This is a genomic window from Bradyrhizobium sp. ISRA442 (assembly GCF_038085055.1).
In the GTDB taxonomy this organism is placed as follows: domain Bacteria; phylum Pseudomonadota; class Alphaproteobacteria; order Rhizobiales; family Xanthobacteraceae; genus Bradyrhizobium.
Genome location: NZ_JALGCN010000002.1, coordinates 57,672 through 115,342, shown reverse-complemented (window position 1 = coordinate 115,342; position 57,671 = coordinate 57,672). Strand labels below are relative to the sequence as shown.

Annotated in this window: 49 protein-coding genes and 2 pseudogenes (2 of these 51 cut by a window edge); 36 read left to right on the top strand and 15 right to left on the bottom strand. The window is 64.6% G+C overall.

Going from position 1 to position 57,671, the window contains the following annotated elements; genetic code table 11:
• On the top strand, positions 1-2,001 hold the 3' portion of the coding sequence (ppc, locus tag MTR72_RS03665) for a phosphoenolpyruvate carboxylase (protein ID WP_280965070.1). Its footprint begins 798 nt before the window's first position; the window shows 2,001 of its 2,799 coding nt (coding positions 799-2,799); its start codon lies beyond the left edge, outside the window; its stop codon occupies positions 1,999-2,001.
• A gap of 62 nt (positions 2,002-2,063) precedes the next feature.
• On the opposite strand, the gene MTR72_RS03660 is transcribed toward ppc, so the two are convergent.
• The 4 genes from MTR72_RS03660 to MTR72_RS03645 all read right to left on the bottom strand — a co-directional run bounded on the left by MTR72_RS03660 (position 2,064) and on the right by MTR72_RS03645 (position 5,997).
• Entirely contained in the window at positions 2,064-3,230 is a 1,167-nt protein-coding gene (locus MTR72_RS03660; RefSeq protein WP_280965069.1) for an SMP-30/gluconolactonase/LRE family protein, read from the bottom strand.
• Positions 3,231-3,343: 113 nt separating this feature from the next.
• Entirely contained in the window at positions 3,344-4,258 is a 915-nt protein-coding gene (locus MTR72_RS03655; RefSeq protein WP_280965068.1) for an SDR family oxidoreductase, read from the bottom strand.
• Between the two features lie 182 nt (positions 4,259-4,440).
• Positions 4,441-5,580, bottom strand: a complete 1,140-nt coding sequence (locus tag MTR72_RS03650; protein ID WP_280965067.1) for a thiolase C-terminal domain-containing protein — start codon at positions 5,578-5,580, stop codon at positions 4,441-4,443.
• Positions 5,581-5,583: 3 nt separating this feature from the next.
• Entirely contained in the window at positions 5,584-5,997 is a 414-nt protein-coding gene (locus MTR72_RS03645; protein ID WP_280965066.1) for a Zn-ribbon domain-containing OB-fold protein, read from the bottom strand.
• Between the two features lie 178 nt (positions 5,998-6,175).
• On the opposite strand from MTR72_RS03645, the gene MTR72_RS03640 reads away from it, so the two are divergent.
• From MTR72_RS03640 to alkB, 4 genes are all read left to right on the top strand, one after another.
• Positions 6,176-7,525, top strand: a complete 1,350-nt coding sequence (locus MTR72_RS03640) for an amidase (RefSeq protein WP_280965065.1) — start codon at positions 6,176-6,178, stop codon at positions 7,523-7,525.
• Complete coding sequence (locus tag MTR72_RS03635) at positions 7,518-8,204, top strand: DUF2848 domain-containing protein (RefSeq protein WP_280965064.1); 687 nt, start codon at positions 7,518-7,520, stop codon at positions 8,202-8,204. Before MTR72_RS03640 ends, MTR72_RS03635 begins: the two co-directional genes overlap by 8 nt.
• 149 nt (positions 8,205-8,353) lie before the next feature.
• Entirely contained in the window at positions 8,354-9,100 is a 747-nt protein-coding gene (locus MTR72_RS03630; RefSeq protein WP_280965063.1) for a 2OG-Fe(II) oxygenase, read from the top strand.
• Positions 9,101-9,109: 9 nt separating this feature from the next.
• Positions 9,110-9,763, top strand: a complete 654-nt coding sequence (gene alkB, locus MTR72_RS03625) for a DNA oxidative demethylase AlkB (RefSeq protein WP_280965062.1) — start codon at positions 9,110-9,112, stop codon at positions 9,761-9,763.
• 9 nt (positions 9,764-9,772) lie between these two features.
• Here the strand turns inward: alkB and MTR72_RS03620 are convergent, their stop codons facing one another.
• The 6 genes from MTR72_RS03620 to hpaH form a co-directional block, all read right to left on the bottom strand.
• Positions 9,773-11,398, bottom strand: a complete 1,626-nt coding sequence (locus tag MTR72_RS03620; RefSeq protein ID WP_280965061.1) for a thiamine pyrophosphate-dependent enzyme — start codon at positions 11,396-11,398, stop codon at positions 9,773-9,775.
• Positions 11,399-11,423: 25 nt separating this feature from the next.
• The gene (locus tag MTR72_RS03615) at positions 11,424-12,293 is read right to left on the bottom strand and encodes a fumarylacetoacetate hydrolase family protein (RefSeq protein WP_280965060.1); all 870 of its coding nucleotides are present in this window, start codon (positions 12,291-12,293) and stop codon (positions 11,424-11,426) included.
• A gap of 3 nt (positions 12,294-12,296) precedes the next feature.
• Positions 12,297-13,280, bottom strand: a complete 984-nt coding sequence (gene hpaD / locus MTR72_RS03610; RefSeq protein WP_280965059.1) for a 3,4-dihydroxyphenylacetate 2,3-dioxygenase — start codon at positions 13,278-13,280, stop codon at positions 12,297-12,299.
• Positions 13,281-13,406: 126 nt separating this feature from the next.
• On the bottom strand, positions 13,407-14,945 hold the full coding sequence (gene hpaE, locus MTR72_RS03605) for a 5-carboxymethyl-2-hydroxymuconate semialdehyde dehydrogenase (RefSeq protein ID WP_280965058.1): 1,539 nt from the start codon (positions 14,943-14,945) through the stop codon (positions 13,407-13,409).
• Entirely contained in the window at positions 14,938-15,336 is a 399-nt protein-coding gene (locus MTR72_RS03600; protein ID WP_280965057.1) for a 5-carboxymethyl-2-hydroxymuconate Delta-isomerase, read from the bottom strand. The genes hpaE and MTR72_RS03600 overlap by 8 nt, the downstream gene beginning before the upstream one ends.
• A gap of 30 nt (positions 15,337-15,366) precedes the next feature.
• Entirely contained in the window at positions 15,367-16,173 is an 807-nt protein-coding gene (hpaH, locus tag MTR72_RS03595) for a 2-oxo-hept-4-ene-1,7-dioate hydratase (protein WP_280965056.1), read from the bottom strand.
• A gap of 114 nt (positions 16,174-16,287) precedes the next feature.
• Between hpaH and hpaR the strand changes: the two genes are divergently transcribed.
• The 3 genes from hpaR (at position 16,288) to MTR72_RS03580 (ending at position 19,455) form a co-directional block, all read left to right on the top strand.
• Complete coding sequence (hpaR, locus tag MTR72_RS03590) at positions 16,288-16,806, top strand: homoprotocatechuate degradation operon regulator HpaR (RefSeq protein WP_280965055.1); 519 nt, start codon at positions 16,288-16,290, stop codon at positions 16,804-16,806.
• Positions 16,807-17,061: 255 nt separating this feature from the next.
• Complete coding sequence (locus MTR72_RS03585) at positions 17,062-17,838, top strand: HpcH/HpaI aldolase family protein (protein WP_280965054.1); 777 nt, start codon at positions 17,062-17,064, stop codon at positions 17,836-17,838.
• Between the two features lie 93 nt (positions 17,839-17,931).
• Entirely contained in the window at positions 17,932-19,455 is a 1,524-nt protein-coding gene (locus MTR72_RS03580; RefSeq protein ID WP_280965053.1) for a UxaA family hydrolase, read from the top strand.
• Positions 19,456-19,655: 200 nt separating this feature from the next.
• On the opposite strand, the gene MTR72_RS03575 is transcribed toward MTR72_RS03580, so the two are convergent.
• Positions 19,656-20,735: a lipase family protein gene (locus MTR72_RS03575; protein ID WP_280965052.1), complete on the bottom strand. Its 1,080-nt coding sequence runs from the start codon at positions 20,733-20,735 to the stop codon at positions 19,656-19,658.
• A gap of 129 nt (positions 20,736-20,864) precedes the next feature.
• Between MTR72_RS03575 and MTR72_RS03570 the strand changes: the two genes are divergently transcribed.
• From MTR72_RS03570 to MTR72_RS03485, 18 genes and pseudogenes are all read left to right on the top strand, one after another.
• Positions 20,865-24,134: a transglutaminase family protein gene (locus MTR72_RS03570; RefSeq protein WP_280965051.1), complete on the top strand. Its 3,270-nt coding sequence runs from the start codon at positions 20,865-20,867 to the stop codon at positions 24,132-24,134.
• A gap of 28 nt (positions 24,135-24,162) precedes the next feature.
• A complete protein-coding gene (locus MTR72_RS03565; protein WP_280965050.1) occupies positions 24,163-26,676 on the top strand; it encodes a circularly permuted type 2 ATP-grasp protein in 2,514 nt (837 codons plus the stop codon).
• Complete coding sequence (locus tag MTR72_RS03560; RefSeq protein ID WP_280965049.1) at positions 26,673-27,551, top strand: transglutaminase family protein; 879 nt, start codon at positions 26,673-26,675, stop codon at positions 27,549-27,551. Before MTR72_RS03565 ends, MTR72_RS03560 begins: the two co-directional genes overlap by 4 nt.
• A 301-nt stretch (positions 27,552-27,852) precedes the next feature.
• Positions 27,853-28,680 (top strand): metal-dependent phosphohydrolase, encoded by an 828-nt coding sequence (locus MTR72_RS03555; protein WP_280965048.1) that lies wholly within the window; start codon positions 27,853-27,855, stop codon positions 28,678-28,680.
• 112 nt (positions 28,681-28,792) lie between these two features.
• Positions 28,793-29,686: an alpha/beta fold hydrolase gene (locus tag MTR72_RS03550; RefSeq protein ID WP_280965047.1), complete on the top strand. Its 894-nt coding sequence runs from the start codon at positions 28,793-28,795 to the stop codon at positions 29,684-29,686.
• Positions 29,687-29,843: 157 nt separating this feature from the next.
• Positions 29,844-30,470: a GTP cyclohydrolase I FolE gene (gene folE, locus MTR72_RS03545; RefSeq protein WP_280965046.1), complete on the top strand. Its 627-nt coding sequence runs from the start codon at positions 29,844-29,846 to the stop codon at positions 30,468-30,470.
• Between the two features lie 32 nt (positions 30,471-30,502).
• On the top strand, positions 30,503-32,023 hold the full coding sequence (locus MTR72_RS03540) for an FAD-dependent oxidoreductase (RefSeq protein WP_280965045.1): 1,521 nt from the start codon (positions 30,503-30,505) through the stop codon (positions 32,021-32,023).
• Between the two features lie 273 nt (positions 32,024-32,296).
• Entirely contained in the window at positions 32,297-32,872 is a 576-nt protein-coding gene (locus tag MTR72_RS03535; RefSeq protein ID WP_280965044.1) for an HdeD family acid-resistance protein, read from the top strand.
• Between the two features lie 25 nt (positions 32,873-32,897).
• Positions 32,898-33,119 carry a lipopolysaccharide assembly protein LapA domain-containing protein gene (locus tag MTR72_RS03530; protein WP_280971034.1) on the top strand — a complete coding sequence of 74 codons (222 nt, stop codon included), beginning with the start codon at positions 32,898-32,900 and terminating at the stop codon, positions 33,117-33,119.
• 121 nt (positions 33,120-33,240) lie between these two features.
• On the top strand, positions 33,241-34,452 hold the full coding sequence (locus MTR72_RS03525; protein WP_280965043.1) for an ABC transporter substrate-binding protein: 1,212 nt from the start codon (positions 33,241-33,243) through the stop codon (positions 34,450-34,452).
• Positions 34,453-34,479: 27 nt separating this feature from the next.
• Positions 34,480-35,697, top strand: a complete 1,218-nt coding sequence (locus MTR72_RS03520) for an acyl-CoA dehydrogenase family protein (protein WP_280965042.1) — start codon at positions 34,480-34,482, stop codon at positions 35,695-35,697.
• A gap of 432 nt (positions 35,698-36,129) precedes the next feature.
• A complete protein-coding gene (locus tag MTR72_RS03515; protein WP_280965041.1) occupies positions 36,130-37,095 on the top strand; it encodes an ABC transporter substrate-binding protein in 966 nt (321 codons plus the stop codon).
• Positions 37,096-37,469: 374 nt separating this feature from the next.
• A complete protein-coding gene (locus tag MTR72_RS03510; protein WP_280965040.1) occupies positions 37,470-38,147 on the top strand; it encodes a hypothetical protein in 678 nt (225 codons plus the stop codon).
• 75 nt (positions 38,148-38,222) lie between these two features.
• Entirely contained in the window at positions 38,223-38,615 is a 393-nt protein-coding gene (locus MTR72_RS03505; RefSeq protein WP_280965039.1) for a hypothetical protein, read from the top strand.
• 104 nt (positions 38,616-38,719) lie between these two features.
• Positions 38,720-38,905 (top strand): annotated as a pseudogene (locus MTR72_RS03500) (acyl-CoA dehydrogenase family protein); the annotation flags it as partial.
• Between the two features lie 252 nt (positions 38,906-39,157).
• Positions 39,158-39,424 (top strand): hypothetical protein, encoded by a 267-nt coding sequence (locus tag MTR72_RS03495; RefSeq protein ID WP_280971033.1) that lies wholly within the window; start codon positions 39,158-39,160, stop codon positions 39,422-39,424.
• Positions 39,425-39,563: 139 nt separating this feature from the next.
• The gene (locus tag MTR72_RS03490) at positions 39,564-40,085 is read left to right on the top strand and encodes a GNAT family N-acetyltransferase (RefSeq protein WP_280965037.1); all 522 of its coding nucleotides are present in this window, start codon (positions 39,564-39,566) and stop codon (positions 40,083-40,085) included.
• Between the two features lie 124 nt (positions 40,086-40,209).
• Positions 40,210-40,593 (top strand): annotated as a pseudogene (locus MTR72_RS03485) (acyl-CoA dehydrogenase family protein); the annotation flags it as partial.
• A 120-nt stretch (positions 40,594-40,713) separates the two neighbouring features.
• On the opposite strand, the gene MTR72_RS03480 reads toward MTR72_RS03485, so the two are convergent.
• Together MTR72_RS03480 and MTR72_RS03475 are read right to left on the bottom strand one after the other, a co-directional pair.
• Positions 40,714-41,292, bottom strand: a complete 579-nt coding sequence (locus MTR72_RS03480) for a YdeI/OmpD-associated family protein (protein WP_280965035.1) — start codon at positions 41,290-41,292, stop codon at positions 40,714-40,716.
• Between the two features lie 405 nt (positions 41,293-41,697).
• Positions 41,698-43,437 (bottom strand): methyl-accepting chemotaxis protein, encoded by a 1,740-nt coding sequence (locus MTR72_RS03475; RefSeq protein WP_280965034.1) that lies wholly within the window; start codon positions 43,435-43,437, stop codon positions 41,698-41,700.
• Between the two features lie 219 nt (positions 43,438-43,656).
• Between MTR72_RS03475 and MTR72_RS03470 the strand changes: the two genes are divergently transcribed.
• From MTR72_RS03470 to MTR72_RS03455, 4 genes are all read left to right on the top strand, one after another.
• Positions 43,657-45,039: an ethanolamine ammonia-lyase subunit EutB gene (locus MTR72_RS03470; RefSeq protein WP_280965033.1), complete on the top strand. Its 1,383-nt coding sequence runs from the start codon at positions 43,657-43,659 to the stop codon at positions 45,037-45,039.
• Between the two features lie 172 nt (positions 45,040-45,211).
• Positions 45,212-46,798 carry a B12-binding domain-containing radical SAM protein gene (locus tag MTR72_RS03465; protein WP_280965032.1) on the top strand — a complete coding sequence of 529 codons (1,587 nt, stop codon included), beginning with the start codon at positions 45,212-45,214 and terminating at the stop codon, positions 46,796-46,798.
• A gap of 5 nt (positions 46,799-46,803) precedes the next feature.
• Positions 46,804-47,622 carry an ethanolamine ammonia-lyase subunit EutC gene (eutC, locus tag MTR72_RS03460; protein WP_280965031.1) on the top strand — a complete coding sequence of 273 codons (819 nt, stop codon included), beginning with the start codon at positions 46,804-46,806 and terminating at the stop codon, positions 47,620-47,622.
• 162 nt (positions 47,623-47,784) lie between these two features.
• Complete coding sequence (locus MTR72_RS03455) at positions 47,785-50,151, top strand: efflux RND transporter permease subunit (RefSeq protein ID WP_280965030.1); 2,367 nt, start codon at positions 47,785-47,787, stop codon at positions 50,149-50,151.
• A gap of 125 nt (positions 50,152-50,276) precedes the next feature.
• Here MTR72_RS03455 and MTR72_RS03450 read toward each other — a convergent pair whose 3' ends face one another.
• Entirely contained in the window at positions 50,277-50,774 is a 498-nt protein-coding gene (locus tag MTR72_RS03450; protein ID WP_280965029.1) for a hypothetical protein, read from the bottom strand.
• A gap of 460 nt (positions 50,775-51,234) precedes the next feature.
• Between MTR72_RS03450 and MTR72_RS03445 the strand changes: the two genes are divergently transcribed.
• From MTR72_RS03445 to MTR72_RS03420, 6 genes are all read left to right on the top strand, one after another.
• A complete protein-coding gene (locus MTR72_RS03445) occupies positions 51,235-51,468 on the top strand; it encodes a hypothetical protein (RefSeq protein ID WP_280965028.1) in 234 nt (77 codons plus the stop codon).
• A gap of 190 nt (positions 51,469-51,658) precedes the next feature.
• The gene (gene hpnC / locus MTR72_RS03440) at positions 51,659-52,543 is read left to right on the top strand and encodes a squalene synthase HpnC (protein ID WP_280965027.1); all 885 of its coding nucleotides are present in this window, start codon (positions 51,659-51,661) and stop codon (positions 52,541-52,543) included.
• Positions 52,533-53,372: a presqualene diphosphate synthase HpnD gene (gene hpnD, locus MTR72_RS03435; RefSeq protein WP_280965026.1), complete on the top strand. Its 840-nt coding sequence runs from the start codon at positions 52,533-52,535 to the stop codon at positions 53,370-53,372. The genes hpnC and hpnD overlap by 11 nt, the downstream gene beginning before the upstream one ends.
• Positions 53,372-54,628, top strand: coding sequence for a hydroxysqualene dehydroxylase HpnE (gene hpnE, locus MTR72_RS03430; protein ID WP_280965025.1), 1,257 nt, complete (start codon positions 53,372-53,374; stop codon positions 54,626-54,628). The genes hpnD and hpnE overlap by 1 nt, the downstream gene beginning before the upstream one ends.
• A 55-nt stretch (positions 54,629-54,683) precedes the next feature.
• Positions 54,684-56,636, top strand: a complete 1,953-nt coding sequence (shc, locus tag MTR72_RS03425) for a squalene--hopene cyclase (RefSeq protein ID WP_280965024.1) — start codon at positions 54,684-54,686, stop codon at positions 56,634-56,636.
• Positions 56,570-57,382: a phosphorylase gene (locus tag MTR72_RS03420; RefSeq protein ID WP_341510105.1), complete on the top strand. Its 813-nt coding sequence runs from the start codon at positions 56,570-56,572 to the stop codon at positions 57,380-57,382. The genes shc and MTR72_RS03420 overlap by 67 nt, the downstream gene beginning before the upstream one ends.
• Before the next feature lie 166 nt (positions 57,383-57,548).
• Here the strand turns inward: MTR72_RS03420 and hpnH are convergent, their stop codons facing one another.
• Positions 57,549-57,671, bottom strand: partial view of an adenosyl-hopene transferase HpnH gene (gene hpnH, locus MTR72_RS03415; RefSeq protein ID WP_280965022.1) — the end only. 1,038 nt of this gene lie beyond the right edge of the window; the window shows 123 of its 1,161 coding nt (coding positions 1,039-1,161); its start codon lies beyond the right edge, outside the window; it ends in the stop codon at positions 57,549-57,551.

The window sequence follows — 57,671 nt, the reverse complement described above, 5'->3', positions numbered from 1 at the left end:
TCGTTCCTGCGCATGGGAAGCTGGATCGGCGGCGACCGCGACGGCAATCCCTTTGTCACCGCCGACGTGATGCGCGGCACGCTGCGGCTGCAGTCGAGCCGCGTGATGCAGTTCTATCTCCAGGAGCTGCACGTGCTCGGCTCCGAGCTGTCGATCGCGGCGCATCTTGCCGACGTCTCCGAAGAGCTGCGTGCGCTCGCGGAGCGCTCGCCCGACACCTCGCCGCACCGGAGCGGCGAGCCCTACCGCCTCGCGGTCTCCGGCATCTATGCCCGCCTCACTGCGACCGCCGAAAAGCTCGCGGTCGAGATTACGCGGCGTCCCGTCGGCAAGGGCGCGCCTTACGAGAGTGTCAAGGAGCTGCAAGCCGATCTCGACGTGCTGCACCGCTCGCTGATCGCGAACAACGCCCGCGTCATCGCGCGCGGCCGGCTGCGGCTGCTCAGGCGCGCGGTCGATTGCTTCGGCTTCCATCTTGCGCGGCTCGACATCCGCCAGAACTCCGCCGTGCACGAGCGTACCATCGCCGAACTGTTCGATGCGGCCAATCCCGGCATGTCCTATCTCGCGCTCGGCGAGGAGGCGCGCATCGCGTTGCTCACCAACGAGCTGCGCAGCACCCGCTCGCTGGTCTCGCAATTCGTCAAGTACAGCGACGAGACGATGGGTGAGCTCAACGTATTCCATGCTGCCGCGGAGGCGCATGCGAAGTTCGGCTCGGACGCCATCCCCCAATGCATCATCTCGATGTGCAAGGGCATGTCGGACATGCTCGAGGTGGCGGTGCTGCTCAAGGAGGTCGGCCTCGTCAATCCGTCGGGACGCAGCGCCATCAACATCGTGCCGCTGTTCGAGACCATCGAGGATTTGCAGGCATCGAGCGGCATCATGGACCGCATGCTGTCCCTGCACGACTACCGCCGCCTCGTCGACAGCCGCGGCGGCGTGCAGGAGGTGATGCTCGGCTATTCCGACAGCAACAAGGATGGCGGCTTCGTCACCTCGGGCTGGGAGCTGTACAAGGCGGAGATCGGCCTCGTCGAGGTGTTCGAGCGCCACGGCGTGCGCCTGCGCCTGTTCCACGGCCGCGGCGGCTCGGTCGGTCGCGGCGGCGGTCCGAGCTATGACGCCATCATCGCCCAGCCTGGCGGCGCGGTGAACGGTCAGATCCGCATCACCGAGCAGGGCGAGATCATCTCGTCGAAATATTCCAACGCCGAGGTCGGTCGCAATAATCTGGAGATCCTCGCAGCCGCGACGCTGGAGGCGAGCCTGCTGCATCCGCGCCAGAGCGCGCCGCGGGGCGAATATCTGACCGCGATGGACGAATTGTCGAACCTCGCCTTCAAGGCCTACCGCGGTCTCGTCTACGAGACCGACGGCTTCGTCGATTATTTCTGGGCCTCGACCGTGATCAACGAGATCGCGACCCTCAACATCGGCAGCCGCCCGGCCTCGCGCAAGAAGACCCGCGCCATCGAGGACCTTCGCGCGATTCCCTGGGTGTTCTCCTGGGCCCAATGCCGCCTGATGCTGCCGGGCTGGTACGGCTTTGGCAGCGCGGTCGAGACCTGGATCGCCGAGCATCCCGACAAGGGCATGCCGTTCCTCAAAGAACTCTACCGCGACTGGCCGTTCTTCCGGATGCTGTTGTCGAACATGGACATGGTGCTCGCCAAGAGCTCGATCGCGATCGCCTCGCGCTATGCCGAGCTCGTGCCGGATGAGGCGCTACGCGAAAAGATCTTCGGCCGCATCCGCCGCGAATGGCATTCCTGCATCGAGACGCTCCTGGACATCATGGGCCAGGACCGGCTGCTCCAGGGCAACCCGCTGCTGGAGCGCTCGGTTCGCCACCGCTTCCCCTATCTCGACCCGCTCAACCACGTGCAGGTCGAGCTTCTGAAGGAGCACCGCGCGCAGAACCCGAACGAGCAGGTGCTGCGCGGGATTCAGCTCACGATCAACGGCATCTCGGCGGGGTTGAGGAATACCGGTTAGGGGTGAGTAGCGAACAGGCGGGGGTGCTGCCAACTATTCGCTACTCCCCACTCGCTATTCGCTCACGGCTTCATTGCGCCCTGTACGCTCGTGTAGACCGCATAGAGCGATGTCGAGCCACAAATATAAAGCCTGTTTCGCTGCTGACCGCCGAAGCACAGATTTGCAACTGTTTCCGGAATATGAATCTTGCCGAGCAATTCGCCCGATGGCGTATAACAGCGCACGCCGTCTTCGTTCGGATCGCCCCAGCCCACCGAACACCAGACGCGTCCATCCATGTCACAACGCAAGCCGTCGGTGATGCTGGGCTTCGGCATCTCGGCAAAGACCTTGCCGTTCGACACCTTTCCGCCGGCGACGTCGAGGTCGAACACGCGGATGTGAGATGGATTGTCCGGCCCATCCGTGAAGCCGGTATCGATGACATAAAGCTTCTTCTCGTCAGGCGACAGGGTGATGCCGTTGGGTTCAACGAAGTCATCGATGACAACCTTGACGTCCCCCGATTTCGGATCGACCCGGTAGACGTTGTGCTTTTCCTGTTCGGGCTCGGCCTTGATACCCTCGTAGTAGCCGCCAATGCCGTAGACTGGGTCGGTGAACCAGATCGCGCCATCGGCGGTGACGACCGCATCGTTCGGCGAATTCAGCCGCTTGCCGTTGTACTTGTCGGCGATGATGGTGATCGAACCGTCGAGTTCGGTCCGCGTCACGCGCCGCCCGCTATGCTCGCATGTGATCAGGCGTCCTTCGCGATCGATGGTGTTGCCGTTCGAGTTCATCGACGGCTGACGGTAGACGCTGACGTGACCGTCATCCTCCGAGAAACGCATGATGCGGTTGTTGGGAATGTCGCTGAACAACACGTATCGCCCGGCCGCGAAATACACCGGCCCCTCGGCCCAGCGGAAGCCGGTCGCGACGCGCTCAACGGCCATCGTGCCGGCGAAGGCCGGAAAACCGGGGGGGCCGAACGATGGCGGCCCTTTCTTGGCGGATTCCAGATGGGAGTCCGGGTAGCGGCTGCCGGGCAGAGGTCCCAAGGGCAATGGCCCCGTCGACCTCGTCGGAGCGCCCGTCTGGCCCAATGGCGCGACGGAAGCTGCCAGGGCAGCGTTCATGGTCACCCCCGTCGCGGCTACTGTGGCCGCGGCGCCCTTCAACAGGGTGCGGCGCGCGAGAGAGGGCTCACTGGTATCGGCCGAGATGGTCAGTGGTCTTGTCATAGTTGCCTCCCATTTTTTGTTGAGAGGAAAACCATCCGACCGCATTCGGGCGTAATGCAGGCGATCTCCGGCGGGATAACCGGAGATCGCAACGCAGCAAAGTCGGGATTCGCCTAGACGGGATCCCAGGTGAAGATGTCAGCCGAGCGGTCGAGCTTGTAGAACGAGCCCTTCAGCGCCGGCATCGCATGTTCCGCGATCGATTGCGGCGTCCAGCCGTCGCTGCTCTGCACGGAGCGGATCGGACGATTCTGGCTGAACAGGAAGATCTCGTTCATGCGCACGCCGAAGATCTGCCCGGTGACGTCCTTGGCGGCATCGGAGAGCAGGTAGCCGCAGACCGGCGCGATCTTTTCCGGTCCCATCTGCTTGATCTTCTCGACGCGCGCCTTCTCGGCTTCGGTCTCGGTCGGGATGGTGCCGATCATGCGGGTCCAGGCGAAAGGCGAGACGCAGTTGGAGCGGACGTTGAAGCGGCCCATGTCCAGCGCAATCGACTTCGACAGGCCGACGATGCCGAGCTTGGCGGCCGCATAGTTGGCCTGGCCGAAATTGCCGATCAGGCCCGAGGTCGAGGTGAAGTGCACGAAGGAGCCGCTCTCCTGCTCACGGAAGATCCGCGCCGCGGCGTGAGAAACGTAGAACGAGCCCATCAGATGCACTTTGACGACGGCCTCGAAGGCTTCCACGCTCATCTTATGGAAGATCATGTCGCGCAAGATGCCGGCATTGTTGACGACGCCGTCGAGCCGGCCGAAATGATCGGTCGCGGTCTTGACGATCTTGCTCGCGGGGATCGCTTCCGCCACCGACTCGAAGTTGGCGACCGCGGTGCCGCCGCGCTTCTTGATCTCCTCGACCACCTCCTCGGCGGGCGCAGCGTTCGAACCGGCGCCGTCGGCGGCACCGCCGGGGTCGTTGACGACGACCTTCGCGCCTTCGGCGGCGCAGAGCAGCGCGATCTCGCGGCCGATGCCCCGGCCTGCGCCGGTGACGATGATGACCTTGTCTTGCAGTGATTTCGTCATGTGGATTCTCCGCTATCGATCCGGTGATTCTTACCTCGCCCCGCTTGCGGGGAGAGGTCGGATCGCATCGCAGATGCGATCCGGGTGAGGGGGACTCTCCGCGAGTCGGAGTGTGTGGAAGCGGCCCCTCACCCCAACCCTCTCCCCGTAAGAACGGGGAGAGGGAGAGGCGGGCAGCTCGCTCATTTCTCGTTCGTAAACACGATCGTGCCGGATGCCGCGAACATGCCGCCGACGCCGTGGCACACCGAAATCTTCGCGTTCGGCACCTGCGCCGGCGCGATGCCGCGCATCTGGCGCACGCTCTCCTGGAGGGCGTACATGCCGTACATGCCCGAATGCATGTAGGAGAGGCCGCCACCATTGGTGTTGAGTGGCAGCTTGCCGCCGGGCCGTGTGTTGCCGTCGGCGATGAATTTGCCGGTTTCCTCGTACGGCATGAAGCCGAGGTCGCCGAGGCCGAACAGCGGCAGATGCGCAAATGCGTCGTAGATCATGAGATGGTCGACGTCCTTGTGCGCAATGCCGGCCTCCTTGAAGGCGAGGGGCCCTGCGACCTTGAAGGCGCGCGAGGAGTTGAAGGTCTCCATCTGGCTGACCATCGGCGTCTCCACGCTCTCGCCAGTGCCCATGATGTAGACGGGCTTCCTGGGAAAGTCCTTGGCGCGGTCGGCCGAGGTCAGGATCAGCGCGCCGCCGCCGTCGGTGACGAGGCAGCACTGCAGCAGGCGGAATGGATAGGCGATCATGCGCGAGTTGAGCACGTCGGCGACCGTGATCGGGTCCTTCATCATCGCGCGCGGATTCTTTGCCGCCCATTCCCGCTGTACCACGGCGACCGCGGCGAGCTGCTCATGCGTGATGCCGTAGGTCTTCATGAACCGCAGCACGGGGATCGGGAACATGCTGGGCGGGCCGTAGACGCCGAACGGCGCCTCGAACTGGCCCTGCAGGCTGTCGGCAGGGATCGAGCGCGGCAGCTTGCCGATCATCGATTTTCCGCTCTCGGCATGGGTGATCAGCACGGTCTTGCACAGGCCCGCCTCGATCGCCGCAGCGGCATGGCGGACGTGCAGCATGAAGGAGCAGCCGCCGACCGAGGTACCGTCGACCCAGGTCGGCTTGATGCCGAGATAGTGACAGACCTGCTGCGGCGTCTCGACCGCGGTGGCGAAGCCGTCGATGTCGGAGAGTTTCAGCCCGGCATCGGCAATGGCATTGAGCGCAGCATCCGCATGGAGCTGGAGCTGCGACATGTTGGGGATGACGCCGAGCTCGGTGGTCTCGGCCGCGCCGACGACGGCAACCTGGTTTCTGCGCATGGCCTATCCCTTCGCCGGACGGAACACGGGGAGGGTGATGTTGTCATCGAGCTTCTCGAAGGCGACCTCGAGCTTCATGTCGAGCGCGAGCGCCTCCGGCGTCTGGGGGCAATCGATGATGTTGCTCATCATCCGCGGCCCCTCGGCAAGCTCGACGACAGCGATCGCGTAAGGCGGCGTGAAGCCGGGCGCGGCCGGACGGTGGTTGATCACGTAGCTGTAGAGAGAGCCCTTGCCGCTCGCCTTGAAGACGGAGACCTTGCGCGAGGCGCAGGAGGGACAGAACGGACGCGGCGGAAAGTAGACATGCGCGCAGGCGTCGCAGCGCTGCAAGCGCAGCTCGCCCGCTTTCGTGCCGTCCCAGAAATGCTGGGTTTCCGGCGTCGGTTTCGGTCGCGCACGCTGCGGTTCGGCCATGTCGGCAGGTCCTCCCAGTGCGCAGGCTTGGCGCCTGCCTGTTTCGATCTTGATGCGACAATCGACCATGGCGCGTCAACGGTCCAGCAACGCGCGCGCATGCCATCATGCGCACAGTGCTTGTGTCGGACTGAGCCAGCGCGATAGATTGCGCGCGCCAATATTCCGTGAGACAGACATGCCCAATTACCCGACACTGGCAAAGCTTGCCGAAGACCTCGAAAGCGGCCGCACGACCTCTCGCAAGCTGGTCGAGGCGTGTATCGCCAGGATCGCCGATCCGGCCGGCGAGGGGCGGCGCACCTTCATCCATGTCGACAAGGACGCGGCGCTCGCGACCGCGGATGCGATGGATACCTTGCGCAAGGCCAAGACCGCGCCGTCGCGCTATGCCGGTATCCCGGTCTCGATCAAGGATCTCTTCGACATCAAGGGACAGACGACACGCGCCGGCTCTCGCGCGCTCGATGATTCCGATCCGGCGGAGCACGATGCGGCGGCGGTTGCGCGGCTGCGCCAGGCCGGCTTCATCCTGATCGGACGGACCAACATGACTGAGTTCGCCTATTCCGGTATCGGTATCAATCCGCACTATGGCACGCCGAAGGGCGCCTGGAACCGGGCTGAAGGCCACGTGCCCGGCGGCTCGTCCTCAGGCGCGGCGGTTTCCGTGCTGGACGGCATGGCGCATGGCGCGCTCGGCACCGACACCGGTGGCTCGTGCCGGATTCCCGCCGCCTATAACGGCATCGTCGGCTACAAGCCGACGCAGCGTCGCGTGCCGCTCGATGGCTCGGTGCCGCTGTCGTTCTCGCTCGACAGCATCGGACCGCTGGCACGATCGGTCAGTTGCTGTGCCATACTCGATGCGGTGCTGGCGAACGAGCCTGTGGCTGCGTTGAAGCCGCGGCCGATCCAGGGCATGCGGCTGGCGGTGCCGACCACGATCGCACTTGACGATCTCGACGCGCCGGTGGCTGACACATTCGAGCGCGCGCTTGCGACGCTCACTGCTCATGGTGCCGTCATCGAGCGCATCGAAATGGCGGAGTTCCACGACATCGGCCCGATGAACGCCAAGGGCGGCTTTGCTGCGGCCGAAAGCTTCGCCTGGCACCGCTATCTCATCACGTCCAAGGGCGATGTCTATGATCCCCGTGTCTTCGTGCGCATCATGCGCGGCGAGGCGCAGAGCGCGGCCGATTATATCGATCTCGTCAACGAGCGCCGCTCGCTGATCGCGCGTGTCAATGCGCGGATTGCGCCCTATGACGCGCTGGTGCTCCCGACCACCGCCAACACGCCGCCGAAGATCGCCGATCTCGCCGACGACAAGGCGTTCGCCACGGCGAATCTGCGCTCCCTGCGCAATTGCACCCTGATCAACATGATCGATGGTTGCGCCATCTCGCTGCCTGCGCATCGCGAAGGCGACGTGCCCGTCGGGCTAATGCTGGCGGGCGCGGGCGGATCGGATCGCCGCATTTTCGAACTTGCTGCCGGCATGGAGGCCGTGATCCGTGTTTGATCTGACCTTCACCGTAGACGCCCAGGACACGACAACTCCGCTGACGCTTGCGATTGACCAGGCCGTCATCGCCGGCTGGACCGGCCGCGATCCCGTGGCGCGCGACAAGCACATCGCGGAGCTGGAGGCGGTCGGCATCGCCCGTCCGGCCTCGACGCCGATCTACTACCGCGTCTCGGCGCGGCGGCTGACCACGGAAGACAGCATCGAATGCTGCGGCGGCGATTCCTCTGGCGAGGTCGAGTTCGTGCTGGTGGGCTGGCAGGGCCGCATCTTCGTCGGTTGCGGCTCCGACCATACCGACCGCAAGGTCGAAGCCTACAACGTCACGGTCTCGAAGCAGATGTGCGACAAGGTGCTCGCGCCGACCCTGTGGGAACTCGAGGACGTCGTCGGCCATTGGGACAAGATGATCCTGCGCTCCTATGCCTGGATCAACGGCGAGCGCGTGCTCTACCAGGAGGGCACGCTGGACGCGATGTTGCCGGTCGGCGAACTCATTGCGCGCGGCTTCGACGGCAAGACGCTGCCGGACGGCTGCGCCATGTTCGGCGGCACCTTCGCCGCCAAGGGCGGCATCCGCCCTGCGGACCGTTTCGAGTTCGAACTGGAGGATCCCGTGCTCAAGCGCACGATCAAGCACGCGTATGACGTGGTGACGCTGCCGGTGCTGGGCTGATGCATCCCCACTGTCATTGCGAGCGAAGCGAAGCAATCCAGACTGGTTCCGCGGAAAGACACTGGATTGCTTCGCTTCGCTCGCAATGACGGGGAGGCAGCCGGAAATCGGGTGGCGGAGGGCGGACCGGTCTTGCGAGAGTCGCGGCCATGACAGCAACAGCACGCAAATCTCCTCATTCGCCTTCGCTCGACATCGCCGCTCGCGTCGACGCCCTCGACTGGGCGCAGATCACCGGCGAGCTCGACGCCCAGGGCTGCGCCGTCCTGAAGGGGCTGCTCGCGCCGGACGAATGCCGCGCCGTCGCCGCGCTCTACCCGGACGATGCAACCTTCCGCAGCCGCATCGTCATGGGCAGTCACGGTTTTGGTCGCGGCGAGTACAAATATTTCACCTATCCGCTGCCCGACCTGATCGCACAATTGCGCCCGGCGCTGTATGCGCATCTGCACGGCGTCGCCAATCGCTGGAACGAGGCGATGGGGATCGACATCCGCTATCCCGCGGTGCATTCGGCCTTCCTGAAGCGCTGCCATGATGCGGGGCAGACGCGGCCAACGCCGCTGCTGCTGCAATACGAGGCCGGCGACTACAACTGCCTGCACCAGGACCTCTATGGCGAGCACGTGTTCCCGCTGCAGGTCGCGATCCTGCTCTCCGAACCGGGACGTGACTTCACCGGCGGCGAGTTCGTGCTGACCGAGCAGCGCCCGCGCATGCAATCCCGCGCCGAGGTGGTGCCGCTCGCGCAGGGCGACGCGGTGGCCTTCGCCGTGCATCATCGCCCGGTGCAGGGGACGCGCGGCACCTACCGCGTTAATCTGCGCCATGGCGTCAGCCGGCTTCGGTCCGGCCAGCGCCACACGCTGGGTGTGATCTTCCATGATTCCAAGTGAGCGTTGCCGTTGACGGCGGATTTGTTCGACGATGTCATTGAGGCGCGGCCGTCGCGCGAGCAGATCGCGGAAGGCGCGGTGCTGCTGCGCGGCTTTGCCAAGCCGATCGAGAGCGAGCTGATCGCGGCGGTGCGCGCGATCGTGGCGCAGGCGCCGTTCCGCCGGATGACCACGCCCGGCGGCTATCAGATGTCCGTGGCGATGACGAATTGCGGCGAGCGCGGCTGGATCACCGACCACACCAGCTATCGCTACGATGCGATCGATCCGCGATCCGACACGCCATGGCCGGAGATGCCCCTTGTCTTCCGCGATCTGGCCCACCGCGCGGCGGAGCAGGGCGGTTTCGCCGGCTTCGCGCCGGATGCCTGCCTCGTCAATCGTTATGAGCCCGGCACGCGGCTGTCGCTGCATCAGGACAAGGACGAGCTGGACTATTCGGCGCCGATCGTCTCGGTCTCGCTTGGGCTGCCCGCGATCTTCCTGTTCGGTGGCATGGCGCGCAGCGACAAGCCGCGCCGTTTTCGGCTCGTGCATGGCGATGTCGTGGTCTGGGGCGGCCCATCGCGGCTCGCCTATCACGGCGTCGCGCCGCTCGCCGATGGCGAGCACGCGCTGCTCGGCCGTCAGCGCATCAATCTGACGTTCCGCAGGACGCGGTGACGCTGCGTCTTACGGCTTCGGCGGATGGATGAATGCCCAGGGACTGACTTCGGAGTCCCGCGGCACCTCGACCGAAATCAGATACGGCCCGCCATGGGTGAGCGCCTTCTCCATCGCCGCCTTGAAATGATCCGGCGAGGCTACGCGTGCTGCAGCGACGCCGAAGGACTCCGCGAGCTTGACGAAATCCGGGTTGACGAGATCGGACGCCACCACGCGGCCGTCAAAACGCTCGCGCTGGTCGCGGCGGACATTGCCATAGGCGTTGTTGTTGAACACCAGCGTCACCACGCCGATGTTGAACTGCACCGCCGTGGAAAGCTCCTGCACGCCGAACATGAAGCCGCCGTCGCCGGTGATCGCCACCACCGGCTTGTCGGGATTGGCGATCTTGGCGCCTAACGCGGTCGGGAAGCCCGAGCCGAGCGTACCCTGGTAGCCGGAGGTGATGAAGGTGCGCGGCTCGTAGATCGGAAACCCGTACCAGGAGGCAAAGCCGACCTGCGACAATTCATCGGTGACGATTGCGTTCGCCGGCAGCACCTCGCGCAGGATGTTGAGATACGCCATCTGCGGCTGGATGCGCTGGATTTCGGCTTGCGCTGATGCCGTGGCCTCGCGGATCGCCGCGCGGCGTCCGGCGGTCTTGCTGTAGCCTGCCTTGCGCACGGCGGCGGCGAGATCGGCGGTCGCGGATTTGGCATCGGCGATGATGGCCGCATCTGAGGCGAAGCGCCGCATCTCGACCGGGTCGATGTCGATGCGGATGCTCTTCAGGCCATCGGGGCGATAAGGCCAGCGCGACATGGTCGGCAGCTCCAGCCGCGTGCCGATGCCGATCATGAGGTCGGTGTTCGGCCACAACTTGTAGGCAGCCGCCATCGTCAGCCCGAGCTCATGCGCGTTGGAGACGATGCCGCGGCCGCTGCGGAACGCGACCACCGGCGCATCGATCATCTCGGCGAGCTCGAGGATCTCTTCGCGCGCCTCGATCGCGCCGCTGCCGACGAAGATCATCGGCGCCTTGCTCGCCTTGATGAGCGCGGCCGCCTGCTTCACGAGGTCAGGATCGGGCTGCGGCGCGGCCAGGGGCTCAAGAACCGGTGCGGCTGCCGTGTCGGCGCGCTGGGTGAAGACGTCCCAGGGCATTTCGACCGAGACGGGACCCCGCCGTCCCGACATCATTTCCTGGAAGGCGCGCGCCACGACCGTCGGCGCATTGCCGGGATATTCGATCCGCTCCGCCCATTTCACATAGGTGCGCAAGGTCGCGAGTTGATCCGGCATCTCGTGCAGATGACCGCGGCCTTTGCCCAGGAACTGCGTCGGTACCTGGCCGGTGACGCACAGCACCGGCTCGTTGCAGCCGAAAGCGGTGAGCAGCGCCGCGCTGGCGTTGAGCACGCCGGGGCCAGGCACCACGCTGAACACGCCGGGCCTGCCGCTCGATCGCGCATAGCCGAACGCCATGTAGCCGCACGCCTGCTCGTGCCGGGCGCCGATCACCTTGAGCTGAGCCTGGTGGAAGGCATCGAACAGGCCGTAGACCTGCGCACCGGGCAGGCCGAATACGGTATCGACGCCATGCGCAACAAGCCCGCTTACGATCGCTTCCCCGCCGGTGAGGGTGGTCATTGCACTATTCCATTCGTTTCGTTGATCAGGCCTCGTCGACGACGCCATTGCGAAGCAGGCCGATGCCCTCGGCCTCGACTTCAATGACATCGCCGGGCGTTAAGTAGCGCGGCGGATCGAACCGCGCGCCGGCGCCGGTCGGCGTGCCCGTGACAATGATGTCGCCGGGAACGAGCGTTGCGAAGGTCGAGATATAGTTGATGAGATAGCGGAACGGGAACATGAGCCGGCTGGTGCGATCGTCCTGCCGCAGTTCGCCGTTGACACGTGTGGTCAGACGAATGTCGGCGATCTGCGATTCCTGGATGTAAGGCACGAGCCACGGGCCGAGGCTGCCGCTGGAGTCGAAATTCTTGCCTTGCGTGACGTTGAACTTGGCGTGGCGCAACCAGTCGCGCACGGAGCCTTCGTTGCAAAGAGTCAACGCCGCGATGTGGTCGAGCGCTGCGCTTTCCGGAATGTGCCGTCCGCCCTTGCCGATCACCAGCACGATCTCGCCTTCATAGTCGAGTTGCGCCGAGGCGCGCGGCCGCACCAGTGGCGTATCGTGGCCGACGAAGGAGCGGGGCGAGCGCATGAACATGCTCGGATATTTCGGCGCGTCCTGCCCGTCCTTGTACTCGGCGTTGCGGTCGGGATAGTTGACGCCGATGCAGATGATCTTTTCCGGTGCGGGTACCGGCGGGAGCCAGGTGATGTCACTGAGCGCATGATCCGGCGCGCGGCCGGCGGCTTTCTCGGCGAGGCTCGCGAGCTTCCCGGCCGCGATCACCTCGCGCAGGGTCGGATAGTCCTTGGCATGGCGCGCGGAGAGATCGACGACGCCGCCGTCGGTGACGGCGCCGTATTTGGTCATGCCCTTGACGGAATAGGTGGCGAGGCGAGGCAGCGTCATTGCTTAGTCCGCCACCAAGACGTCGGCCACGAATTTCGGCTCGCGCACGGCCTGGCCCGTGAAGGGCGAGCCCTGCTCGAACCAGGAGCGCGGCGCCGGCGCGCCCCACAGCGTCTGGCGGCGCGGATCGCGCAGTGACCAGCGCAGCGGCTCGTGGTCGTGATCGCCCGTGAAATAATCGCTGGTGTAGAGCTCGAGCCGGTGGCCGTCGGGGTCGCGGACGTAGAGGAAGAATGCGTTCGAGATGCCGTGGCGTCCGGGCCCGCGCTCGATGTTCTTGACGAAGCCCGCGGAGGCCATCACGTCGCAGAGGTGGATGATGTTCATCGCCGTCGGCGTCCAGTAGGCGAAGTGATGCAGCCGCGGGCCCTTGCCGTTGGTGATGGCGAAGTCGTGGACGTTGCCCTTGCGATGCATCCAGGCGGCGGCGATGCGCCCGTTCGGCCCGTCCTCCTCGGCATATTCGGTGAGGCGGAAGCCGAGCCGCGCGTAGAAGTCGACGGTATCCTGCACCTCGGCGGCGAAGACGTTGAAATGATCGAGCCGCTGCGGATGGCAGCCCCGGTAGAGGTCGTAGCGGCGGAGCAGATGCGGCCGCCGGTCCATCGCGGCGTAGAGCTCGATCTGGAAGCCGAAGGGATCGGTGAATTGCAGCGTGCGGCCCTGGAACGGCTGGTCGACGAAGGCGTAGCTAAGGCCGTTCTCGGACAGGAACGCCGCCGCCTTGTCGAGATCCTTGTCGTTGCCGACCTTGAAGCCGAGCCGGTTGCAGGCCGGCACCGCCGCCTTGCGCAGCACCAGCGAGTGGTGCTGATGCTCTTCCGCGCCGCGCAAGTAAACCACGTTGTCGTCGGCATCCTCGACATGCAGGCCGACGGTGGTCTCGTAGAACTCGCGGCTGAGCTTCAGGTCCGTGACATCGAGCACGGCATGGCTCGAGCGGATGATGTTGAATGGTGGCTCGAAGACATGTTGCGGTACGGGCATTGCGTTTCCCCTCTCGGCTCGTCATTCCGGGATGGCCCGAAGGGCCAGGCCCGGAATCCATACTCCCGACTGGTGGTTATGGATTCCGGGCTCGATGCTTCGCATCGCCCCGGAATGACAGTTTCCCTAGATTCCCAGCTTCTGAATCTTATGCGTGCCCCGCGCCAGCGAGACGTGCTTGGTTTCCATGTAGAAGTCGAACGAGTAGTCGCCGCCGTCGCGGCCGATGCCGCTTGCCTTCATGCCGCCGAACGGCGTCGGCAGATGGCGGACATTCTCCGAGTTCAGCCAGATCATGCCGGCCTCTAACGCGTCCGCGACGCGCAGCGCGCGGCCCATATCGTTGGTCCAGACATAGCCGGTGAGGCCATAGCGGATGTCGTTGGCGATCTCGACCGCGTCCGCCTCGTCGCGGAATGGCAGCACGGTGAGGAAGGGGCCGAACACCTCCTCCTGCGCAACGCGCATCTTGCCATGCGCGCCGGTCACCAGCGTCGGCTCGACGTAATGTCCGCCGCCCGGGCCGTCATAGGCCTTGCCGCCGACCGCGATCACTGCGCCGTCCTGGCGCGCGACGTCGAAATAGGAGCAGACCTTTGCCAGATGCCGCTCATGGATCAGCGGCCCGATCTCGGTTGAGGGATCGAGGGGATGGCCGACCTTCAAGGCCTTCACCCGTGTCGTCAGCTTCTCGATGAACTTGTCGGCGATGCTCGCCTGGATCAGCAGGCGGCTGGACGACGTGCAGCGCTCGCCATTGAGCGAGTAGATCATGAACACGACCGCATCGAGCGCGCGGTCGAGCTCGGCATCGTCGAACACGATCACCGGGTTCTTGCCGCCAAGCTCGAAATGCACGCGCTTCAGCGTCGGCGCACCCTGCTTCATGATCGCCGAGCCCGTTGCGCTCTCGCCGACGAAGCCGATTGCCTTGATCGCGGGATGCTCGGTCAGGGCCTTGCCCGCCTCTTCACCGAAACCGTGGACGGTGTTGAGCACGCCGTCGGGAACGCCGGCTTCCTTGACCAGTTTTGCGAGCATATCCGCGGTCACCGGCGACCACTCCGCGGGCTTGTGCACGACGGTGCAGCCGGCGGCCAGCGCCGGAGCGATCTTCCAGGTCGAGAGCATGAACGGGGTGTTCCACGGCGTGATCACGCCGACGGGACCGATCGGCACCCGCGTGGAGATGTTCCAGTGCTCCTCGCTCGGCGTATTGAGGCCGTCGCGCGCTTCGCCGCATTTGTCGGCGAAGAAGCGGAAGTTTTCGGCGGCGCGGATCGCGGCCTTGGCCATGAAGCGGTAGGCCTGGCCGGTGTCGATGCATTCGAGCACCGCGATGTCGTCGGCATTGTCCTCGATCGCATCGGCGACCCGATGCAAGAGCTTGCGCCGCATCGCAGGTCCCATGTCGCGCCAGGACTTGAAGGCGAGAGCGGCGGCGGTTGCCGCGCGATCGACGTCCTCGGCATTGCCGCGCGCAACGCTCGCGAGCGTTGCGCCGTCGACCGGCGACTTCGTCTCAAATGTCTCCCCCGAGATCGAGGCGACGATCTTGCCGTCGATCATGTGGCCGATGCCGTCGGCCCGCAGCTTCTTCAGGAGCGGCGCCGCGCGGTCGCGGTTGGCCTGGAACACGTCGGCTTTCGGCGCGGGTTTATCCATGGGCAGCCTCCACTTTCAGGGCATCGTGGATGTTGTTGCGCTTCCAGCTCGTCTCCTTGTCGTTGATCTGCATGTCGAACGACAGGGCAAATTTCGAGCTTGCGAAGACGAGATCGAGATGCCGGGAGAGCGCCTGGAAGACGTGCTCACCGGCCTTCTTGCGGGTGGCGAGATCGCGGCCCTCGCCGATGCGCAGGACAACATCAAGAAAGCCGTAGTCCTGCCGCGCGTCGGCGATCGCATAGTGCTCGCACCTGATCGCGCGGACGCGGATGCCGCCGAGCGGGAAGATGCCTGTGTCCACCGCCGCCTTGCGTACGACTTCGCACACCGCGCTCATATCGAGACGGCCGTCGAGATTCGCCGAATATTCGATCGTGAAATGCGGCATGGCGGTTTCGCTCCCTGTCTTCTTTGTTCGTCAGGCGAAGTAGCAGCTCACCGAGCCGTAGGCGCCATAGTCGGCCTGAATTGTGTCGCCCTTGCGGGTCTCGATCGGACGGATGAAGGAGCCGGCGAGCACGACCTGGCCGGGCTCAAGCGCCAGCCCGAGCGGGGCGATCTTGTTGGCGAGCCAGGCAACCGCAGTCGCGGGATGATTGAGCACGCCGGCGGCAAGACCGGTTTCCTCGAGCTGGCCGTTCTTGAAGCACAGCGCGCCGATCCAGCGCAGGTCAGTCTCCAAGGGGCGGATCGGCCGCCCGCCGAGCACGATGCCGGCATTCGCCGCGTTGTCGGCGATGGTGTCGAAGATTTTTCGCGTCGCCTTGGTTGCGGGATCGACGCGCTCGATCCGCGTATCCAGGATTTCCAACGCCGGCACCACGAAGTCGGTGGCATTCAGCACGTCGAACATCGTGCAGTCGGGACCTTTGAGGCGCTTGCTCATGATGAAGGCGAGTTCAGCCTCGACGCGCGTGGCGATGAAGCGGTCGATCGGAACGAGGCCGCCGTCGGCAAAGAACATGTCGTCGAGCAGCACGCCGGAATCCGGCTCGTCGATGTTGAGCGCGCTCTGCATCGCCTTCGAGGTCAGGCCGATCTTGTGGCCTTTGACGATGCGGCCCTCGGTGAGCTTGAGGTCGACCCATGCCTTCTGAATCGCGTAAGCGTCATTGATGGTGATGCCGGGGAAGGCCTGCGAAAGCTGCCGGATCTGCGAGCGGGTCTTCTCCGCCTGGTGCAGGCGGTTCGCGCAGCTCAGAATATCGTCGTTGGAAAGCGCCATTCGTGGTCTTACAAATCGTGGTGCCGGGAGATACTTAACATGTTAAGTGAATGCGTCAAAGACAATTCCGGCTTGCTGCACTGCAAACATTTTGCAGTTTGAAGGCGGGGTATCATGGCGAAGAGACCGGCTGATCCTGCGAACGGAAGCGCGCCTGCCGCCCGGCAGGTGCCGATGCGCGATTTCTCGCGCTCGCTGCCGATGTCGCTGTTGCGAGCCCGCGAGGCCGTGATGCGGCAGTTCCGTCCCTCGCTGCGCCAGCATGGGCTTACCGAGCAGCAGTGGCGCATCCTGCGGGCACTTGCCGCGATCGAGGCCGTCGAGGTCACGGAACTGGCGCGCACGGCGTTTCTGCTGGGACCCAGCCTGTCGCGCATCCTGCGCGATCTCGAGGCGCGCCACCTGATCGAGCGCAAGACCGCGAAGGCGGATCAACGCCGCAGCATGGTCTCGATCTCGGAGAAGGGCGTCAAGCTGATGGCCTCCGTTGCGCCGTCCTCGGAAGCGATCTATGCGGAGATCACGCGGCGCTACGGGGTGCGCAAGCTTGCCGAGTTGCAGGAGATGCTCGGCGAGCTCGAACAGAGTCTCGCAGGGCTCGGTGCAGGTGACGAAGCAATAGCCGAGGAGTGAAAGCAGATATGCGCGTGCGCGCGGCGACAGCCATGGACATCTGCGCGATTTTTGGCTCAAAGTGCCGCCCAGGCCGATCTATGCAAAATCGGCGAGGGGACGGGTGTGCCGCACCAGGCGCGCGACTGAGACAATTTCGTCATTGCGAAAGCGTCGGCTCCGGGGCAATCCAGAATCTCGCAGCGGCGAGTTTCCGGATTATTTCGCGCCGCTCGTAAGTGACGGCGGCATTGGCCAACAGGGAAGGAAGGCAACGTGGCGAACAAAGTCAAAGAAATCTGGAAGTCGGGCAAGGCCGTGGTCAACGCGTGGCTCGCGATTCCCTCCGGCTTCTCGGCCGAGATGGTCGCGCAATGTGGCTTCGACAGCGTCACCGTCGACATGCAGCATGGCGTGCAGGACTATCTGTCGATGGTTCAGTGCTTCCAGGCCATGGACAAGCATCCGATTACCCCGATGGTGCGCGTGCCCTGGAACGAGCCCGGCATTATCGGCAAGGTGCTCGATGGCGGCGCCTATGGCGTGATCTGCCCGATGGTCAACACGCCGCAGGAAGCGCGGAACCTCGTCTCCTATTCCAAGTACCCGCCGAAGGGCGTGCGCTCCAACGGTCCGATCCGCGCCGGCATGTACGGTACCGCGGGCTCCTACCAGAAGACGGCGAACGACGAGATCGTGCTGCTGCCGATGATGGAGACCAGGACCGCTGTCGAGAACATGGAGGCGATCCTCGACGTCGAGGGCCTCGACGGCGTCTATATCGGCCCGTCCGACCTCGGCTTCTCCTACGGCCTCGAGCCGAAGCTCGACCGCACCGAGCCGGAGATCCTCGCGATCTATGAGAAGATCATCAAGGAGTGCGGCAAGCGCGGCCTCAATCCCGGCATCCATTGCAGCGGCGCAGAAGGCGCGGCCCGTGCGATCAACATGGGCTTCAAGCTGGTGACGCTCTCGAACGAGGTCGGCCTGATGACGACCTACGCGAAAATGCAGGTCAACCAGACCCGGAAGGATTCCGCCGGAAAGGCCTGAGACCTTGCGAATGGCGAATAGGGAGTAGCGAATAGTGCCGCTCCCTTTCTCCATTCGCCACTCGCTATTCGTTACTCGCCTATGGAGACACCTATGACCATCAGCCCCGTCATCCGCCTGCACCCCGATGATGGCGTGGTGATCGCGCGCGCGAGCCTGCCGCCCGGAACGATGGTGGCCGACGGAGTCGCGACGGTCGATCGCATTCCCTCCGGGCACAAGGTCGCGATCAAGCCGATCGCCGTGGGCGAGCCGGTCAGGCGCTACGGCCAGATCATCGGCTTTGCCACGGCGCCGATCGCGCCGGGGCAGCACGTGCACACGCAGAACTGCGGCATGGGCGATTTCTCCAAGGACTATGCCTATTGCGCCGACGTGAAGCCGACGCCGAATTTCGACCTGCCGGCGACCTTCGAAGGCATCCGCCGGCCCGACGGCCGCGTTGCCACGCGCAACTATATTGGCATTCTCACCTCGGTGAATTGCAGCGCGCATGTTGCCGGCCTCGTCGCCGACGTCTTCAAGAAGAATCCGTTTACCGGCGACAATCCGCTGGCTGATTTCCCCAATGTCGACGGCGTGGTCGCACTGACCCACAAGACCGGCTGCGGTATGACGCAGAACGAGCCTCTGGCGCTGCTCCGCCGCACGCTCGGCGGCTATGCGCGGCACGTCAATTTCTCCCACGTCATCGTGCTCGGCCTCGGCTGCGAGGTGAACCAGATCGGCGGCCTGATGGAGGAGCAGAAGCTCGCCGGCCGTCTGCGCGCGATGGACATTCAGGAGGTCGGCGGCACGCGCAAGACGGTGGAGGCGGGCGTTGCCTTCGTGCGCGAGGCGCTCGCGGACGCCAACAAGGTCAAGCGCGAGAAGGTCGCTGCGAGCGAACTGACCGTCGCCCTGCAATGCGGCGGCTCGGACGGCTACTCCGGCGTCTCCGCCAACCCTGCGCTCGGCGCGGCCAGCGATCTCATCGTGCGTCACGGCGGGACCGTGATCCTGTCGGAGACGCCGGAGACCTACGGCGCCGAGCATCTGCTCACGCGCCGCGCCGTCAGCCGCGAGGTCGGGGAGAAGCTGGTCGATCTCATGCGCTGGTGGGAGCAATATACCGACCGCGAAGGCGCCGAGATGAACGCCAATCCGAGCCCCGGCAACAAGGCCGGCGGGCTCACCACCATCCTGGAAAAATCGCTCGGTGCGATGGCGAAGGCCGGCACCACCAATCTCGTCGACGTGCTGCGCTACGCCGAGCCGGTGACGAAGAAGGGTTTTGTGTTCATGGACACGCCCGGCTACGACCCGGTCGCTGCGACCGGACAGGTCGCCGGCGGCGCCAATCTCGTCTGCTTCACCACGGGCCGCGGTAGCGTGTTCGGCTGCAAGCCCGCGCCGTCGATCAAGCTGGCGACCAACACACCGATGTACAAGCGGATGGAAGACGACATGGACGTCAATTGCGGCACCATCCTCGAAGGCTCCGAGACGGTCGAGCAATGCGGCCAGCGCATCTTCGATCTTATCCTGAAGACCGCCTCGGGCCAGCCGACCAAGAGCGAGAGCTTTGATTTCGGCGGCGCCGAGTTTGCGCCCTGGGTGCTTGGAGCGACAATGTAGCCCGAAATACCCTCATGGTGAGGAGCGCGGGACGCGCGTCTCCGGACGATGCTGCATCGCCGGGCGGACCATGAAGGCCCGGCTGTCGCCCGCGGCCATCCTTCGAGACGCCCGCTTGTCGCGGGCTCCTCAGGATGAGGCCGGGGACTTGTGACGCAGTAAGGATAGGCTCCACTCCATCCGGGCTTAACGGGTGGCGTCTATTCCAGCGGGATCGACAGCGCCTGAAAATAGCTTGTCGGTATGTGATCTCGCACTATCGACGGCAGCGCATTTGTCGGCGGCCCGAGGAGCCTCGCACCGACGCTGGCAATTAGCCCGGTTTGTCGCAATGCCTTGATCTCCCCGATGACAGCGGCGACGTTGGCGAAGCCATTGGCAGCGAGGAAGCCGATATCGAGGTCCGGCTGATTTTGATCCGACGGCGCAGGTGTTAGCCCGGCAAACCGTTCGCCGCTCCCGCAATGGAGCAACCGTCCGACATGGCGAAAATTGCCGTTCGCGCTCGGCGGGACGGTTGCAACGATATCGTGGCCGTGGACGAGGCGGAACGTCTTGTCACCGAGCGTCGCGTAGCTGTTGAAGAAGTCCAGGCCGCCGGTTCGCGGACTTCCGAAGGTGTAGACGGCCGTTGGCGTGATGCTGGCCCTGTTGAGTGCGCGCTCCGCCCCAAGCAGGGCCAATGCGGCTCCCATGCTGTGTCCGGTAAAGAACAGCGGCTGCTCGGTGCGTCGCTTGATCGCCGCTTCGACGATAGGCCAAACCGCATCGATGGCGGTCGTGAACCCGAGATGGAGAACGTTCGGCTCCGGTGCCAGGGTGAAGTCCTTGATCCAGTCATTGATCTTGAGCGGATCGGTGCCGGAAAAGGAGACGATCGTCGCGCCGTGTCCTTCGGCGACGACGAAACAAGCGCTCTTGGCCGGCAGACCCGTCACAGGATCATTGCTGCCGAAGGCAAGTCTCGTCATGCCCCAGGCCTTCAGGATGTCATTGACCTTGCCTTCGTGCGCCGTCTCGTAAGCGAGCTGCGACATCCACATTAAGGCCTGCGCGTTTTCGAGCTTGAAGTCTTTCGCGGTTGTATCGAGACCGTCCAGCGCGTCTTCAGGAAATAGCTCTCGGGGTTGTTCGACCAGAAAACTCATGGAAATGTCTCCTGTTTCAGGCCGCGCTTCGCATCGATGCGCCGCGCGACAATTATTACGAACGGGAGAGTCCATCATGCGCAAGGCGCAGCGTCGGGCGCGGCTTGCGCAGGCAATGGTCCATTCGACCACGGGTAGATCGCTTCGGCAAGTGTATCGCGTAAACCAGCCCGTCCCGTAGGCACCGGTTGCCCGTTGTTAGTGCTTGATCGCGACAACCGGCAGTGTTCTGCTCAAAAAGCTGCCGGAGCACCGCAACCCGTGTCGATCTACGTCGCACTGCATCACGTCACGCACTACAAGTACGACCGTCCGATCGATCTCGGCCCGCAGACCATCCGCCTGCGGCCCGCGCCGCATACGCGCACGCCGATCCTGAGCTACTCGCTCAAGGTCACGCCACCCAATCACTTCGTGAACTGGCAGCAGGATCCGCAAGGCAACTGGCTGGCGCGCTATGTCTTTCCGGAGAAGACGACGGAGCTCAAGATCGAGGTCGACTTCACGGCGCAGATGACCGTGATCAACCCGTTCGATTTCTTCGTCGAGCCGTATGCCGACAGCTTTCCGTTCGAATATCCGAAGGACCTGAAGACCGAGCTTGCGCCCTATCTCGAGACCATCGAGCCCGGTCCGCTCTTCGCGCGATACCTCGCCTCGATCCCGCGCGAGGCCGGCAACACCGTCAACTTCCTGGTCGAGCTCAATCGCGAGCTGCAGAAGCGCGTCCGCTACGTCATCCGCATGGAGGCCGGCGTGCAGCCGCCGGAGGAGACGCTCGCCTCCGGCGCCGGCTCGTGCCGCGACTCCGCCTGGCTCCTGATCCAGACGCTGCGCCATCTCGGCCTCGCGGCGCGCTTCGTCTCTGGCTACCTCATCCAGATCCGCCCCGACATCGATCCGATCGAAGGACCGCCCGAGGTGGAAAACGATTTCACCGATTTGCACGCCTGGGCCGAGGTCTATCTGCCGGGCGCGGGCTGGATCGGCTTCGATGCGACCTCCGGCATGCTCGCGGGCGAGGGACACATTCCCGTCGCCGCGACACCGCATTACCGTTCGGCCGCGCCGATCTCCGGCAGCGCCGGCATGGCCGAGGTCGAGTTCGCCTTCGAGATGAGCGTCCGGCGCATCCGCGAGGCGCCGCGCATCACAAAGCCATTCTCAGACGAAGCCTGGGCGCGGCTCAACGATCTCGGCGAGCAGGTCGATGGTGATCTTAGCGCGCAGGACGTGCGGCTCACCATGGGCGGCGAGCCGACCTTCGTCTCGGTCGATGATCTCGAGGCACCCGAGTGGAATACCGAGGCCGTCGGTCCCACCAAGCGCACGTTCGCCGACGACCTGATCCGTCGCCTGCGCACGCGCTTCGCGCCGGGTGGCCTTCTGCATTACGGCCAGGGCAAATGGTATCCCGGCGAGAGCCTGCCGCGCTGGGCCTTTGGGCTCTACTGGCGCAAGGACGGCGTGCCGATCTGGAAGAACGCCGACCTCATCGCCAGGATCGAAAATCCGCGCCGGCCTGAGGTGAAAGACGCCGAAGCCTTCATGGAAGGCACCGCCGCGCGGCTCGGGCTCAATCTCGGCTACATCATGCCGGCCTATGAGGATCCGGCATACTGGCTGCAGAAGGAGGCCGACCTTCCCGTCAACGTCGATCCGTCCGATTCCAAATTGTCCGATCCCGAAGCGCGGGCGCGGATGGCGCGGGTGTTCGACCAGGGCGTGGGCATGCCGCGCGGCTTCGTGCTCCCGATCCAGCGCTGGAATGCGCCGCCGCGCTGGCGCAGCGAACGCTGGCAACTCCGCCGCAATCATCTGTTCCTGTCCCCGGGCGATTCCCCGTTGGGGCTGCGGCTGCCGATGAGTTCGCTCGCTCATGTTCCGCCCGACCAATACCCTTACGTCGTCGAGCAGGACCCGATGGAGCCGCGGGGCAAGCTGCCGGTGTTCAGCCGGATACCGCGCCCGCCATCACCGCCGCGCGTTGCGCCCGACTATCTCAACACCACGATTCCCGTTCGCACCGCGATGGCCGTCGAGATCCGCGACGGCGTGCTCTGCGCCTTCATGCCGCCGGTCGAGCGCGTCGAGGATTATCTCGAACTGATCGCGGCGCTCGAAGCCACGGCCGAGGAGATGCAGCTCCCGGTTCATGTCGAAGGCTATCCACCGCCGTTCGATCCGCGCATCGACGTCATCAAGGTGACGCCCGATCCCGGCGTGATCGAAATCAACATCCAGCCGGCCAAGAACTGGCGCGAGGTGGTCGACATCACCTCCGGGCTTTATGAAGACGCCGCGAAGGTGCGCCTCGGCGCCAACCGTTTCCTGATCGATGGCCGCCACACCGGCACCGGCGGCGGCAATCACGTCGTGGTCGGCGGCCCCAGTCCGCAGGACTCGCCGTTCCTGCGCCGGCCTGATCTGTTGAAGAGCCTGGTGCTGTACTGGCAGCGGCATCCGTCGCTGTCCTACTTCTTCTCCGGCCTTTTCATCGGTCCGACCAGCCAGGCGCCGCGCATCGACGAGGCGCGGCACGACAGCATCTATGAGCTCGAGATCGCGCTCTCGCACGTGCCGCCGCCGGGCTACCAGACGCCGCTGTGGCTGGTCGACCGGCTGTTCCGCCATCTGCTCGTCGACACCACCGGCAACACCCACCGCGCCGAGATCTGCATCGACAAGCTGTATTCGCCGGAGGGGCCGACGGGCCGGCTCGGCCTTGTCGAATTCCGCGCGCTCGAAATGCCGCCCGATCCGCGCATGTCGCTGGCGCAGCAGCTCCTGATCCGCGCGCTGATCGCAAGATTCTGGCGCGAGCCGCAGTCCGGCAAGTTCGTGCGCTGGGGCACGGCGCTGCATGATCGCTTCATGCTGCCTCACTTCATTTGGGAAGATTTCGTTGAAGTGATTTCTGACTTGAAGCAGTCCGGTTATCCCTTTGAGCCTGAATGGTATCTCGCTCAGCTCGAGTTCCGTTTTCCCGCCTTCGGCCGCGTCCATCATGGTGGCGTGACGCTGGAGCTGCGTCAGGCGCTGGAGCCCTGGCATGTGCTGGGCGAGGAGGGGTCGGCCAGCGGCACGGTGCGCTACGTCGACAGCTCGGTCGAACGGCTTCAAGTGAAAGCTGAAGGCGTTGTCGAGGGACGCCATATCGTGACCTGCAATGGCCGCCGTCTGCCGATGACCTCGACCGGCCGCTCGGGCGAGGCCGTGGCCGGCGTCCGCTTCAAGGCCTGGCAGCCGGCCTCCGGCCTGCACCCGACCATTCCGGTGCATGCGCCGCTGACCTTTGACCTGATCGACACCTGGAACGGCCGCTCGCTCGGCGGCTGCGTCTATCACGTCGCCCATCCCGGTGGGCGCAACTACGATACCAAGCCCGTCAACACCTACGAGGCCGAGGCGCGCCGGCTGGCGCGCTTCCAGGACCACGGCCATACGCCGGGCCCGGTCCAGCCGCCCCCTGACGAACGCACAAATGAGTTTCCGCTGACCCTCGACTTGCGAATGCCGCTCCTGCAATGAGAATGGGGACGGGGCAAGGGAGAGGCGCATGGGCGAGGGCGCAACCGAAGGGACTGGCGAGACAGGCAGGGCGCCCGGCCAGCACCGCGTCGCGCAATGGGTACGCGACTATAGCCGGCTGCCCGGCATCCCCGACGAGTTCCTCGGGCCGGACGGCAGCCCGCGCGCGGTCTGGAACAGGTTCTTCGACGCCTTCGGCGCGCTGTCGCCCGACGAGATCGAACGCCGCTTTGGCATGGCCGACCGCCACCTGCGCGAGGCCGGCGTCACCTACCGCGCGCCCGGCGACGGTGCCGACCGGCCCTGGTCGCTCAGCCATCTGCCGCTCCTGATCGACGAGGCCGACTGGCAGCAGCTCTGCGCCGGCATCAAGCAGCGCGCCGAGCTTCTGGAGTTGGTGCTGCGGGACATCTATGGCGAAGGCCGGCTGGTGGCCGAAGGCGCGCTGCCGGCCGCCGCCATTGCCGGCAGCCCCGAATATCTGCGCCCGGTCTGCGGCGTGCCGCCGCCCGGCGGACGCTATCTGTCGATCTATGCCGCCGATGTCGGCCGCGGGCCCGACGGGCGCTGGTGGGTGCTCGGCGATCGCACCCAGGCGCCGTCCGGCGCGGGCTATGCGCTGGAGAACCGCTTGGTGCTCTCGCGCGCCTTCTCCGATCTCTACAAGTCGATGAACGTGCCGCGCGTCGCGCCGTTCTTCGAGGCATTTCGGGATAGTCTTCGCGCCAGCGCCGATCGCGACGAGCCGCGCATCGGCGTGCTGACGCCCGGCAGCTTCAGCGAGACCTATTTCGAGCACGCTACCCTCGCGCGCTATCTCGGCTTCCTGCTGGTCGAAGGCGACGACCTCGCCGTCAGCGACAACCGCGTTCACATCCGCACCGTCGCGGGGCTCAAGCGGCTCGACGTGCTGCTCCGCCGGGTCGATTCCAACTCGCTTGATCCGCTCGAGCTGGACGCGTCCTCGCATCTCGGTGTGCCCGGCCTGATCGACGTGCTGCGCAAGGACGGCGTCGTCGTCGCCAATATGCCGGGCTCTGGCGTGCTGGAGGCGCGTGCGCTGCTCGGCTTCCTGCCGGCGCTCTGCCGCCGCCTGCTCGGCGACGAATTGAAGATGCCGCATATCGCGACCTGGTGGTGCGGCCAGCGCGCGGCGCGCGACGAGGTCTTGTCGCGGCTCGACCAGGTCGCGATCGAAGGCGCCTACCGGCGCGGCGTTCCCGGTTTCGACAGCAACGGCCCGGTGCTCGCGAGCGAGCTCGACGCAGGCGGGCGCCAGCGTCTGGTCGACGCCATCACCGCCCGCGGCATGGACTATGTCGGCCAGGAGGTGGTGCGGCTCTCGACCATGCCGGTGTGGGAGCACGGACGGATCACGCCGCGCCCCTTCGTGTTGCGCGTGTTCGCGGCGGCGACGGCCGACGGCTGGACCATCATGCCCGGCGGCTTTTGCCGGATCGCCGAGCAGGCGGATGCCCGCGCGGTGTCGATGGGCGACGGCGCACGTGCGGCCGACGTCTGGGTCGTCTCCGAGCAGCAGGTCTCGACGGCCACCCTGCTGCCAGCGACCGACAAGGTTCGGATCCGCCGTATTGCCGGCGTGCTGCCGAGCCGTGCCGCCGACAATCTGTTCTGGCTTGGCCGCTATCTCGAGCGTGCGGAGGCCACGCTGCGGCTGGTGCGCGCCCTGGGCTCGCCGAGCGGGCTCAACAAGGGCACCTCGGCCACGACGCAGTCGGCCGAGCGCATCCAGCGCCTGCTGGTGGCCTGGGGCGCGATCTCGCAGACTTCGCGCGCGGCGACCGGGCGCATCGTGGCCGAAGCGCTCCAGAGCGCGGATCGTTTCGGCTCGGCGCTGTCGCTGGTGCGCGCGGCGCAGCGCACCGCAACCTCCTTGCGCGAGCGGCTGTCGCCCGACGCCTGGCAGGTGATCACGGAGATGGCCGAGCGCCTTGCCTATGAGGTCGAGGACGACGACAGCGTCATCAGCGCGGCCGAGCTGACCTTGCAGGAGCTTGCGAGCTTTGCCGGCCTTGCCCAGGAGAACATGAACCGCGCCGCCGGCTGGCGCTTCCTCGACATCGGACGCCGCGCCGAGCGCGCCATCAACACCACACGCTTTGCGCGGCAGTTCGCCTATGACGAGGCCGGCGACGAGGAGCTCGACGTGCTGTTGACGCTGATCGATTGCCAGATCACGTACCGCTCGCGCTATCTGCTGGCGCCGGTGCTCGCGCCGGTGCGCGATCTTGCGGTGCTCGACGGCTACAATCCGCGCTCGGTCGCGTTCCAGGTGACGACATTGAACGAGCACATCGCCGCGTTGCCGAGCCTGAAGGAATACGGGCTGATCGAGCGGCCGCAGCGGCTCGCGGTTGCCGTGCAGGCGATGCTCGCCACCGCCGAGGCCGAGAAGCTCGAGGTCAAGACCCTGTTTTCGCTGGAGCAGGACCTACTCAAGCTCGCCGACGCAATCGGGCTGCATTACTTCCCGCACGGACCCAATGCCAGCCGTCCGGAAAAGCTAACGGGTCTGGCGTGATCTACGACGTCCGCCATGTCACCACCTACGACTACGAGAGCCCCGTCAGCTTCGCCCGCTGCACGCTGCGGCTGGAGCCGATGAACGGTCGCGGCCAGGAGCTGATCTCGCATCGTGTCGAGATCCATCCGCGTCCGGCGGAGCGCAACGTACGGCGCGATTTCTTCGGCACGCTGACCGAGAGCGTCGTGATCGAGGCGGCGCATCGCAACTTGCGGATCGACTCCCGCTCGCGCGTCTCGGTGTCGCGCCAGCCGCCGGCGCGCGATGCATCAAGCCTGTCCTGGGAGAGCATCCGCGACATCGCCTTCGAAGCAACGAGCCTGGGGCCGGCCTCGCCGGTCGGCTATGTCTTCGCGAGCCCGCTGGTGCCTGTCTTGCGTCCCGTCAGCGACTATGCGGCGGAGAGCTTCGCGCCGGGTGTGGGCATCCTTGCCGGAGCGGTCGATCTGATGCAGCGCATCCGCAACCAGTTTCGCTACGATCCCAAGGCGACGGTGATCTCGACACCGCTCAACGAGGTCTTCGACCAGCGCCACGGCGTCTGCCAGGACTTTGCCCATGTGATGATCGCCGGCCTTCGCGGGCTCGGCCTGCCGGCGGCCTATGTCAGCGGCTATTTGCGTACCATTCCGCCGCCGGGCCAACCGCGCCTGCAAGGTGCTGACGCCACGCACGCCTGGGTGTCGCTGTGGTGCGGGGCGGAGCTGGGTTGGGTCGATTTCGATCCGACCAATGATCTCCTGGTCGCCAACGATCACATTGTGCTCGCGGTCGGCCGCGACTTCTCCGACGTCTCGCCGGTCGACGGCGTCATCGTCGGCTCGCCCAAGCAAAAGCTCGCCGTCGCCGTGGACGTGCTGCTGGTGGAGTGACGCTGCGTCAGTCCTGCTGCCCGGGTATTCACGAGGCGACGGGCTTCTGCAATCCAAAACCGATAAGGCGAATTTGGTGTCGTCGTCCTCCGTCGGGCAGGTCGGCTCACGCGTCCCCGAGGCCGGCGGACCGTGATCGCTGGCGCAACATTGCGTGGCAAAGCAATAAACATATTTTCGTATTTTCGCCCCCGAATTTGGGCGAGCCCGCCCGAGATGGGCTATGCTACCCCCGCGTCGCGGACGGGAAACGAGACGTCGGGGGTTGGCGTGACACACCACCGACAACGGGGCTGCATCCATGTTGACGTTACCGAGACTGGCGGCCGAAACCCTGGAGAAGCTACTGGGCTCGTTCATGCGTCGCAGGTACGACGAGTCCTATGCCAGGGTGCTGGAGGGCGCGACCCGCACGGCGCTGGAATGCATCGGCAACAGCGATGCGCTCTACCACAACATCGAGCATACGATGCTGGTGACGCTGGCGGGCCAGGCGATCCTCATGGGACGCAATCTCCATACGCACCTTTCGGCGGAGGACTACATTCATGTCCTCATCGCCTGCCTCGCACACGACATCGGCTATGTGCGAGGCCTGTTCGCGGAGGATGACGAGGACGGTTTCTTGATCGACGAGGCGGGGACCAAGGTGTCGCTGCCGCGCGGTGCATCCGATGCCAGTCTCATGATGTATCACGTTGACCGGTCGAAGCTTTTTGTGAGGCGGCGGTTGCCGCCGATCCGCGGCATCGACAGCGAGCGAGTCGCCCGCGCCATCGAGGGAACGCGCTTTCCCGCCCGCGAAGGGCAGGAGTATGACGAGGAGGCCTCGGTCCTGCGCGCCGCCGATTTCATCGGGCAACTCGGCGATCCCAACTATCTGCGCAAGGCCAACGCGCTGTATTACGAGTTCGAGGAGGTCGGCATCAACCGCCAACTCGGCTACGATTCGCCCGCCGATATCGTCAATCGCTACCCGCAATTCTATTGGAATAGCGTCGCGCCGCACATCCAGACCGAGATCGGCTATCTCAACAAGACCGAGATCGGCCGGCAGTGGATCGCCAATCTCTACAGCAACGTCTTCCGCGCCGAGCGCGATATCTCGCTCTCCGGGCCGCAGAAGTAGATGCAGCAGCCCGGATGAGCGAAGCGATATCCGGGGGCTGGCGGCATGAACGTGATCCCGGACGTCGCTTCGCTCATCCGGGCTACCGCACCGAGCCATCCGTGAGTGCGTGATGCAACAGAAGTCCGTCACCACCGACATTCTCGACATCGCCTATCTGGAGTTCGGCGCGCCCGGCGGCTGGCCTTGCATCATGGGTCACGGTTTCCCCTACGACGTGAGTGCCTATGCCGAGGCCGCGCCTCTGATCGCGCAAGAGGGGGCGCGCGTGCTGGTCCCGTATTTGCGCGGTTACGGCCCGACCCGTTTCCGTTCCGCCACGACGCTGCGCTCCGGAGAGCAGGCGGCGCTCGGCGCAGATCTGCTTGCCTTCATGGATGCCCTTGGAATCGCGCGCGCCGTCGTTGGCGGCTATGACTGGGGCGGCCGCGCAGCCTGCGTGGTCTCTGCGCTCTATCCGGAGCGCGTGATCGGGCTCGTCTCCGGCAATTCCTACAACATCCAGAACATCGCGCGTTCGATGGAGCCGGCTTCGCCGCCGGAGGAGGCCGCGCTCTGGTATCAATATCTTTTCCATAACGAGCGCGGCCGCCGCGCGCTGGAGCGCAACCGCCGCGGCTTTGCCCGTCAGCTCTGGTCGATGTGGTCGCCCACATGGGCGTTCGACGATGCCACGTTCGAGCGGAGTGCCTTGTCCTTCGACAATCCTGATTTTGTCGACGTCGTGATCCACTCCTATCGCCACCGCTACGCGCTGGTCGAAGGCGATCCAGCTTATGCCGGGATCGAGGCGAAGCTTGCAGGCCAGCCGCCGATTCGCGTACCGACGATCGCGATCGATGGCGACAGCGACGGTGTCAATCCCGGCACCGCGCATCATGCGCGCAAGTTCGAGGGCTTTTTCGAGCGCCGCGTGTTCGCTGGTGCCGGCCACAATCTGCCGCAGGAGCGGCCCGCCGCATGGGCGCAGGCCGTGCTCGACGTACGGAAGGCGGCAGAACGCTAGGCCATTCCGGATACGTCACAGAGCGCCTGGCTCTTCGTCCCGCCGGCTGGCCGGTCTGCCGGCCATCCGATTTTTCGCGAATACGGGAACCTTTTCCGATTGCGGCCGTCCAAGCTGAGGGCCGCAGATGTGCGGAGCATTCGAGGAGAGGTTATTCATGACTTCACACGCGCGTAGGATGGAGCGTGTCGCGGTGGCGCAGGCGCCGAGCGAACGGCCGAGCCGGGCGGAGGTCGAGCAAGCGGTCCGGACCATGATCCGCTGGGCAGGCGACGATCCCGCGCGCGATGGTCTGCGCGAAACGCCGGATCGGGTCGCGCGCGCCTTCGAGGAGTATTTTTCCGGCTATGCGCAGGATCCGACCGAAATCCTGCGAAAGACCTTCGAGGAGATCGAAGGCTATGACGAGATGATCGTCTTGCGCGGCGTTCGCTTCGAGAGCCATTGCGAGCACCACATTGCGCCCATCGTAGGCCGCGCCTGGGTCGCCTATATTCCGCAAGGGCGCGTGGTCGGCATCTCCAAGCTCGCGCGGGTGGTGGATATCTATGCCAAGCGCCTCCAGATCCAGGAGAAGATGACGGCGCAGATCGCCAATACGATCAACGACGCGCTAAAGCCTGAAGGCGTCGGCGTCATCATCAAGGCGACGCATCACTGCATGACCACGCGCGGCACGCACAAGCCCGGGACCGATCTCGTTACCAGCCGCATGCTGGGTGTGTTCCGCGATAATGCGCTGACGCGCCAGGAGTTGCTGGGCTTGGCCAATGCGGATGCGTGATCCGTGCTGCGATAGCAAAGGGAGACGACGCCATGACCGAGGAGAAGAAGCCGAGCGGACCCGACCTGACGCAAGGCGTTTTGCCGACCGACTTCAAGGACGGCAAGCTGCTCGGCCATGTCGGCGAGGAAGATGTCCTGCTGGTGCAGGTCGGCGCGGAGGTGTTTGCAATCGAGCCCGCTTGCAGCCATTACCACGGTCCGCTGGCCGAAGGACTGGTGGTCGGCGACACCATCAGGTGTCCCTGGCATCACGCCTGCTTCTCCTTGCGCACTGGCGAGGCCACGCGTCCGCCGGCGCTGAACACGCTTGCGGTGTGGGAAGTGACGCGCGATCAGGACAGGATCCTCATGCAGCGCAAACGCGCGGTGCCGCAGCCGTCTGCGCCGCATCGCGCGGCGCCAACTCCGGACCGGTTCGTCATCATCGGCGGCGGCGCAGCCGGCTTCGCAGCGGCTGAGATACTTCGGCGCGAGGGATTTGCCGGCGGCATCACCATGCTCAGCCATGACGGCGCAATGCCGGTCGACCGGCCGAACCTCTCCAAGGACTATCTCGCCGGCAACGCCCCGGAGGACTGGCTGCCGCTCCGTCCGGAGGACTACTATCAGGATGCCGGGATCGACCTCCGCCTCAACACCGCTGTTGCCGCGATCGATCCGAAGGCGCGCAGCGTGACGCTCGGCAATGGCGACGAGCTGCCGTTCGACCGGCTCCTGCTCGCGACCGGCGCCGAGCCCGTGACATTGCAGATCCCGGGCGCCGATCAGCCGCACGTCTACACGTTGCGCTCCGTCGCCGACAGCCGCGCCATCATCAAGGCCGCCAGTAGTGCGAAGCGTGCGCTGGTGATCGGCGCCAGCTTCATCGGGCTCGAAGTCGCGGCTTCGTTGCGGGCGCGCAAGCTCGAGGTTCACGTGGTTGCGCCGGAGCCGCGGCCGATGGAGCGTATCCTTGGGCCGGAAATGGGCGACTTCGTTCGCGCGTTGCACGAGGAGAACGGCGTCAATTTCCACCTCAACGACACGGTCGTGCGTTTCGACGGCACGCGCGCGACGCTGAAGAGCGGCGGCGTCATCGAGGCCGACCTCGTCGTGACCGGGATCGGCGTGAGGCCGCGCCTCGCGCTGGCCGAACAGGCGGGACTTGCGATCGATCGCGGCCTGACGGTGGACGGCTATCTCGAGACCAGTGCGCCCGGCATCTTCGCCGCCGGCGACATCGCGCGCTGGCCCGACCCGCATTCGGGCCAAAACATCCGCGTCGAGCACTGGGTGGTTGCCGAGCGCCAGGGCCAGACCGCGGCGCGCAACATGCTCGGCCGGCGCGAGCGCTTCGACGCCGTGCCGTTCTTCTGGTCCCAGCATTATGACGTGCCGATCAACTATGTCGGCCACGCCGAAAGCTTCGACGACATCTCAATCGACGGCAGCATCGCCGGAAAGGACTGCCTTTTGAAGTACAGCAAGGGCGGTCGCGTGCTCGCGGTTGCTTCAATTTATCGCGATCTCGACAGTCTCAAGTCCGAGCTCGAGATGGAGCGGGCGCGCTAACCCTACTGCGTGACAAGGACTTACCTCATCCTGAGGAGCCCGCGACAAGCGGGCGTCTCGAAGGATGGCCGCGGGCGACAGCAAAGCATCGTCCGGAGACGCGCGTTCCGCGCTCCTCACCATGAGGGATGAACAGTAAGTCTAAGGCGTCCATTTGATGTTGATTTGCGTCAATGTCGCGCGGCCGGGGGGCTGTTCTTCTGGCTGTTGTCCCGGCACGGTCCGTGCTATCCTGGCGTGTGCCTCCGGGCTTCGCATGCGGGAGTGGCTGTGATGACAACTGCTTCGGATACGTCTCAAAATCTAGGCTTGGGCTCCGGCATCGCCGCACTGCACGGCAAATGGGGATGGATCGTCGCCCTCGGCGTCGTCTATCTCATCGCCGGCTTCATCGCACTCGGCAGTGTGATGATGGCGACGGTGGCGAGCGTGCTCGTGGTCGGCGCGATGATGATCGTCGCCGGCGTGACCGAGGTGATCGGCGCGTTCCAGTTGAAGAGCTGGGGCAAGTTTTTGATCTGGGCCCTGCTCGGCGTGCTCTACGTCATCGCCGGTTTGCTGACCTTCGAGAATCCGCTGTTCGCGGCCGTGCTGCTGACTCTCTTCCTGGGCGCATCGCTGATCGCCTCGGGGGCCGTCAGGTTGTTTCTCGCCTTCAGCATGAAGCGGGAAAGCCCGTGGGTGTGGGTGGCGCTGTCGGGCGCCATCACGCTGCTGCTCGGACTATTGATCGTGGCGCGCTGGCCGGTGAACAGCGTCTACATCCTCGGCCTGTTCCTCGGCATCGACCTGATCATGGCGGGCGCCGGCTGGGTCAGCCTGGGCTTCAGCCTGCGGCATCGGCACTAGGCCGCGCCGCCGGAGTGGGATCGTGATGCGCTGGTTTCATCTCGCCGTCATCGTGCTGTTCGCCGCGGCGACGTTGATCTTTGCCGCGCAGAATTTCGAGACGGTGACGATCTCCTTCTTCAAGATGAACATCAGCCTGCCGCTCGCGCTCCAGACCCTGGTGGTGTATCTGCTCGGCGCGGCGACGGGCGGCAGCCTCTTTGCCCTGCTGCGGCGCTCTTACGCACGCTCGAAGCGAGGCGGATAAACCAGCAACTCGACGCAAGACCGTGTTGTGGATCTCCGGTGATCTGGCGCGCTGACAAAAGCAGCACGCCTCGCGTTCGCCTCGCCGCGTCGCGCGGGTGACAAATCACTGGGGAGAAACCATGAAAGCCGCTTTGGCCCTGGCCGCAGCGCTTGCTGCCGCCTCTCTGTCCGCGCCCGCTTCCGCGCAGAAATCCTACGGTCCCGGCGTCAGCGACACCGAGATCAAGATCGGCAACACCATGCCCTATAGCGGGCCGGCTTCGCCGCTCAGCATCACCGGCAAGGTCATTGCGGCCTATTTCGACGAGGTCAACGAGAAGGGCGGCGTCAACGGCCGCAAGCTCAATCTGCTCTCGCTCGACGATGCGTTCTCTCCGCCCAAGACCATGGAAGCGGCCCGGCGGCTGGTCGAGGGCGATGGCGTCGCCTTCATTTTTGCGACCATGGGCACGGCGCCGAGCTCGGCGATCGCGAAATATCTCAACAGCAACAAAGTGCCGCAGCTCTTTTTGATCAGCTCGGCCTCGAAGTGGAACGATCCCGTCAACATGCCGTGGTCGATGGCGCTGCCTTGGGCGCCGAACTACACCAGCGAGGCCGCGATCGACGTCGCCTACGCCCGCGCCAAGAACCCGAATGCGCGCTTCGCGGTGCTCTATCAGAACGACGATGCCGGCAAGGAATATCTTCGCGGTATCAAGGAAGCACTCGGCGCCGATGCCGACAAGGCGATCGCGATGGCCTCGAGCTTCGAGGTCACTGACCCGACCGTCGATTCCCAGGTGCTGACGCTCGCCAATACCAAGGCGGACGTCTTCATGATCTATTCGGTGACGCCGCGAGCTTGCGCGCAGGCGATCCGCAAAGCCCACGAGGTCGGCTGGCAGCCGCAGCGCTTCCTCGCCAGCGGCTGTGCCAACAAGGCGACCGTGATGGTGCCGGCGGGCCTCGATGCGGGCAAGGGCGTGCTGTCGCTCGGCTCGCTGAAGCCGTTCGTGGCCGAGCCGAAGGACGATCCGGCGATGTCGGCCTATATCGACTTCATGAAGCGTCGCCTGCCCAATGCGGATGTCAACAATGTCGCCGGCCTCTACGGCTACACCGTCGCCGAGGCGCTGGTGGTCGTGCTCAGGCAGTGCAAGGACAATCTGACGCGCGAGAACATCATGGCGCAGGCGGCGAACCTCAGAAGCGTGCCGCTGTCGCTCTTGATGCCCGGCATCACGCTCAACACCACGCCGCAGGATTTCCGCCCGATCAAGGACGGCTATATGCTCCAGTTCGACGGCAATGACTGGATCGTGGCGAGCGAGCTGTTGCGCGGCACGTGACGGGCGGACCGGCGCACGGGAGGACACATGGACTTTCAACACTCCGAACGTTCGCTGGAGCTCCAGGAGCGCGTCCGCCACTTCATGCGCCAGCATGTCGAGCCGGTCGAGGAGCTCTATTACGAGCAGGTGAGGCCAGAGGCCGCGCGCTACCGGACGCCGCCCGTCCTGCAGGACCTCAAGCGGCTGGCGCGCGAGCAGGGGCTCTGGAACCTGTTCTTGTCGGGCGAGCATGGCCCAGGGCTTACCAATCTCGAATATGCCCCGGTGAAGGAGATCATGGGCCGCATCCTCTGGGCGCCCGAGGTCTTCAACTGCTCGGCGCCCGATGTCGGCAACATGGAAGTGCTTAGCCATTACGGCACGCGAGCGCAGCAGCAGCGTTGGCTCAAGCCGCTCCTGGAGGGGCGCATCCGCTCCGGCTTCTCGATGACCGAGCCGCAGGTCGCCTCCAGCGATGCCACCAACATCCAGTGCGAGATCCGGCGCGACGGCGACGACTACGTCATCAACGGGCGCAAATGGTTCACCTCCGGCGCGATGAACGAGGATTGCGAGATCCTGATCGTGATGGGCAAGACCGCGCCCGATCACCCGGACCGCCATCGCCAGCAATCCATGATCCTGGTGCCGAAGGCGACGCCGGGCGTGCGCATCGTGCGCGACATGCTCACTTTCGGCTATGATGATGCGCCCGTCGGCCATCCCGAGATCGTCTATGACAACGTCCGCGTGCCGGCCGAGAACATTTTGCTTGGCGAGGGCCGTGGCTTCGAGATCGCGCAGGGCCGGCTTGGGCCGGGCCGGATCCACCATTGCATGCGGCTGATCGGCTGCGCCCAGCGCGCGCTGGAATTGATGTGCCAGCGGGCGGCCTCGCGCGTCGCCTTCGGCAAGCCGCTCGCCGAGCAGGGCTCGGTGCGTGAGGACATCGCGCACTCCTTCTGCGAGATCGCACAGGCCCGGCTGCTCACGCTGCAGGCCGCCGACAAGATGGATCGCGAGGGCAACAAGGCCGCACGCGACCTGATCGCCGCGGCCAAGATCGTAGTGCCGAGCATGGCCGCGCGCGTGATCGACCGCGCCATCCAGATCCACGGCGCCGCCGGCGTGTCGCAGGACACTTTCCTGGCGCGCGCCTACGTCTACGCCCGCTTCATCCGCATCGGCGATGGCCCCGATCAGGTGCACCTCGCCGCGATCGGCAAGGAGCTGATCAGGCGCGGCGGCGTGATGGCGGGGTAGGGTGCCGGCTGTCCTTCGCCTCTGCCCGCTTGCGGGGAGAGGCCGGATTGCACCGAAGATGCAATCCGGGTGATGGGGAGTCTCCACGAGTCGCCGGCGCCGAGATCGCAGAAGCAGCCCCTCACTTTCAGCGCGAGCGAAGCTCGTCGCGACCCCGTAAGAGGGGGGAGAGGGACTAGCTCGCCTTGGCGCGGGCATCCGACGCAAATTCTGGAAGAAGATTTCTATCTCGCGCGATCGCGTTTCTGCCTTACCTTGGCAGTCGCGCACTTCGCCTTGACCCAACCCAGACATTGCCGACTGAGGCTTCCTGCCGAAACGGTGCTGGCAGGCCGATAGTCCTCGTGGTTTGATAGCTGGGTCGAACTGAACGAAACGCCGGGGCAATACATGAGGCGACGGGCGTTTTTGCAAGCGGCGGGAAGCGCGGCCATGGCGTGGCCGATGCGGGCGTGGGCTCAAAGGGACACGAAGCTGCCGCTGGTGGCGGTGCTGTTTCCAGGCACTGAAGAACTCTTCAAGCCAAGAGTGGCGGCAGTGCGTGGGGGCCTGAAGGACGAAGGGATGGTCGAGGGCCGCGACTATTTCCTTGAGGCACGCTTCGCGAGTGGCGATCTTTCACAACTGCCTCGGCTCGCCCAAGAACTGGATGCGTTGCAGCCTCGGGTGTTCGTGGCCGCCGCCCATGCGGTTGCGACTGTGCATAGCTTGCGACCCGACGCTCCGCTGGTATTCACCGCCATGGCCATTGACCCGATCGCGGTCGGACTTGCAGAGAGTTACACGAGGCCGGGCGGTACAGCCACTGGTAACGTGATGAACGCAGTCGGCGGGGAGGAGAGTCTGACCGCAAAGCGCCTTGGCTTTTTCAGGGATCTCGTCCCGGACATCCGGCGAATTGGCATGATCGGAGTTGCGGATTACGGCCTGGCGCGTCTCGAGACCTCCGAAGAAGCAGCGTTGCGCAAGGTCACAGCGCAATTGGGAATCAGCTTTGACAGTTATGAGATCAAGCCCACTCTCGACGATCTCGAAGCGGTCCTTACGAAGGCTTTGGGTGACGGCGTCGAAGCATTCTACGTGTCTGGCGATCCGGTTCTGACTTATAAAATCTCCGTCGTTATGCCCCGTATTCTGGCGACGGGTAAGCCTACGTTTGGCCCTTATCCCGATTGGGCGCGAGCCGGTCTGCTCCTGACGTATTCCAGTGATGCGGTAGATGGTTTTCGGCGCGCAGGGGCCTATGCCGCCAAAATCATCCGAGGTGCAAATCCCGGTGATCTGCCGATCGAACAGGCCAGCAAGTTCTGGTTGGTGATCAATCTCAAGACAGCAAGACAACTCGGGATCAAGGCTCCCTCAAACTTGCTGGCGCTGGCTGACGAAGTGATCGAATAGTCGCGAGATGTCGGCTTCCGACCGACAGCAAAACGGATAACAGCCCGGCCGATGGCGGCCTGCTATCCCATCCAACGTGGTATGGACAGATTTTCTTGCGCAGGGATTCCGGATTGAACAGCTTGGATCGATAGCGCTGTCCCCCATCCGCGAGAAGGGGGCGATGGTTTTGCCTGGACCGAGGTCGCGCGCAAGTCGCATGGCTCCGACGATATCGATAGCGCTTGAGCCGGAACACAGCCGGACCATCCCATTAGCGGACATGGTACCCTCCTCCGGAGAATACCGCCGCTATTATTGATCTAAATCAATACGCGATTGATGCTTTGGCTAAGCATCGCGCCGCCTACTTCGTAGACGCTACGGAGATTGACATGGGCGTTCGATTGTCGGCGGTGTTGATCACCGCAGCTTTTTTTACGACGACCATTTCAGGTTTTGCTCAAGACTCCTTTTCGTTTGAGAACCTCGTCGTGAAGGCGAGAGGCATCGAGGTTTACAACACGACGGGCGTCAGCGATTGCCCGGCCCAACTATGGGATACCCTCGACGTGCGGAAAATCCGGCGGCAATTCCGCGCGCTCAAGATCGAGAAGAACGGGCCGCATTTTTGGATGATGGACTCGCAAACGGTATCGTTTGGGACCAAGGCATCATTTGGTGGTATTGACGCGCGGTGGGTTGCCCGGCTGCCGCTGCTCACGGCCGTGGAGGCCGCGACGGGCTCCAAACCCTACAAGGTCTTCACCCCGAAGAAGACGCAGAGGATGGTTTATGCGAAGGGCAAGCCCGTTTACGAACTCATCGATCCCGACGGCAACGTCTACGTCCTGCAGGCGCACGAGGAAAAGTTTCCGATCGAGGCGCTTGCGAAGCTTGGCGAGAAGCTGAAACTGCCGCCTGGCTGGAAGTTCCGAACCAGAGAGCTGAGCGAGGATCTGGTGTTGGACCTCAAGTCGGATCAAACCATCTACGCTATCGGTGACGAATACCATCAGTATTGGACGCGAATTCCAGATGGCAAGGCGAGCAGCGCCACGACTGCGAACTGACCACGGTCTCGGCGCTGCGCATGGGGCAGTTGCGCGCTCGGCCCCGCCCATGACCCGACCGAAGCGGGGTGTATCATGCGTACAGCTATTCCTCTCGTCGTTATCATCGTTATGATCGCGATCTCGTCGCAGGCTGCGATCGCCGGTGTAAAACGGCACGCGTCGATCCCGCAGGCGCTGCAGGGATCGTGGGCGACGAGCGCGGATGCCTGCAAAATCGCGGACAAATCAGCCGTCGCGCTCGCAGCCAAGACTTACGCCGGTCCCGCGGGGAACTGTGCCGTGATGTCGGTGAGCGAAACCCCCAGCCCGCACGGGGCAGTCTATTCCGCCCGTTTGCGCTGCCCGATTAAAAACGGGCAGCAGAAATGGTCGGAAACCAACCTGGTCATCCGTCCTGACGACACCAACCAGATTTCGGCCGGCCCCGATTTCGGCAGTCTCAAGACGTATCAGCGGTGCCCCTGATCTCGCGCTGCGTTTGACCATGCCGGTCAAACCAGCCGATCGCGAGAAATGGTGTTTTGCCCGACGTCAAACGTCGTGAGCTCGCCGACGGCATGGCGTCGGGCATGGCCGCGCGCGTGATCGACCGCACCATCCAGATCCACTGTGCCGCCGACGTCTCGCAGGACACGTTCCTGGCGCGCGGCTACGTCTATGCCCGCTTCATCCGCATCGGCGGCGGGCCCGACCAGGTGCATCTTGCCGCGGTCGGCAACGAGCTGATCAAGCGCGGCGGCGTGATGGCGGGGTAGGGCCGTTACCCTCCGCAAGGGCGTGCACTCACAGATGTCTGTTTATGGGCGTGAAGCGAATCTAAGGCGGGCCAACTGGACTCCGCCTTTTGATGCTAAGCGGACGTTCGGTCTCATGGCTTGACGCTATGCAGACGTTCCGTTGATCTAGGTCAACGTCAGCGATCCTTTGGCGCTCATGGTGCGTTCAGCCGGACCTGGGGCGGCTCCCATCGCCTTTCAGTTCGGCAAGCGCGAGGAGGGAGGATGGCGATGCATCCGAGGAAGTGTCTTCCGATCAAGTCAGCGATTGCCGAGATTGCTGCTGGCGTCCTGATGGGGCTTGCAGGCCTCACTCTCAATCCAGCGCCAGCCAAGGCAGTCGTGTACTGCCAGTACGTTGACTATCCGCAGGGTTGCGTTGCCAGGGCAGGCGTCGTGCTCAGGCCTCGGCCGGTGGCGCGAGCAGCGGTCCGCGCTGGCACGGCTGGCCCGGGCAACCTGAATGGCGGTGTCAATCGCGTTGGGGTGCGGCGGTAGGTTCGCGCGTCACGTGCCCCTTGGCGGCGACGAAGCCTCCCGGATCGCTATCCAGCAGATGAAGCGGCCATAATCCGGTTTATGGGCTTTATCGAGCGACATCGATTGAAATTGAACTCTACCGGACTGGAGAGCCTCAGTGTCAGTCGCCGCCAATTACAGCGTGGACGAGCACTTGCGCGACGGCAGCCCGGTCCAAATCCGGGCGCTCCGGTCGGAGGACGAAGCCGCTATGCTGGCAGCATTGGAGCAGACCAGCATCCAGTCGCTGCAGCGCCGCTTCTTCGCGATGAAGCGCCATTTCTCCGACAAGGAGCGCGCCTTCTTCATGGACATCGATTTCAGGTCTCATGTCGCGCTGGTTGCGCTCGCGGAGCAAGCCGGCCAAAAGGCTATCGTCGGAGGCGGTCGGTATATTGTCTTCGAGCCAGGGCGCGCCGAGATGGCATTCGTCGTCGTAGACAATTGGCAGGCGCGAGGCATTGGTTCGATTCTGATGCGCCATCTCATCGGGCTCGCCGGGGATGCAGGACTAAGGGAATTGACAGCAGAAGTGCTGCCCGAGAATTCAGCAATGCTTAGAGTATTCAGCAAGTTCGGCTTCAAGCCCGTCTCGGGCCGCGACCCGCAAACGGTCCATTTGAAGCTCGAGCTCGCGTAAAGCTACGCCGGGCTCGAAAGGTACCGTCCCGGCAGCGACTGTCTCAGCACCACTGCGGCTGCGCTTCAACAGCCATGATGACGTCATGCGGCTGTTTTGCCCGACGTGTCAAAGGTCTTTGCGGCGTCTGATGTGCCCGCGCGCGGTCTTGCGCGTCGCCTTAGGCAAGCCGCCTGCCGAGCAGGGCTCGGTGCGCGAGGACATCACGCACTCCTTCTGCGAGATCGCACACGCGCGGCTGCTCACGCTGCAGGCCTCCGGACCGCGACGGCAACAAGGCCACGCGCGACCTGATCGCCGCGGCCAAGATCGCGGTGCCGAGCATGGCCGCGCGCGTGATCGACCGCGCCATCCAGATCCACGGCGCCGCCGGCGTCTCGCAGGACTCGTTCCTGCCCGCGCTTACGTCTACGCCCGCTTCATCCGCATCGGCGACGGCCCCGACCAAGTGCACCTCGCCGCGATCGGCAAGGAGCTGATTAAACGCGGCGGGGTGATGGCGGGGTAGGGCCGCTAGGGTGATGCCGCATCGAAATGGTGGAGCGTCGGCCGGTTTTGCTTCACAAGCGGCACAGTGCAGCCGATCATCTGCCCGCTATGGCTTACTGACTCCGAGAGGCCGCATGGGTCAGTGAAACTTCTCGCCACGATCCAGTTTCGCAACAATTTGCGCGATCCGCCTGGCGCGCGTCTCGGGCTTCTTCGCTGTATGAAGGCGATAGTAGATTGAATAGAGATTTCTGCGATCGAGCGTCGCGAAGAACGCTTTCGCCGCGGGCATGTGCTCCAAGGCGTCGAGAAAGTCTTGCGGGATAGTCATGTCCGCTGAGCCCGCGTATGCGGTGTTCCATCGTCCATCCGACCTGGCCGCTTCGACCTGAGCCAATCCAGCGGGAAGCATCCGCCCTTCCGCGATCAGGGTTGTTGCATGACGGCAGTTCTTGGCCGACCAATTGGAATTCACCTTCCTCGGGGTAAGTCGTTGCAAGTACGACGTGTCGTCGAAAGGTTTCATCTGGCCATCGATCCAACCGACGCGGATGGACTCAATAACGCAATCGTTCCACGTCACCGACGGCACGCCCGTGTCTGATTTGAAGATCCGCACCCAGAGTTCGGTCGCAGTGCCATGGTGCTTCTCAAGCCAGTCCCCAAGCTTGGATGCGTTCTTAAATACCAACGGGGCTTGCTGCTTTTTGCGAACCATAGGCAACTCTACCACGTAGGCAGCAAAGCCTCCATCTGCGGACAACAAACCCAGTGGCAAGCTCTCTTGGCTGAGGTCTGTTGTTGGGCCCTTCGCCGACTTGCTAGGGCGGCGATCTGGCCAGTAAAGCGGACAAGGCATGCCCTCGCTGGCTGATGATCTATGAGCACACGCCCAGGTCCAGGGGCTGAGGGCGGGATGGTTTGATTCGGGGAGGTGGGCCGCCGCCATGATGGGATTGTGCTGGTGTTTTGCCCGACGTGTCAAATGACTTCGTAAAATCCGCAAGGTCGCGCCGGCAGTCAAGCCATTGATAAAGCTGTCACCGGCTACTTTGCATGGGGTTGTTTTCGAGATTTTTGTCGAAGCGACCCCACCGCCGACTTCGCAGCGGTGGCCGCGCTGTCATCCCGCCTTCGCGAGGCGGCTATCCGCCGGCCCCGAGCGCAGGTTCCGGAAGAACTTCTCCACCTCCCGTGACAGCGTCTCCGCGGTGGCGGTCAGGCTGCTCGCTTGCGTCAGCACGGAGGCCGCCGCCGTGTCGGTCTCGCCGATGGCGTCGCGCAGCGAGGCGATGTTGGCGACCAGCGTCTCGTTGCCCTGCGCGGCCGATTGTGCGTTGGAGGAAATCTCACGCGTGGCGGAGTCCTGCTGGCCGATGGCGCCGGCGATCGCCGAGGTGACCTCGTTGATCTCGCGCACTGCGCCGCCGATCTCGCGCACGGCCTCCACCGCGTTGCGGGTCGAGGCCTGGATCATCGAGACGTTCTCGCCGATCTCGGCGGTCGCCTTGGCGGTCTGCCCCGCGAGCGCCTTGACCTCATGGGCGACGACGGCAAAGCCGCGGCCTGCGTCACCGGCGCGCGCCGCTTCGATCGTGGCGTTGAGTGCAAGCAAGTTGGTCTGCTCGGCGATCGCCTGGATCAGGTTCAGCACGCCATCGATGCGCTGCGTTGCCGCCGCGAGGCTCTCGATCTCGGCGATCGATTTCTCGGTGCGCTGGCCGGTCTGCTCGACCGCGCCGGCCGATTGCCGCACCTGGCGGCCGATCTCCTCGACGGACGCCGACAGCTCCTCGGCCGCGCCCGCCACAGCGGTGACGTTGTTCGAGGCGAGCTCGGTGGCATTCGCCGCCGTGCCGGCGCGGCTGCTCGCATCCGCGGTGACGCGCGTGATGGTCTGCGCGGTCTCGCGCATGACGGAGGCGTTGTCGGTGAGGCCGCGCATGACCGCGCCGATCGCGTCGCGAAACTCCTCGACCGATTTCTCGATATGGCGGGCGCGTTCCTCGCGCGAGGCGGATTCCTGCGAGACCTGAGAGGCGAGGTTGCGGTTGCGGCCCATGGCCTCCTGGAATATCCGGATCGCGCGGGCCAGCGCGCCGATCTCGTCGGCGCGCTCCGTGTGCGGCACCGTGACGTTCTCGGCGCCGTCGGCGACCTGCTTGATGGTCGCAGTGATCGCCGAAAGCGGACGGGCGATGGAGCGGGCGATGATGATGATGCCGATGACCACCAGCGCCAGCGCGAGGCCGCCGAGGCAGGTCAGGACGAACGACAGCGTGCGGTTGGTCTCGGTCTCCTGCGAGATTTGCCTCGCGCGCTCGGCATAGACCTTCGACAGCGCTTCGAGATCCTTGTTCAGCGCCGAGCGCACGGAGCGGTTGGCGTCGTTGTCGCCCCATTCGCGGCCCGCGGCCGGGCTGATCTCGTTGGCGCGGCGGACCAGCTCCTTGCGGAAGTCGACGAACTGCTCGATGCGCTTCTTGAAGGTAGCGAACTGCTCGGCGTCGTCGGCCTTGACGATGGTCTCCCAGCGCTTGACCACGTCCAGGATCTGCGCATTGAACTTGAGCAGGCCATCGCCGTATTTCTTCACCACCGCCGGGTCGGTCGACATGTAGACGCCGCGGGATTCCATCACCACGGCATAGACCAGCGAGTTGACGCGCTCGACGTTGAACGCCGCCGCGTTCGCCGTCTCGATCGCGGCGATCAGTTCGGCGCTGCGGCGGCTGTTGTAGTCGGACAGCATCGCGATCGCGGCGGTAAGCAGCGCAAACAGCGCGAAGATCGCATAGAGCCTGTTCGCAAGCGTGAAACGGCCTGCCAGGCCGGCGGCATTCCCAGATCGGTCAGTTGTCATAGTGTCAGGGGCCCGAAATGGCCGTCGATGGCCGGTGAGCGCGGTCGTGCAAAAATTGATGCAAAATTATGCAGAATGAAGATGGATGCATTGTTAACGCGGTCACTTGCGGAAACTTGAGCCGTTTCAGTGCTTTGATAGAATCTATCGGTTTGCTGAGAACCGCGTTCAAACGATCGATTTGAGCTCGGTCATTGGCCGACGAATCCGGAGGGGCCTTTGGTCTACCGCCACACCATCGACGCTACGACCTACACCTTCCCCGGCCTGCGGGACCTCCTGGCCAAGGCTACGCCGCCGCGCTCCGGCGACCGGCTGGCGGGGATCGCCGCCGATAGCGCCGAGCAGACGATAGCGGCGCGGATGGCGCTCGCCGACGTCCCGCTCGCGCAATTCCTCCAGGAGGCCGTCATTCCCTACGAAGCCGATGAGGTCACCCGCCTCGTCATCGACGGTCATGACGCCAAGGCATTCGCGCCGGTGGCCTCGCTGACGGTCGGCGCCTTCCGCGACTGGCTGCTGTCGGATGCCACGACGCCCGAGGTCTTGCGCAAGCTGGCGCCCGGCATCACCCCGGAAATGGCGGCCGCCGTATCAAAACTGATGCGCAACCAGGACCTGATCCTGGCGGCGCGGAAGTGCGAGGTGACCACCGCCTTCCGCAACACCATCGGCTTGAAGGGACGGATGAGCACGCGGCTCCAGCCCAACCATCCCTTCGACGATGCCAGGGGCATCACCGCTTCGATCCTCGACGGCATCCTGCTCGGCGCCGGCGATGCCTGCATCGGCATCAATCCGGCAAGTGACGATCCGGCGGTCATCGCGCAATTGTTGCGGCTGCTCGACGAGATCATTGTTCGGCTCAAGATCCCGACCCAGGGCTGCGTGCTGACCCATGTCAGCACGACGCTGTCGCTGATCGGGCAGGGCGTGCCGGTCGACCTCGTCTTCCAGTCGGTCGCAGGCACCGAGGCCGCCAACCGCAGCTTCGGCATCGATCTCGCCTTGCTGAAGGAAGCGCAACAGGCCGGACTGTCGCTGCGGCGCGGCACCGTCGGGCAGAACGTGATGTATTTCGAGACAGGACAGGGCTCGGCGTTGTCGGCCAACGCCCATCACGGCGTCGACCAGCAGACCTGCGAGGCGCGCGCCTATGCCGTCGCCCGCGCCTTTGCGCCCCTCCTGGTCAACAGCGTAGTCGGCTTCATCGGCCCGGAATACCTCTATGACGGCAAGGAGATCATCCGGGCGGGGCTCGAGGACCATTTCTGCGGCAAGCTGCTCGGCCTGCCGCTCGGCATTGACATTTGTTACACCAACCATGCCGAGGCGGACCAGGACGACATGGATAATCTCCTGACGCTGCTCGCCGCCGCCGGCGTCACCTTCATCATGGGGGTGCCCGGCGCCGACGACGTCATGCTGAACTACCAGTCGACTTCCTTCCATGACGCGCTCTATGTCCGTGATGTCTTCGGCCTGCGCCGCGCGCCGGAATTCGACGACTGGCTGGTGCAGTCGGGCATTGCGGGGGCCGATTTCCGCCTCGCCGGCGATGCCGTCCTGCTGCCCGATTTTGCGTCGCGGCTGATCGCCTGAGCACACCCGCGCAGAAAATGCGCCCGGCGGCAATGAACCGGAGAAACCATTGGCACGTCTTACGAATTAGACTGGTGCCACAATATTGAGGAATTTCGGTCGCAGCGTTACGTTATGTGTCTGACCGTCCATTCTGCACAGGTTGTAGAACGTCGTTGTTGGGGGAAGTTCGATGCGCGCTAACAGCAACGGAACGATCCGGCACATCCTCTGCGTCTTCCCGCGCTACACCTCATCGTTCGGGACGTTCGAGTATTCCTATCCGCTGACTGACGGGGTGAAGGCATTCATGCCGCCCCAGGGGCTGTTGCTGATCTCGGCCTATCTGCCCAAGGAATGGCAGGTCAAATTCGTCGACGAGAACCTCCGCCGCACGACCAAGGAGGAATTCGAGTGGGCCGAAGTCGTCTTCGTCAGCGGCATGCACATCCAGCGCCAGCAGATGAACGACATCTGTCGCCGCGCCCATGAATTCGATCTACCGGTCGCGCTCGGCGGCCCCTCGGTCAGCGCGTGTCCCGACTATTATCCGTCCTTCGACTACCTCCATGTCGGCGAGCTTGGTGATGCGACCGATGAGCTGATCGAAATCCTGTCGCGCGACACTTCGCGTCCCGACGAGCAGGTGGTGCTGACCACCAAGGACCGCGTGCCGATGACCGAATTTCCGATCCCGGCCTACGAGCTCGCCGACGTAAGGAAATACTTTCTCGGCAGCATCCAGTATTCCAGCGGCTGTCCCTATCAGTGCGAGTTCTGCGACATTCCCGGTCTCTATGGCCGCAACCCGCGCATCAAGACGCCGCAGCAGATCATCGCCGAGCTCGACCGCTTGCGCGAATGCGGCATGACCGACACGGTCTATTTCGTCGACGACAATTTCATCGGCAACCGCAAGGCGACGATGGACCTGCTGCCGCATCTGATCGAATGGCAGAAGAAGACTGGCTATGTGATGCGGCTCGCCTGCGAGGCCACGCTGAACATCGCCAAGCGGCCCGAGATCCTGGAGAAGATGCGGGAGGCCTATTTCATCACCATCTTCTGCGGCATCGAGACACCCGATCCGGACGCGCTGCACGCGATGCACAAGGACCACAACATGATGGTCCCGATCCTGGAGGGCGTGCGCACCATCAACTCCTACGGAATGGAAGTCGTCTCCGGCATCATCATGGGGCTGGACACCGACAAGCCGAATACATCCGATGCGCTGCTGGCTTTCGTCGAGGACTCCCAGATTCCGCTACTCACCATCAACCTGCTTCAGGCGCTGCCGAAGACGCCGCTGTGGGACCGGTTGGAGCGGGAAGGGCGCCTGATCCATGACGAGGGGCGCGATTCCAACGTCGACTTCCTGCTGCCTTATGACGAGGTCATCGCCTCCTGGAAGCACTGCATGGAGGTCGCCTACGAGCCCGCGAAGGTCTATGCGCGCTTCCAGTATCAGTGCGACCACACCTATTCAAACCGGCTCAAGGTGCCGGTGCCCGACGAGATGAAGACCTGGCCCAATATCCGGCGTGCACTCGTCATGCTGAGAAACATCTTCTGGAAGGTCGGGGTGCTCGGCAACTACAGGCGCGTGTTCTGGAAGTTCGCGCTGGGGCGTATCCGGCGTGGCGATCTCGAAGGCCTGATCGGCAGCACATTGGTCGCGCATCATCTCATTACGTTTGCGCGTGCGGCGTCCAGCGGCAAGCAGAACGCTTCGAACTACTCGATCCGGCTGCGCGAGGCGGCCGTTCCCGCCGAGTGAGCGACATGCCCGATCCGGCCGTCCCGGCCCGCGCGACACGCGATCTGCGGTACTTCACGCCTGCGCGCGTCGCGCTCGGGCGCAGCGGCGCGAGCCTGCCGACAAAGCCGCTGCTCGATTTCACGCTGGACCACGCCCGCGCCCGCGATGCCGTGCACGCCGTTTTCGATGCGGCGCGGCTGGCCGCCGAGCTCGGCGAAGTCGGCCTCTCACCGGTCGCCGCCAGCAGCCGGGCGGTCGATCGCAGGGACTACCTGCGGCGGCCGGATTTGGGGCGGCAGCTCGATGCCTCTTCCGCCGAGGCATTGGCGCGAAACGCCACCGAGCCGGGCCGGCTTGCGATCGTCATCGGCGACGGCCTGTCGCCGGCTGCCGTGCATGCGCATGCCGCGGCCTTGATGAAGAGCCTGCTGCTGCGGCTCGCGGCAGGGGACCCCGTCGCGATCGGCCATGTCGTTGTCGCCTCCGGCGCACGCGTGGCGCTCGGCGACGAGATCGGGGCCATCCTGGGAGCGCGTATGGTCGTGATGCTGATCGGCGAGCGGCCGGGCCTGTCCGTACCCGACAGTCTCGGTGCCTATCTGACCTTCGCGCCAAAGCCGGGGCGCACCGATGCCGAGCGCAACTGCGTCTCGAACATCCACCACGGCGGGCTCAGCCATTACGAGGCGGCGGTCAAGATCGACTGGCTCGTGCGGGAGGGCCTGGCTCGGCGGGTGACCGGGGTCGCGCTGAAGGACGAGAGTGGCGATCGCGCCCCGCGCCGAATTGGCACAGTCCTGATCGAAGGAACGGAATCGGGGGCCAAAATGTCCTCATCTTGATCGGTGTGGCCTGCTTGCGAGACCATGGCGGGACCTGCTAAACCCCTGCGGCGATTTTCCGCGCATTTTCAAGGGGCAAGCCTCCCATCCGTATGGCGTTTCAGGCTGTTCGCGGGACGCAATAAGCTCATAATCCGAGCCGATTCAGGAACTGGACAAGGCATGCTCGAAAAGCACAGCGAGAGTGAGGTTCATGTCGACAAGGTCGAGCAGGGACCCGCGTCCTCCATCGCCTTCGGGCTGGAACGTCTCGGGCTGATCGCCGTCCGGGCGCCGGTCGTCTCCTGCCTCGTCCTGATCGCGCTGATCGTCGGCGCCGTGTTCGGCATCCAGCGGATCAAGATCGACGATTCGCTGTCGCAGCTCTTCCGCTCCAACAGCCGCGAATTCCGTCAATACGAAGAGGTGACGAAGAAGTTCCCGGCCGAGGAGTTCGACGTTCTCGTCGTCGTCGAAGGGAAGAATCTCTTGGAGCGGAGCAATCTGGAGAAGCTCCGCGACTTCGTCACCGACCTGCAGCTCGTCGAAGGCACGCGCGGGCTGGTCTCGCTGTTTTCCGCGCGCCAGGCGCCAGCGCCGGGCAAACTGCCGGCCGCGCTATTCCCCGGCGAGCTGCCCGAGGGCGAGGCCTATAACAAGTTCATCGAGACCGTCAAAGCCAACGAGATCATTCGTGGCAAGCTGTTGTCTGAGGACGGCACGCTCGCGCTGATCGTGCTTTCGCTCGATCCGGATGTGGTCGCCTCCAGCAAGCTGAGCAAGACCGTCGGCGACATCCGCGCGCTGATGAAGGAGGATCTCGGCGAGACTGGCCTCAACGTCCAACTCTCCGGGGTGCCGGTGATGCAGCTCGAGATCCGCAATGCGGTCGAGCGCGACGGGCTGACCTATAACGTTCTCGGCATTCTCGCCGGTTGCATCATTGCCATCATCTTCTTCCGCAAGATCTCGTTCATGGTGGCCGCGGCGTTCCCGCCGATGATCGCGATCCTGCTGGCGCTCGGCGCGCTCGGCTGGGCCAACTTCAATCTCAACATGTTCCTGAACGTGATGACGCCGCTCATCATGGTCATCAGCTTCTCCGACTCGATGCAGCTTACCTTCGCCGCGCGTGACCGGCTGATCGCGGGGCAGGACAAGTTCACCGCATTCAAGAACGCGGTGCTGGTGGTGGGACCGGCCTGCGTGCTGACGCACGGCACCGCCGGCATTTCCTTCATCGCGCTCCAGTTCTCCGACTCCGACCTGATCCGCAAATTCGGGGAAGCCGGGCTCGCGGCGACCATCATCGCGCTGGTTGCGGTGCTGTCGCTCGTGCCGGTCTTCGGCGTCCTGTTCGTCCGCAACGAGAGGGTCTTCGCCGTCAAATTCCAGAGCGCCGACGCCGGCGTCCAGGCGCTGCGTAATTTCTGCTACTGGATCGCCGTGCGCATGGTGGGCCGGCCCGGCCTGTTCAGCCTGATCGCGGTGCTGTTCGTCGGCAGCCTCGGCATCATCTACGCCAATCTCGAGCCGCGCTACCGGCTCGCCGACCAGGTGCCGGACAAGCGTCAGGCGGTTGCCGCCAGCGACCGGCTCGACGCCAAGCTGACCGGCGCCAACCCCGTCAACGTGCTGATCCAGTTCCCCAAGGGCGAATCACTGTATTCGCCGGAGACGCTGCAGACGATCGCCGAGGTGCACGCGACCGTGGAGAAGGCCGCGGGCGTCGGTAACGTCTGGTCGCTCGAAACCCTGCGCCGCTGGCTTGCGGAGAAGGCCGGCAGCGCTGATGTTGCGACGCTCAAGGAATATGTGAGCCTCATCCCCGAGCATCTGGTACGACGCTTCATCGATGCTGAGCAGGATGCGGTCGTGGTCGCTGGCCGCGTGCCCGACAAGGATTCCAGCCAGCTTTTGCCGATCGTCGACAAGCTCGATTCCGAGCTCGACGCCGTCCGCAAGAAGCATCCCGGCTATGAGGTCGCGGTCACCGGCCTTGCCGCCATCGCCGCGCGCAACTCGGCCAACATGATCGAGAAGCTGAACCGCGGCCTCACCGTCGAATTCGCCCTCGTCGCGTTATTCATCGGCCTTGCCTTCCGCTCCTGGGTGGTGATGCTCGCCTGCATCCTGCCGGGCATCTTCCCTGTGGTGATGTCGGGTACGGTGCTGTGGGCGATGGGCGAGGGCCTGCAATTCGCCAGCGTCGTGGCACTGACCGTCTCGTTCGGCCTCGGCCTCAGTGCGACCATCCACTTCCTCAACCGCCTGAGGCTCGAGAGCAAGCCCGGGGTTTCATCCTCGCTCGCGGTCGAGCGCGCCACGGTCCTGGTCGGTCCTGCGCTGATCCTGACCACAGTGGTGCTGGCCTGCGGCCTCGTCGTCACCGTGTTCTCCGACTTGCCGTCCTTGCGACTGTTCGGCTGGCTCAGTGCTTTCTCGATGGTCATGGCCCTCGTCGCCGACCTCTTCATCCTGCGGCCGACGGCGATGTGGCTGATCAACCTGCACGAGAAGCTTCAAGGCGCGGACAAGCGCGCGATCTGAGCAGGGCAACGGAGGTTGCGTCACGCTCACGCACTATCCCGTACGGATTGAAGCTGGTCGATGTCAGCAAAAAGCCCCCGGCTTGCGAGGGCCGGGGGCCAAATCCTTTCCGATCGGGAGGGCCTCTAGCTCTTCACCATCGTGATGTTGACGCCGCGGATCTCGCCTTTGGAGCTGATCTGCACCGTCTGCTTGGTGCCGTTGGTGCGCAGCGACAGATTGGCGGCAAAGCCGTTGGCCTCGACGAACACGTCGATCTGGCCGCCGCCGGCGGTGCCCTGAAGGTTGCCGAAGATGTTGCGGCTGGCCTCGCTCCAGTTGCCGGAGATGCGCTCGCCCTGGCTCGTCACGTCGCTGGTGAGGTCGAACTTGTAGCTGTCGCTGGCGCAGTGCAGGCTCTGCTTCAGGTTGAGGCCGCTGCCGGCAACCTTGTAGTCCGCCTTGCAGCGGATGCGCTCGGTGGAGCCGTCGGACAGGGACACCGTGCCGGTCCCCGACCACGCGCCGTCGAAGCCGGCGAACGGTCCGGACGACTGAGCATGGCTTGCCGAGACCGAGAAGAGCAGCGCAGCGCCAATGCCGGCCGCCTTGATTGCCTGTCCAGATCGCCCAGAAAATTTCATGCTGAATATCCCGTTTTGGAAGTGACCGTCCGCTTAACAAAGGACGTCTCGCCACATCGAAGGTTTAGTGTTCCAAGCCTGTGTCAGGTTCAATGCCTGACCGCCTGAGATATGGGCTGGCGAACTGCTTCCATCGGCTCTCCGTTCCGCGATTCGCTGTGTTTCAGCGTGTTTCTGCCGTGGAACCCGGGAGCGACAGATGCACGTCTGCAACAGGTCGGTGCCAAAACGCGCCGTATGCGAATTATGACGTAGTATCAATCCCTTACATCTGCCAATGAAGAGGCGGGGAAGGCGTGATTTGGCAGGCGTGGCGCCAATTTGGCCGCATTTGCCAGCGCTTGTGCTCTCTCGGATGCCGCGCGTCTGCGGCAACTCGCTATCAGAACAATCCGTTCCGGTCGTCCGCCCTGTGCTGTCCGGGATCGGTGCGATTCTGCCGTCAGAATGAAGGAATACAATGCGTAAATTTCTCGTCGCTCTCACCCTGCTGTCGGCATCCTTTTCGACCGCGGCGTTCGCCCAGCAAGGGCGCGGCACTGCCGAGGAGCAGAAGGCTTGCACGCGCGACGTGCAGAAGTTCTGCCGTCCCGTCATCGATCAGGGCGATTTCACCATCCTGGCCTGCCTCAAGGAGAACCGGGCGAAGATCTCGCAGGCCTGCGACCAGGTTTTGAAGAACCACAACCAGTAAGCTCGTCCACTGGCCCACAAAAGGCGGTTTTTGGACCGTCTTTTCGGGCCGTATCCGCAGGGCAGCCATCGAGAGACAGGATTGGTTTTGCGGCCGTATTCCCCTATATGGGGGCCGCGGCGGCATTGCCGCCGTGAGCCCGTGCGGGCGAAAAAGCCTTCCTGTCCAAACGATTGTTAACCAGCCCTCGATGACCTCTGCGAGCGAATTGCGATCCGGCAAGGGTGACCGCGACGAGAACTTTCCCGTCGCGTCCTGGATCATTCATCCGCGTCATCGCGCGCTGATCCTGGCGTTCTACAACTTCGTCCGCACCGCCGACGACATCGCCGATCACGCGACGCTGCCTCCCGACGAGAAGCTGGCCTATCTCGACCTGCTTGAGGGCGAATTGCTCGGCAAGGGCGATACTCAAGCCGAAGCCGTCAATCTGCGGCGTGCGCTCGCAGAGCGGGGCATGGCTCCGCGCCATGCGCTCGACGTGCTGGTTGCGTTCCGCATGGATGTGACCAAGCTGCGCTACGAGAGCTGGGACGAAGTCAGCCACTATTGCCGCTATTCGGCGATGCCGGTCGGCCGCTTCATGCTCGACGTCCATGGTGAGAGCACCTCGACCTGGGCCGCGTCGGATGCGCTTTGCGCGGGTCTTCAGATCAACAACCACCTGCAGGATTGCGGCAAGGATTTTCGCGAGCTCAATCGCGTCTACCTGCCGCGCGATGCGCTGGCCGCAAGCGGCGCGTCCGTCGAGCAGCTTGGACTCGCTCAGTCGCCGCCGGCGCTGCTGCAATGTCTCCAAGCGCTCGCCGCGCGCAATGAACGGCTTCTCAACGAGAGCAAGTCGCTGAGCGCGGAAGTCAGGGATTTCCGTCTCGGCGTCGACATCGCCGTGATCCAGGCCTACGCCGACCGCATCGTGCGCCTGCTCAAGGTGCGCGATCCCCTGCGCGAGCGCGTGCACCTGAGCAAGTTCGAGCTTCTCACCTTCAGCCTTGCCGGCATCATCGGTGAAGTCGGCCGCCGCGCAATCGGACGCAAGGCCATTTCCAGACCGGGGACCGCGCATGACGCTTGAGGCGACCTCGCCCGGCGCCAGTTATGGCTCGACCGCATCCGGCAGCTCCTTCTATGCCGCGATGCGTATCCTGCCGCATGACCAGCGCGAGGCCATGTTCCAGATCTACAGCTTCTGCCGCCAGGTCGATGATATCGCCGATTCCGACGGGCCGCGCGAAGAGCGGCTCGCCGCGCTCCAGGAGTGGCGCAACGACATCGATGCGCTCTATCAAGGGCATCCGCCGGCACGACTGAAGGACTATGTCGCGTCGGTGAAGACGTTCGGACTGAAGCGGGAGGATTTCCTCGCCATCGTCGACGGCATGGAGATGGACGTGCCGCAGGATATCCGCGCGCCCGACATCGCGACGCTCGATCTCTACTGCGATCGCGTCGCGAGCGCGGTGGGGCGGCTGTCGGTGCGGGTGTTCGGCCTGCCGGAAGAGGACGGCATCCAACTCGCCTATCATCTCGGCCGCGCGCTCCAGCTCACCAACATCCTGCGCGACATCGACGAGGACGCGGGGCTTGGCCGGCTCTATCTGCCGCGCGAGGGCCTGCTGCATGCCGGAATCACCTCCAACGATCCGAACCGCGTGATCGCCGAGCGCGCCCTGCCGAAGGTCTGCCTGCCGCTGGCGCAGCGCGCGAAAGTGCATTTCGAGAAATCGGACGAGATCATGAACCGCAACAGGCGTCGCGCGGTGCGCGCGCCGCGGATCATGTCGAAATACTATCATGCCATTCTGGACCTCCTGATCGCGCGCGGCTTCAACGCGCCGCGCCAGCCGGTGCGTGTGTCGAAGATCGCACGGATCGGCATCCTGCTCCGTTACGCTTTCATCTGATGCAAAACACAGCTCACATCATCGGCGCCGGAATTTCCGGCCTCTCCGCCGCTGCGCGGCTCGCCAATGCCGGCTTCAAGGTCGCCGTGCACGAGGCGACGCACCAGGCCGGCGGCCGTTGCCGCTCCTATTTCGACGGCGCGACCAACCTCACCATCGACAACGGCAACCATCTGATGCTGTCGGGCAACGGCCATGCACGGGCCTATGCGCGCTCGATCGGCTCGGAGGCGGGCCTCGTCGGCCCGGAGCGCGCGCAGTTTCCCTTCGTCGATCTCGCGACCGGACAGCGCTGGCAGCTCGATCTTGGTGACGGGCGGCTGCCGACCTGGGTGCTCGACGAAAGCCGGCGCGTTCCCGACACCGGGCTCACGGACTATCTGAAGCTGGCGCCGTTGATCTGGGCGTCGGAGGAGGCGCTGGTCGGTAAGTCCATCCCTTGCGAGGGCATGCTCTATCAGCGCTTGGTGCAGCCGCTGCTGCTCGCAGCGCTCAACGTCGACCCGCCGGAAGGCTCGGCCGGGCTTGCCGGTGCGATCGTGCGCGAGACGCTGCTCGCCGGCGGCCAGGCGTGCCGGCCGCTGATCGCGCGCGACGGCCTCAGCGCGGTGCTGATCGAGCCCGCCGTGAAATTCCTGACCGAGCGCGGCCATTCCGTTCAGCTCGGCCATGAGCTGCGTTCGTTCGAGAGCACGGACGGCAAGGTCATTGCGCTGAATTTCGGCGGCGAGGATGTGATCCGGATCGCCGACGGCGATGCCATCGTGATGGCGGTGCCGCCGCGCGCCGCCGCGAGCCTGCTGCCGGGCCTCAAGACCCCGACCGAATTCCGCGCCATCGTGAACGCGCATTTCCGTTTTGAGCCGCCGAAAGGCGCAGCGCCCATCCTGGGGGTGATCGGCGGGATCGTGGAGTGGCTATTCGCCTTCCCCAATCGCCTCTCGGTGACCATCAGCAATGGCGACCGCCTGGTCGACATGCCGCGCGAGGAGCTTGCGCAGGCGATCTGGAACGACGTCTGCAAGGCGGGCGGCGTGTCCGGCGAATTGCCGCCCTGGCAGATCGTGCGTGAACGCCGCGCCACATTTGCGGCAACGCCGGCGCAGAATGCCCTGCGTCCGGGGCCGGTCACCGCGCTGAAAAACCTGTTTCTCGCGGGCGATTGGACTGCTACGGGATTGCCTGCAACGATCGAGGGATCGGTCCGGTCCGGCGATCGTGCCGCCGATCTGGTTCTGGCCGCGCAGCGGCCCTGACGGGCATTCGTCCCGGTCAATTTTACCCCAACAACTATCGGAGAAATCGAGCGAGATGGATTCCGTGAACGCGACCAACCGCGAAGTCCTGGAATCGAGCATTGCGTCGGCCACGCAAGGCGTCCTCGGCTTCCAGCAGTCCGACGGCCACTGGGTGTTCGAGCTCGAGGCGGACTGCACGATTCCGGCCGAGTACATCCTGCTGCGCCATCATTTGGCTGAGCCGATCGACACCGTGCTCGAAGCCAAGATCGGCAATTATCTGCGCCGCGTGCAGGGGGCCCATGGCGGCTGGCCGCTGGTGCATGACGGCGAGTTCGACATGAGCGCCAGCGTGAAGGCCTACTTCGCGCTCAAGATGATTGGCGACTCCGTCGACGCGCCGCACATGGTGCGTGCGCGCGAGGCGATCCGCTCGCGCGGTGGTGCGATTCATAGCAACGTCTTCACCCGCTTCACACTCGCGATGTTCGGCGTCGTGACCTGGCGCGCGGTGCCGGTGCTGCCGGTCGAGATCGTGCTGCTGCCGTTCTGGTCGCCGTTCCATCTCAACAAGATTTCCTATTGGGCGCGCACCACCATGGTGCCGCTCTTGGTGCTTGCGGCGCTGAAGCCGCGCGCGCGGAATCCGAAGGGCGTCGGCATCGACGAGCTGTTTCTTCAGGATCCGCGCTCGATCGGCATGACCGCAAAGGCACCGCATCAGAGCATGGCCTGGTTCCTGCTGTTCCGTGCACTTGAACATATCTTGCGCGCGGTCGAGCCGATGTTTCCGAAGAGCCTGCGCAAGCGTGCGATCGATGCCGCGCTCGCCTTCACTGAGGAGCGGCTCAACGGCGAGGACGGCATGGGTGCGATCTATCCGCCCATGGCGAACATCGTCATGATGTACGATGCGCTCGGCAAGGACGAGAACTATCCCCCGCGCGCCGCGACGCGCCGCGGTCTCGACAAGCTGCTCGTCATCAAGGACGACGAGGCCTATTGCCAGCCCTGCGTCTCGCCGGTGTGGGACACCACGCTGACTGCCCACGCCCTGCTGGAAGCCGGCGGCCCGCAAGCGGTGCCCGCGGCGAAGCAGGGGCTCGACTGGCTGATCCCCAAGCAGGTCCTGGACGTGAAGGGCGACTGGGCCGTGAAGCGGCCCGAGACCCGGCCGGGCGGCTGGGCCTTCCAGTACAACAACGCCCACTATCCCGATCTCGACGACACCGCCGTCGTGGTGATGTCGATGGACCGCATGCGCCGCGAGCACGGGATCGCAGGCTATGATGCGGCGATCGACCGCGGCCGGGAGTGGATCGAGGGCATGCAGAGCGACGACGGCGGCTGGGCTGCCTTCGACGTGAATAACCTCGAGTACTATCTGAACAATATCCCGTTCTCCGACCACGGCGCGCTGCTCGATCCGCCGACCGAGGACGTGACCGCCCGCTGCATCTCGATGCTGGCTCAGCTCGGACAGACCGAAAAGACGAGCAAGCACGTGGCCGACGGGGTCGCCTATCTCCGGCGCACCCAGCACCCCGAGGGGTCCTGGTATGGCCGCTGGGGCATGAACTTCATCTATGGCACCTGGTCGGTGCTGTGCGCCCTGAACATGGCCGGCGTTGACCAAAAGGACCCGATGATTCGCAAAGCGGCCGACTGGCTGGCCTCGATCCAGAACGAGGACGGCGGCTGGGGTGAGGACGCGGTCAGCTACCGGCTGGATTACAAGGGCTGGGAGGCTGCGCCCTCGACCGCCTCGCAAACGGCATGGGCTTTGCTTGCCCTGATGGCGGCCGGTGAGGTCGATCACCCGGCCGTCGCCCGCGGGGTAGGGTACCTGATTGCAACACAGAACGAAAAAGGACTGTGGGACGAGCAGCGGTATACCGCCACAGGCTTCCCCCGCGTATTCTATCTACGGTATCATGGTTACCCGAAGTTCTTTCCGCTGTGGGCACTGGCGCGGTACCGGAACTTGCGGAACACCAACAGCAGGGTGGTAGGGGTCGGAATGTGACTTTGGGGACGGGGGACGAGATTACCGCGGGTAATGCTATAGACCCGCGGCCGATATTGATCGTGACTGGACTGGTTCAGGAGGCCCGCATCGCCGCCGGGCCGGGAATGGCTGTCATCTGCTCTTCCAGCAGCCCGACTCAGTTGCGGGCGCTTCTGACGGTGGTGGATCCCGAATCGATTCGCGGCGTGATTTCCTTCGGCGTGGCCGGCGGGCTCGACCCGACGCTGCGCTCTGGAGACGTGGTGGTGGCGACCGAAGTGCTCTCCGGCGATACCCGCTGGGCCGCCGGGCTGTCGCTCAGCGACGACCTCATCGACCGCCTGACATCGGGCCGCCGCCGCGTGGTGCGCGGCAGTCTCGCCGGCGCCGAGCAAGTGGTCACGGGGCGGTCCTGTAAGGAGGCGTTGCACCTGGAGACGGGAGCGGCGGCCGTGGACATGGAAAGCCACATCGCGGCGGCCTACGCCGCCCAGGTCGGGCTTCCGTTTGCCGCGGTCCGGGTCATCAGCGACCCCGCCCACCGCGCGCTGCCGGCGATCGCCCGCGCCGCAATCAAACCGAACGGCCAGATCGACGTGGCGGCCGTGCTGCGCGGGATCGTACGCAATCCGGGAACGCTGCATGCGTTGGTCTCGACTGGCATCGATTTCAACCGCGCGCTGCGCTCCTTGCGCGGTTGCCGCGACTTCCTGATCGGCAGCGAGGGGCTTGAGGGCGAGGGCCTGGTTCCTGAGACCGTCTGAGCGGCGACCAACGGACCAACGAAAAGGCCCGATCGCGATGCGATCGGGCCTTTTTCTTTTGATGCGCGTAGCCCGGATGGAGCGAAGCGCAATCCGGGGCCGACTGCAGTAACCTTGCTCCCGGATTTCGCTTGGCTGCATCCGGGCTTCAGGTCGACGGTCGCGCCTACGCGGCGGTCGATGCCTTCTGAGCGGCCTTCTGCTGGGCGGCGAGCGCCTCGTCGCGGCGGATTTCCGAGAGCTTCTTCTGGACCTGCTCGGAGAAGATGTACTGCGCCGGGCGCTGCTT

Coding starts and splice junctions, on each gene's coding strand:
- MTR72_RS03495 (WP_280971033.1), top strand. CDS start 39,158: ATGCATCCGAGGAAGTGTCTTCCGATCAAGTCAGCGATTGCCGAGATT.
- hpaH (WP_280965056.1), bottom strand. CDS start 16,173: ATGGCGCTTTCCAACGACGATATTCTGAGCTGCGCGAACCGCCTGCAC.
- MTR72_RS03525 (WP_280965043.1), top strand. CDS start 33,241: ATGAAAGCCGCTTTGGCCCTGGCCGCAGCGCTTGCTGCCGCCTCTCTG.
- MTR72_RS03580 (WP_280965053.1), top strand. CDS start 17,932: ATGACCATCAGCCCCGTCATCCGCCTGCACCCCGATGATGGCGTGGTG.
- hpaE (WP_280965058.1), bottom strand. CDS start 14,945: ATGGATAAACCCGCGCCGAAAGCCGACGTGTTCCAGGCCAACCGCGAC.
- MTR72_RS03505 (WP_280965039.1), top strand. CDS start 38,223: ATGCGTACAGCTATTCCTCTCGTCGTTATCATCGTTATGATCGCGATC.
- shc (WP_280965024.1), top strand. CDS start 54,684: ATGGATTCCGTGAACGCGACCAACCGCGAAGTCCTGGAATCGAGCATT.
- MTR72_RS03630 (WP_280965063.1), top strand. CDS start 8,354: ATGACAGCAACAGCACGCAAATCTCCTCATTCGCCTTCGCTCGACATC.
- MTR72_RS03445 (WP_280965028.1), top strand. CDS start 51,235: ATGCGTAAATTTCTCGTCGCTCTCACCCTGCTGTCGGCATCCTTTTCG.
- hpnC (WP_280965027.1), top strand. CDS start 51,659: ATGACCTCTGCGAGCGAATTGCGATCCGGCAAGGGTGACCGCGACGAG.
- MTR72_RS03530 (WP_280971034.1), top strand. CDS start 32,898: ATGCGCTGGTTTCATCTCGCCGTCATCGTGCTGTTCGCCGCGGCGACG.
- MTR72_RS03615 (WP_280965060.1), bottom strand. CDS start 12,293: ATGACGCTGCCTCGCCTCGCCACCTATTCCGTCAAGGGCATGACCAAA.
- MTR72_RS03465 (WP_280965032.1), top strand. CDS start 45,212: ATGCGCGCTAACAGCAACGGAACGATCCGGCACATCCTCTGCGTCTTC.
- MTR72_RS03510 (WP_280965040.1), top strand. CDS start 37,470: ATGGGCGTTCGATTGTCGGCGGTGTTGATCACCGCAGCTTTTTTTACG.
- MTR72_RS03655 (WP_280965068.1), bottom strand. CDS start 4,258: ATGACGAAATCACTGCAAGACAAGGTCATCATCGTCACCGGCGCAGGC.
- hpaR (WP_280965055.1), top strand. CDS start 16,288: ATGGCGAAGAGACCGGCTGATCCTGCGAACGGAAGCGCGCCTGCCGCC.
- MTR72_RS03535 (WP_280965044.1), top strand. CDS start 32,297: ATGACAACTGCTTCGGATACGTCTCAAAATCTAGGCTTGGGCTCCGGC.
- hpnE (WP_280965025.1), top strand. CDS start 53,372: ATGCAAAACACAGCTCACATCATCGGCGCCGGAATTTCCGGCCTCTCC.
- eutC (WP_280965031.1), top strand. CDS start 46,804: ATGCCCGATCCGGCCGTCCCGGCCCGCGCGACACGCGATCTGCGGTAC.
- MTR72_RS03515 (WP_280965041.1), top strand. CDS start 36,130: ATGGCGTGGCCGATGCGGGCGTGGGCTCAAAGGGACACGAAGCTGCCG.
- MTR72_RS03455 (WP_280965030.1), top strand. CDS start 47,785: ATGCTCGAAAAGCACAGCGAGAGTGAGGTTCATGTCGACAAGGTCGAG.
- MTR72_RS03645 (WP_280965066.1), bottom strand. CDS start 5,997: ATGGCCGAACCGCAGCGTGCGCGACCGAAACCGACGCCGGAAACCCAG.
- MTR72_RS03555 (WP_280965048.1), top strand. CDS start 27,853: ATGTTGACGTTACCGAGACTGGCGGCCGAAACCCTGGAGAAGCTACTG.
- MTR72_RS03565 (WP_280965050.1), top strand. CDS start 24,163: ATGGGCGAGGGCGCAACCGAAGGGACTGGCGAGACAGGCAGGGCGCCC.
- MTR72_RS03540 (WP_280965045.1), top strand. CDS start 30,503: ATGACCGAGGAGAAGAAGCCGAGCGGACCCGACCTGACGCAAGGCGTT.
- MTR72_RS03520 (WP_280965042.1), top strand. CDS start 34,480: ATGGACTTTCAACACTCCGAACGTTCGCTGGAGCTCCAGGAGCGCGTC.
- MTR72_RS03450 (WP_280965029.1), bottom strand. CDS start 50,774: ATGAAATTTTCTGGGCGATCTGGACAGGCAATCAAGGCGGCCGGCATT.
- folE (WP_280965046.1), top strand. CDS start 29,844: ATGACTTCACACGCGCGTAGGATGGAGCGTGTCGCGGTGGCGCAGGCG.
- MTR72_RS03640 (WP_280965065.1), top strand. CDS start 6,176: ATGCCCAATTACCCGACACTGGCAAAGCTTGCCGAAGACCTCGAAAGC.
- hpaD (WP_280965059.1), bottom strand. CDS start 13,280: ATGCCCGTACCGCAACATGTCTTCGAGCCACCATTCAACATCATCCGC.
- MTR72_RS03650 (WP_280965067.1), bottom strand. CDS start 5,580: ATGCGCAGAAACCAGGTTGCCGTCGTCGGCGCGGCCGAGACCACCGAG.
- MTR72_RS03620 (WP_280965061.1), bottom strand. CDS start 11,398: ATGACCACCCTCACCGGCGGGGAAGCGATCGTAAGCGGGCTTGTTGCG.
- hpnD (WP_280965026.1), top strand. CDS start 52,533: ATGACGCTTGAGGCGACCTCGCCCGGCGCCAGTTATGGCTCGACCGCA.
- MTR72_RS03600 (WP_280965057.1), bottom strand. CDS start 15,336: ATGCCGCATTTCACGATCGAATATTCGGCGAATCTCGACGGCCGTCTC.
- MTR72_RS03480 (WP_280965035.1), bottom strand. CDS start 41,292: ATGGTTCGCAAAAAGCAGCAAGCCCCGTTGGTATTTAAGAACGCATCC.
- MTR72_RS03660 (WP_280965069.1), bottom strand. CDS start 3,230: ATGACAAGACCACTGACCATCTCGGCCGATACCAGTGAGCCCTCTCTC.
- MTR72_RS03550 (WP_280965047.1), top strand. CDS start 28,793: ATGCAACAGAAGTCCGTCACCACCGACATTCTCGACATCGCCTATCTG.
- MTR72_RS03475 (WP_280965034.1), bottom strand. CDS start 43,437: ATGACAACTGACCGATCTGGGAATGCCGCCGGCCTGGCAGGCCGTTTC.